Annotated in this window: 51 protein-coding genes (1 of these 51 only partly in view); 25 read left to right on the top strand and 26 right to left on the bottom strand. The window is 60.8% G+C overall.

What is annotated here, in order from left to right:
* On the top strand, nt 1–625 hold the 3' portion of the coding sequence (locus tag DFS21_RS15380) for a patatin-like phospholipase family protein (protein ID WP_111532603.1). It extends 518 nt beyond the left edge of the window; only the last 625 of its 1143 coding nucleotides appear in the window; the start codon falls outside the window, past its left edge; the stop codon is at nt 623–625.
* Nucleotides 626–743: 118 nt separating this feature from the next.
* On the opposite strand, the gene DFS21_RS15385 is transcribed toward DFS21_RS15380, so the two are convergent.
* Both DFS21_RS15385 and DFS21_RS15390 read right to left on the bottom strand, forming a co-directional pair.
* A complete protein-coding gene (locus tag DFS21_RS15385) occupies nt 744–1559 on the bottom strand; it encodes a VacJ family lipoprotein (protein ID WP_102685448.1) in 816 nt (271 codons plus the stop codon).
* On the bottom strand, nt 1552–2850 hold the full coding sequence (locus tag DFS21_RS15390) for a serine/threonine protein kinase (RefSeq protein WP_102685449.1): 1299 nt from the start codon (nt 2848–2850) through the stop codon (nt 1552–1554). Before DFS21_RS15390 ends, DFS21_RS15385 begins: the two co-directional genes overlap by 8 nt.
* Nucleotides 2851–3067: 217 nt before the next feature.
* Here DFS21_RS15390 and DFS21_RS15395 point away from each other — a divergent pair, with 217 nt between their 5' ends.
* Complete coding sequence (locus DFS21_RS15395) at nt 3068–3421, top strand: hypothetical protein (protein WP_102685450.1); 354 nt, start codon at nt 3068–3070, stop codon at nt 3419–3421.
* A 115-nt stretch (nt 3422–3536) separates the two neighbouring features.
* Here DFS21_RS15395 and DFS21_RS15400 read toward each other — a convergent pair whose 3' ends face one another.
* Complete coding sequence (locus tag DFS21_RS15400; protein WP_371926851.1) at nt 3537–5072, bottom strand: beta (1-6) glucans synthase; 1536 nt, start codon at nt 5070–5072, stop codon at nt 3537–3539.
* Nucleotides 5073–5306: 234 nt separating this feature from the next.
* Here DFS21_RS15400 and DFS21_RS15405 point away from each other — a divergent pair, with 234 nt between their 5' ends.
* The 9 genes from DFS21_RS15405 to DFS21_RS15445 all read left to right on the top strand — a co-directional run bounded on the left by DFS21_RS15405 (nt 5307) and on the right by DFS21_RS15445 (nt 17577).
* The gene (locus DFS21_RS15405; protein WP_031314875.1) at nt 5307–6167 is read left to right on the top strand and encodes a glycine betaine ABC transporter substrate-binding protein; all 861 of its coding nucleotides are present in this window, start codon (nt 5307–5309) and stop codon (nt 6165–6167) included.
* Nucleotides 6168–6374: 207 nt separating this feature from the next.
* The gene (locus DFS21_RS15410) at nt 6375–6686 is read left to right on the top strand and encodes a DUF485 domain-containing protein (protein ID WP_102684287.1); all 312 of its coding nucleotides are present in this window, start codon (nt 6375–6377) and stop codon (nt 6684–6686) included.
* A complete protein-coding gene (locus DFS21_RS15415) occupies nt 6683–8347 on the top strand; it encodes a cation acetate symporter (RefSeq protein ID WP_038706600.1) in 1665 nt (554 codons plus the stop codon). Before DFS21_RS15410 ends, DFS21_RS15415 begins: the two co-directional genes overlap by 4 nt.
* Before the next feature lie 199 nt (nt 8348–8546).
* Nucleotides 8547–9026, top strand: coding sequence for a CS1 type fimbrial major subunit (locus tag DFS21_RS15420; RefSeq protein WP_110701085.1), 480 nt, complete (start codon nt 8547–8549; stop codon nt 9024–9026).
* A gap of 86 nt (nt 9027–9112) precedes the next feature.
* Nucleotides 9113–11620 carry a CS1-pili formation C-terminal domain-containing protein gene (locus DFS21_RS15425; RefSeq protein WP_111532605.1) on the top strand — a complete coding sequence of 836 codons (2508 nt, stop codon included), beginning with the start codon at nt 9113–9115 and terminating at the stop codon, nt 11618–11620.
* 168 nt (nt 11621–11788) lie between these two features.
* Nucleotides 11789–12523: a molecular chaperone gene (locus tag DFS21_RS15430; protein ID WP_111532606.1), complete on the top strand. Its 735-nt coding sequence runs from the start codon at nt 11789–11791 to the stop codon at nt 12521–12523.
* Nucleotides 12524–12591: 68 nt separating this feature from the next.
* A complete protein-coding gene (locus DFS21_RS26755; RefSeq protein ID WP_256591392.1) occupies nt 12592–13707 on the top strand; it encodes a hypothetical protein in 1116 nt (371 codons plus the stop codon).
* A gap of 29 nt (nt 13708–13736) precedes the next feature.
* Nucleotides 13737–14363: a response regulator transcription factor gene (locus tag DFS21_RS15440; protein WP_110701079.1), complete on the top strand. Its 627-nt coding sequence runs from the start codon at nt 13737–13739 to the stop codon at nt 14361–14363.
* A 13-nt stretch (nt 14364–14376) separates the two neighbouring features.
* Complete coding sequence (locus DFS21_RS15445; protein WP_110701077.1) at nt 14377–17577, top strand: transporter substrate-binding domain-containing protein; 3201 nt, start codon at nt 14377–14379, stop codon at nt 17575–17577.
* A gap of 19 nt (nt 17578–17596) precedes the next feature.
* On the opposite strand, the gene DFS21_RS15450 is transcribed toward DFS21_RS15445, so the two are convergent.
* Nucleotides 17597–17749 carry a DUF3309 family protein gene (locus tag DFS21_RS15450; protein ID WP_046854586.1) on the bottom strand — a complete coding sequence of 51 codons (153 nt, stop codon included), beginning with the start codon at nt 17747–17749 and terminating at the stop codon, nt 17597–17599.
* A 211-nt stretch (nt 17750–17960) separates the two neighbouring features.
* Here DFS21_RS15450 and DFS21_RS15455 point away from each other — a divergent pair, with 211 nt between their 5' ends.
* Together DFS21_RS15455 and DFS21_RS15460 are read left to right on the top strand one after the other, a co-directional pair.
* Nucleotides 17961–18773 (top strand): SDR family oxidoreductase, encoded by an 813-nt coding sequence (locus DFS21_RS15455; RefSeq protein ID WP_111532607.1) that lies wholly within the window; start codon nt 17961–17963, stop codon nt 18771–18773.
* 127 nt (nt 18774–18900) lie between these two features.
* Nucleotides 18901–19086, top strand: a complete 186-nt coding sequence (locus tag DFS21_RS15460; protein ID WP_102684290.1) for a carbon storage regulator — start codon at nt 18901–18903, stop codon at nt 19084–19086.
* Nucleotides 19087–19093: 7 nt separating this feature from the next.
* Here DFS21_RS15460 and DFS21_RS15465 read toward each other — a convergent pair whose 3' ends face one another.
* The 10 genes from DFS21_RS15465 to DFS21_RS15510 all read right to left on the bottom strand — a co-directional run bounded on the left by DFS21_RS15465 (nt 19094) and on the right by DFS21_RS15510 (nt 27735).
* Nucleotides 19094–19321, bottom strand: coding sequence for a YheU family protein (locus tag DFS21_RS15465; protein WP_023630058.1), 228 nt, complete (start codon nt 19319–19321; stop codon nt 19094–19096).
* 119 nt (nt 19322–19440) lie between these two features.
* Nucleotides 19441–20625 carry an osmoprotectant NAGGN system M42 family peptidase gene (locus DFS21_RS15470; RefSeq protein WP_111532608.1) on the bottom strand — a complete coding sequence of 395 codons (1185 nt, stop codon included), beginning with the start codon at nt 20623–20625 and terminating at the stop codon, nt 19441–19443.
* Between the two features lie 90 nt (nt 20626–20715).
* Nucleotides 20716–22461 (bottom strand): N-acetylglutaminylglutamine synthetase, encoded by a 1746-nt coding sequence (ngg, locus tag DFS21_RS15475; protein ID WP_111532609.1) that lies wholly within the window; start codon nt 22459–22461, stop codon nt 20716–20718.
* A 3-nt stretch (nt 22462–22464) separates the two neighbouring features.
* The gene (locus DFS21_RS15480; RefSeq protein ID WP_111532610.1) at nt 22465–24252 is read right to left on the bottom strand and encodes an N-acetylglutaminylglutamine amidotransferase; all 1788 of its coding nucleotides are present in this window, start codon (nt 24250–24252) and stop codon (nt 22465–22467) included.
* Nucleotides 24253–24288: 36 nt separating this feature from the next.
* Nucleotides 24289–25479 carry a site-specific integrase gene (locus tag DFS21_RS15485; protein ID WP_111532611.1) on the bottom strand — a complete coding sequence of 397 codons (1191 nt, stop codon included), beginning with the start codon at nt 25477–25479 and terminating at the stop codon, nt 24289–24291.
* 275 nt (nt 25480–25754) lie between these two features.
* On the bottom strand, nt 25755–25946 hold the full coding sequence (locus DFS21_RS15490) for a hypothetical protein (protein ID WP_096048485.1): 192 nt from the start codon (nt 25944–25946) through the stop codon (nt 25755–25757).
* Nucleotides 25943–26161, bottom strand: coding sequence for a YlcI/YnfO family protein (locus DFS21_RS15495; protein WP_096048484.1), 219 nt, complete (start codon nt 26159–26161; stop codon nt 25943–25945). Before DFS21_RS15495 ends, DFS21_RS15490 begins: the two co-directional genes overlap by 4 nt.
* Nucleotides 26151–26330, bottom strand: coding sequence for a carbon storage regulator (locus DFS21_RS15500; RefSeq protein ID WP_111532612.1), 180 nt, complete (start codon nt 26328–26330; stop codon nt 26151–26153). The genes DFS21_RS15495 and DFS21_RS15500 overlap by 11 nt, the downstream gene beginning before the upstream one ends.
* Nucleotides 26331–26419: 89 nt before the next feature.
* On the bottom strand, nt 26420–26809 hold the full coding sequence (locus DFS21_RS15505) for a LuxR C-terminal-related transcriptional regulator (RefSeq protein WP_157763501.1): 390 nt from the start codon (nt 26807–26809) through the stop codon (nt 26420–26422).
* 155 nt (nt 26810–26964) lie between these two features.
* A complete protein-coding gene (locus tag DFS21_RS15510; RefSeq protein WP_111532614.1) occupies nt 26965–27735 on the bottom strand; it encodes a helix-turn-helix transcriptional regulator in 771 nt (256 codons plus the stop codon).
* Nucleotides 27736–27821: 86 nt separating this feature from the next.
* Between DFS21_RS15510 and DFS21_RS27305 the strand changes: the two genes are divergently transcribed.
* The 10 genes from DFS21_RS27305 to DFS21_RS15560 all read left to right on the top strand — a co-directional run bounded on the left by DFS21_RS27305 (nt 27822) and on the right by DFS21_RS15560 (nt 34464).
* Nucleotides 27822–28127 (top strand): Cro/CI family transcriptional regulator, encoded by a 306-nt coding sequence (locus DFS21_RS27305; protein ID WP_111532615.1) that lies wholly within the window; start codon nt 27822–27824, stop codon nt 28125–28127.
* A gap of 130 nt (nt 28128–28257) precedes the next feature.
* Nucleotides 28258–28593, top strand: coding sequence for a hypothetical protein (locus tag DFS21_RS15520; protein ID WP_111532616.1), 336 nt, complete (start codon nt 28258–28260; stop codon nt 28591–28593).
* The gene (locus tag DFS21_RS15525) at nt 28590–28859 is read left to right on the top strand and encodes a hypothetical protein (RefSeq protein WP_111532617.1); all 270 of its coding nucleotides are present in this window, start codon (nt 28590–28592) and stop codon (nt 28857–28859) included. Before DFS21_RS15520 ends, DFS21_RS15525 begins: the two co-directional genes overlap by 4 nt.
* The gene (locus DFS21_RS15530; protein ID WP_111532618.1) at nt 28856–29623 is read left to right on the top strand and encodes a Bro-N domain-containing protein; all 768 of its coding nucleotides are present in this window, start codon (nt 28856–28858) and stop codon (nt 29621–29623) included. The genes DFS21_RS15525 and DFS21_RS15530 overlap by 4 nt, the downstream gene beginning before the upstream one ends.
* Complete coding sequence (locus DFS21_RS15535) at nt 29620–29898, top strand: hypothetical protein (RefSeq protein WP_111532619.1); 279 nt, start codon at nt 29620–29622, stop codon at nt 29896–29898. Before DFS21_RS15530 ends, DFS21_RS15535 begins: the two co-directional genes overlap by 4 nt.
* On the top strand, nt 29899–30327 hold the full coding sequence (locus DFS21_RS15540; RefSeq protein WP_256591394.1) for a GIY-YIG nuclease family protein: 429 nt from the start codon (nt 29899–29901) through the stop codon (nt 30325–30327). It begins immediately after the preceding gene.
* Nucleotides 30324–31100: a helix-turn-helix domain-containing protein gene (locus tag DFS21_RS15545; protein ID WP_111532620.1), complete on the top strand. Its 777-nt coding sequence runs from the start codon at nt 30324–30326 to the stop codon at nt 31098–31100. Before DFS21_RS15540 ends, DFS21_RS15545 begins: the two co-directional genes overlap by 4 nt.
* Nucleotides 31081–31881 carry an ATP-binding protein gene (locus tag DFS21_RS15550; RefSeq protein ID WP_111532621.1) on the top strand — a complete coding sequence of 267 codons (801 nt, stop codon included), beginning with the start codon at nt 31081–31083 and terminating at the stop codon, nt 31879–31881. The genes DFS21_RS15545 and DFS21_RS15550 overlap by 20 nt, the downstream gene beginning before the upstream one ends.
* Entirely contained in the window at nt 31878–33269 is a 1392-nt protein-coding gene (locus DFS21_RS15555) for a DnaB-like helicase C-terminal domain-containing protein (protein ID WP_111532622.1), read from the top strand. Before DFS21_RS15550 ends, DFS21_RS15555 begins: the two co-directional genes overlap by 4 nt.
* A complete protein-coding gene (locus DFS21_RS15560) occupies nt 33256–34464 on the top strand; it encodes a site-specific integrase (RefSeq protein WP_178082024.1) in 1209 nt (402 codons plus the stop codon). Before DFS21_RS15555 ends, DFS21_RS15560 begins: the two co-directional genes overlap by 14 nt.
* A 601-nt stretch (nt 34465–35065) precedes the next feature.
* On the opposite strand, the gene DFS21_RS15565 is transcribed toward DFS21_RS15560, so the two are convergent.
* From DFS21_RS15565 to DFS21_RS15605, 9 genes are all read right to left on the bottom strand, one after another.
* Nucleotides 35066–37621 (bottom strand): fimbria/pilus outer membrane usher protein, encoded by a 2556-nt coding sequence (locus DFS21_RS15565; RefSeq protein ID WP_111532623.1) that lies wholly within the window; start codon nt 37619–37621, stop codon nt 35066–35068.
* Nucleotides 37622–37708: 87 nt separating this feature from the next.
* Nucleotides 37709–38461 (bottom strand): molecular chaperone, encoded by a 753-nt coding sequence (locus DFS21_RS15570; protein ID WP_111532624.1) that lies wholly within the window; start codon nt 38459–38461, stop codon nt 37709–37711.
* A 72-nt stretch (nt 38462–38533) separates the two neighbouring features.
* On the bottom strand, nt 38534–39133 hold the full coding sequence (locus DFS21_RS15575; RefSeq protein ID WP_111532625.1) for a fimbrial protein: 600 nt from the start codon (nt 39131–39133) through the stop codon (nt 38534–38536).
* 115 nt (nt 39134–39248) lie between these two features.
* Nucleotides 39249–39896 (bottom strand): response regulator, encoded by a 648-nt coding sequence (locus tag DFS21_RS15580; RefSeq protein WP_111532626.1) that lies wholly within the window; start codon nt 39894–39896, stop codon nt 39249–39251.
* A 68-nt stretch (nt 39897–39964) separates the two neighbouring features.
* Nucleotides 39965–43180: a hybrid sensor histidine kinase/response regulator gene (locus tag DFS21_RS15585; RefSeq protein ID WP_111532627.1), complete on the bottom strand. Its 3216-nt coding sequence runs from the start codon at nt 43178–43180 to the stop codon at nt 39965–39967.
* An 88-nt stretch (nt 43181–43268) separates the two neighbouring features.
* Nucleotides 43269–44462 (bottom strand): EAL domain-containing protein, encoded by a 1194-nt coding sequence (locus DFS21_RS15590; protein WP_111532628.1) that lies wholly within the window; start codon nt 44460–44462, stop codon nt 43269–43271.
* Nucleotides 44449–47277, bottom strand: a complete 2829-nt coding sequence (locus tag DFS21_RS15595) for an ATP-binding protein (protein WP_111532629.1) — start codon at nt 47275–47277, stop codon at nt 44449–44451. Before DFS21_RS15595 ends, DFS21_RS15590 begins: the two co-directional genes overlap by 14 nt.
* Before the next feature lie 57 nt (nt 47278–47334).
* Nucleotides 47335–48324, bottom strand: a complete 990-nt coding sequence (locus DFS21_RS15600; RefSeq protein WP_111532630.1) for a fimbrial protein — start codon at nt 48322–48324, stop codon at nt 47335–47337.
* 24 nt (nt 48325–48348) lie between these two features.
* Nucleotides 48349–49056, bottom strand: coding sequence for a molecular chaperone (locus tag DFS21_RS15605; RefSeq protein WP_256591396.1), 708 nt, complete (start codon nt 49054–49056; stop codon nt 48349–48351).
* Between the two features lie 206 nt (nt 49057–49262).
* Here DFS21_RS15605 and DFS21_RS15610 point away from each other — a divergent pair, with 206 nt between their 5' ends.
* The gene (locus tag DFS21_RS15610) at nt 49263–49607 is read left to right on the top strand and encodes a hypothetical protein (RefSeq protein WP_256591397.1); all 345 of its coding nucleotides are present in this window, start codon (nt 49263–49265) and stop codon (nt 49605–49607) included.
* 220 nt (nt 49608–49827) lie between these two features.
* Here the strand turns inward: DFS21_RS15610 and DFS21_RS15615 are convergent, their stop codons facing one another.
* From DFS21_RS15615 to DFS21_RS15625, 3 genes are all read right to left on the bottom strand, one after another.
* On the bottom strand, nt 49828–50052 hold the full coding sequence (locus tag DFS21_RS15615) for a hypothetical protein (RefSeq protein WP_111532632.1): 225 nt from the start codon (nt 50050–50052) through the stop codon (nt 49828–49830).
* A gap of 629 nt (nt 50053–50681) precedes the next feature.
* Nucleotides 50682–52577, bottom strand: a complete 1896-nt coding sequence (locus DFS21_RS15620; protein WP_111532633.1) for a UvrD-helicase domain-containing protein — start codon at nt 52575–52577, stop codon at nt 50682–50684.
* A complete protein-coding gene (locus DFS21_RS15625) occupies nt 52574–54532 on the bottom strand; it encodes an ATP-dependent endonuclease (protein ID WP_111532634.1) in 1959 nt (652 codons plus the stop codon). The genes DFS21_RS15620 and DFS21_RS15625 overlap by 4 nt, the downstream gene beginning before the upstream one ends.
* A 532-nt stretch (nt 54533–55064) precedes the next feature.
* Here DFS21_RS15625 and DFS21_RS15630 point away from each other — a divergent pair.
* Nucleotides 55065–56423, top strand: coding sequence for a hypothetical protein (locus tag DFS21_RS15630; protein ID WP_178082025.1), 1359 nt, complete (start codon nt 55065–55067; stop codon nt 56421–56423).
* Nucleotides 56424–56660: the final 237 nt, after the last annotated feature.

The following is a 56660-nucleotide window of genomic DNA, read 5'->3' on the forward strand; positions in this document are numbered from 1 at the left end:
CGGCATGCCCACGCCGCTGACCATCGACCACCTGCTGGCCAGCTCGGCGATTCCTTTGCTGTTCGCGCCGGTGCGCCTGGGCGAGGAGTACTTCGGTGACGGCGCGGTGCGCCAGCCGGCGCCGATCAGCCCGGCGCTGCACCTGGGGGCCAGTCGCGTGCTGGTGGTCGGGGTCAGCGGCAACCCTCAGCGACCCTCGCCGCCCTTGCCGACCCAGCGCGTGTTCAGCGGACAGCAACCGAGCCTGGCGCAGATCGGCGGACATATGCTCAACAGCACCTTCATCGACAGCCTCGAGGACGATATCGAGTTGCTGCAGCGGCTCAATCACCTCAGCCACCTGCTGCCGGCGCACCTGGACGCCCGGCGCCTGGGGCTGGCGCCGATCGAGGTACTGGTGGTGGCGCCCAGCCAGCCGCTGGACGAGATTGCTGCCCGTCATCGCCGCGAGCTGCCGGCGGCGCTGAGGCTGTTCCTGCGCGGGCCGGGGGCGACCAAGACCAGCGGGGCAGGGGTGCTGAGCTACCTGCTGTTCGAGGCGAGCTATTGCAGCGAACTGATCGAGTTGGGGCGCAATGACGCCTTGGCCAAGAAGCGGGAGCTGTGCCAGTTCCTGGGGATTTGAGGTTTCCTATACCGGCGCTCACAGCTACTGCATTGGCCTCAAGGGATGCATTGTCTCTGTGGGAGCCGGCTTGTCGTAGCGACGAACCGCGGCGAAAGGGCCGCGCAGCGGCCCCTGTTCACTCGGCGATCTGCAACTTGCGCGCCTGGGTATACACGTATCGCAGCTTCTCGTACTCGAACGGCGAGTTGGTCTGCCCGTAACGGAAGTTTGTGGTGTAGCGCTTGTCCACTGCCCGCAATACGGTGAGTTCCGGGTGGTCGCTGGCGGTGTCGGGCACGTTCAGGTAGTTGATTTCCTTCTCCCCCACATAGTCCACCACCAGCCCGGTGGTGTCGCGCAGGTTCGACGGCCCGAGGATCGGCAGCATCAGGTACGGCCCGTCCGGCACCCCGTAGAAGCCCAGGGTCTGGCCGAAGTCCTCGCTCTGCCGAGGCAGGCCCATCTTGGTCGCCGGGTCCCATAGGCCACCGACACCGATGATGGTGTTGAACATCAGCCGCGCGGTGATTTCCGCTGAACGCTTGGGCTTGAGCTGCAGCACGCTGTTGAACAGATTGGGCACATCGCCCAGGTTGTTGAAGAAGTTGCTCACCCCGGTGCGCACGAGGCCGGGCGTGACGTAGCGGTAGCCGTCGACCACCGGCAGGAACACCCATTGGTCGAAGCGGTAGTTGAAGTGGTAGATGCGCCGGTTCAGCGACTCCAGCGGGTCGTAGATGTTCAGCGCGGCCAGGGTCGAGCGTTCGAACTCGCGCTGGTCCAGGCCGGGGTTGAATTTCAGCTCGCGCAGTGGATCGACGAAGCCGTCGGCCTCCACGGTGAGGGTTTCGGTCTTGTCGGCCTCCACCACGCTGGCACGCGGCGCGACTTCCTCGGCCAGGGCGCAGCCGCTGGCGAGCAGGGCGGTGACGAGCAGCAGTCTGTTAACCACGGAAGAACTCCAGCATGGCGTCGCTGTTGACGCGGTAGTTGAGGTTGCCGCAATGGCCGCCATGGGGGTAGAGCGTCAGGCGTTCGCCGAACACCCGGCGCAGGAAGCCGATGTCGCCGGGGCCGAGGATCACGTCGTCGGCGTTGTGCATCACGGCGATCTTCGGGTTGTCGCGCAGATAGTCCTCCAGCGCGTACAGGCTCACCTGGTCGACCAGTTGCAGCAGGCTGTTGCCGTCGGTGCGCGCGCGCCACATGGGGATCACCTGTTCGGTCAGGTAGCAGTCGAAGTCGCATTGCAGGGCGCGTTTGAAGAAGGGCTCCAGGCTGCTGCCCTCGGTGATCGGAAACTTCGGCGGAATGATCAGCCCACGACGGTTGATCAGGTCGGAGGTGAAGGCGATGTCGGCGGCCGAGAAGCGGAACGAGGTGCCGATGAGCATGGCCATCTGCTCGTTGGACAGGTGCTGGCGCGACTTCTGGAAGTCGTAGAGCAACGCATCGTTGAGGTCGATGTAGCCCTTGTCCTGGAAGTAGCGGGTGAGCTTTTCCAGCATCAGTTCATAGAAGGTGGTGCTGCGGTCGATGCCCTTGACCCGGGTCTGTACCAGCTTGTCCAGGTTGGTGATCGAGGTGTACAGGTTGACTGGCGGGTTGAGCAGCAGCACACGCTTGAACTTGAAGCTCTGGCGGGTTTCGTCGAGCTTGCTGACGAACGCCGCGTCCAGCGCACCCAGGCTGTAGCCTGTCAGGTAATACTCGCTCACCGGCAGGCGTGCCTGTTGGGCGCGCACCGCCTGCATGACCCGGTACAGGTCCTTGGCGTCTTCGCTCGACACCCCGGGGGTGGCGAAGCGCGAGGCGGCGCTCATGAAGTCCCAGCTGGTGGGCGAGGACAGTTGCACGACGTGGTACCCGGCCTGGTAGAACAGCTTCTTCAGGTATTCGTTGATGCTGCTGGAGTACGGCGCGCCGGTGCCGGCGATCAGGAAGATCAGCGGCGCTTCGTGGTCTTGCTTGGCCAGGCGGTAGCGCAGTTTCTTCACCGACCAGAAGTTGTCGGGCAGGGTGAACTCGCGTTCCGGGCGCAGGGTGAGGCTGTAGTCGGCCTGGTCGATGTCATCGTCGCTGGGCAGCGTCGGGCGCTGTTCCGGCGGCGTGGTGGCGATGGTCGCCTCGAACGGGTTGGTCAACGGGTAACCGTAGCTCGCGGCATCAATATCCCGCGCCGAGGCGGCCGCCGCCATGAGCAGGCCACCTAGCAGGGCGGCGAGACGCAAAGATCGAAGCATGAAGTCCCCCAAGGAAAACGCAAGGTCGTGCATTACGCAGGCTAGGACCACGACAGGCTGGACAAAGTTGCCCGTCGCCCTGTCGTTCGTCGCACCAGATGTTGCCGCGCCAGCCAACGTTTGTCTTGTGCAACATAGCTGCGGGGCCATGATTTTGCCTTTCAGCGCCCCTGTGAGGGATCATGCAGCGTTTCCATTACCGCTGTTGGAGAACCGGATGTCTCGTACCTGGCCACTCTTTGTCCTGCTGGTGGGCCTGCTCCTGTGGCTGGCGGCCAGCTATGGCGTGCGTTATGGGTTGATGGAGGATGCCCGATGGGTCGGGTTGTGCAGTGCGCCAGGGGACATCTGGCAATGCCAGGCGCGATCGTTGCTCGGGCTGGGAATTCATTTCCAGGTCATGGCCTGGGGGGCATTGGGCCTGGCGCTGGTCTGTCAGTTGTTGCCGGGGCGGGGCGGCTGGTGGCTGGCGGTGCTGGCGTTGGCGCTCGGGGTTCCGGCGCTGGTGCTGTATACCGCGAGCATCGCGGTGTTTGCGTTGGTCCTGGCGGGGTTGCGGCTGGTACGGTAAATGCGCAGCCGTTGGGCGGCCCATCGCCGGCAAGCCGGCTCCCACAAGGTCTGACGCGCTTTTCTGTGGGAGTCGGCTTGCCGGCGAATCGAGGAAGAAGTCCTCGCGCTCGGTTTCACGCCGGGCGCAACCTCAGGCTGCGCCACAACGCTCCGACCATCAATACGCTGACCACCGCCCAGCCCCACGCCTGCGGGTTCTGCAGCCCTTCGCGGAACAACTGCGGCGCCACCCCGGCACCCACGATGAAGGCCAGCAGCGCCACCTCCGCTCGCCGCGCCGGTACCGGTCGCAACAGATAGACCACTGCCGGCAGCAGCAATGCCGCGCTGGGGAAGCTGCGATAGCGCGGGTCGAATACCATCGCCAGCATGCTCACCGCTGCCGCGAACCCTGCCGCCAGCAACCCTGTGCCCGCGTGCTTCTCGAACCAGGCGAACAGCCGCTGACGCCAGCCGTCACGGCGGGCCAGCGCCAGCGCGCCGTGGGCCAGCACCAGCAGGTTCAGGCCGACCAGGGCAAACGTCCACAGCCATTCGCCGGCAAAGCGGGCATTGGTGCGCATCAGCTCACCCCACAGCCCCAGGCAGCCAGCGCCCAGGGCCGCGAGCAACGGCAACAGCAGAGCGGCGCGCTGGTCGGCCGGGCGCCCGGCCAGGGCCAGGGCCGCCAGCATCAGGATCACGCTGGCCAGCAACCATTGTGGCCACAATGCCAGGTTGCTCACCGGCCCTTCGAGCACGCCCTTGTCCTGGCGGTCGGCGTCGTACAGCCCCCAGTAGCCGCCCACGGCGCCTTCGCTGGCGCGCTTCCACGGCTGGTCGAAGGCTTCGATCAGGTTGTAGCGCCAGCCGTTGGTTTCGGCCAGGGCAACGAAGCCGCGGATGAAGCGGGCCTCGTTGACCCGGCTCGGCTCGGCGGTTTCGCGCTGGCGGCCTTCGCTGGGCCAGCCGGTTTCGCCGATCAGGATGTCCTTGGGCGCAAAGCGGTTGCCGAACACCTGGCGCACCTCGGCGACATGGGCCAGCGCCGCATCGATGCCGCGAGGGTCGTCTTCCCAGTAGGGCAGCAGGTGGATGGTCAGGAAATCCACCGCCGGTGCGATCTGCGGATGCTGCAGCCAGAACTCCCAGACATCGGCGTAGGTCACAGGCACACTGACCTGGCGCTTGACCTTGTCGATCAGGCCGGCCAGGCGCTCGCCGGTGATTTCCTTGCGCAACAGCGCCTCGTTGCCGACGATCACTGCGCTGACCACGTCGGGGTTGGCGTTGGCCGCGGCGATCAGCAGCTCGACTTCCTTGTCGGTGTCCACCGGGTTGGCGTTGACCCAGGCGCCGAGCATCACCTTCAGCCCGTGCTTGCGCGCCAGCGCCGGGATCGCCTCGAGGCCGGTCATCGAATAGGTGCGGATGCACTGGAAACGCTTGCTGAGCAACGCCAGGTCGGCGTCCATGCGCGCCGGGCGCAGGCGGAACGGCTGGTCGAAGGGAGACTGGTCCTTGTCGAACGGGGTGTACGAGGCGCACTGCAGCTTGTGCGCAGGGCTGGCGGCGTCGGGCAGGTGCACCGGCTTGCCCAGCCCATACCAGAGGGCTGTGAGACATAGGAAGGCGAGCAGGCTGGCGAGCAGGTAGATCGTGCGCAACATCGGGCGGTCCATCGTCGTATTCGGGAACTGGGGCCGCACAGCAGCCCCGAAGGCCAGTGATAGTAGCCCGGCGCCAAGCGTTTGGCATGCAAGGATCGCGCAGACCGCCATGCTCGCATGGCGCTAATGGCACAGTGCTGTCGCTGATCGCTCGCTGAAGGTCGCTGACAGAGCAGGTCGCAGGTGCCGGCAAGTCGATGATGCAATCTCCAAGACCTGACGAGGGATGCTTTGATGGCGACTATTACAAGAATGCGACGTTTCCTGGGCGTGGGCACCGCCCTGGTTTTGGCCATGAGTACTGCGCAGGCGATGGCCAAGGAAGTCAGCATCGGTTACGTGGATGGCTGGTCCGACAGCGTCGCCACCACCAACGTGGCCGCCGAAGTGATCAGGCAGAAACTCGGCTATGACGTGAAGCTGCAGGCCGTGGCCACCGGCATCATGTGGCAGGGCGTGGCCACCGGCAAGCTCGACGCCATGCTCTCGGCCTGGCTGCCGGTGACCCATGGCGAGTACTGGACCAAGAACAAGGACAACGTGGTCGACTACGGCCCCAACTTCAAGGACGCCAAGATCGGCCTGATCGTCCCTGAATACGTCAAGGCCAACAGTATCGAAGATCTCAAGACCGATCAGAGCTTCAAGCAGAAGATCGTCGGTATTGATGCAGGCTCGGGGGTCATGCTCAAGACCGATCAGGCGATCAAGGACTACGGCTTGACCGGCTACAAGCTGACCGCCAGTTCCGGCGCGGCGATGACCGCGGAACTGGGCCGCTCCTACGCCAAGCAACAGTCGATCGCCGTGACCGGCTGGGTGCCGCACTGGATGTTCGCCAAATGGAAGCTGAAGTTCCTCGAGGATCCGAAAGGCGTGTATGGCGCTGCCGAGACCGTCAACAGCATCGGCAGCAAGGAACTGGCGAGCAAGGCCCCGGAAGTGGCCGAGTTCCTCAAGAAGTTCCAGTGGCAGTCCAAGGATGAGATCGGCGAGGTGATGCTGGCGATCCAGGAAGGCGCCAAGCCGGAGGCTGCAGCCAAGGACTGGGTGGCCAAGCATCCGGAGCGGGTCAAGGAGTGGACCGGCAAGTAAGCGCTGGTCGAATCGCGGGGCAAGTCGCATCGGCGAACCGCCGCTCCCACGAACAATGGGAGCGGGCTTGCCCCGCGATGCGTTTGCGGTTGTTGCAAATTTTGCAAAACACCGTTGCATCTAAGACTAAGGTCGTCTGGTTGGCGTCCAGCGGCAGCATAAAGTGGAGTCGGGTTCTCCCTAATCTGTGCTGCTAGGACAAAAACAATGAACGACAGCATTTACCAATCGATACAGAACAGTCCGCGCTTCAAGGAACTGGTCACCAAGCGCGAGCGTTTCGCCTGGATCCTCTCGGCGATCATGCTCGGCCTCTATTGCGCCTTCATCCTCCTCATCGCCTATGGCCCGCACCTGCTCGGCGCCAAGCTCAGCGCCGGCTCGTCGATCACCTGGGGCATCCCCCTGGGGGTCGGCCTGATTCTCTCGGCATTCGTGCTCACCGCGCTCTATGTGCGCCGCGCCAACGGCGAATTCGACGAGTTGAACAAGGCGATCCTCGAGGAGGCCAAGCAATGATCCGACACGCCAAAACCCTGGCCGTCCTGGCCTGCGGTGCCTTCGCACCCGCCGTGTGGGCCGCCGATGCCCTGACCGGCGAGGTGCAGAAACAACCGCTGAACGTTGCTGCCATCGCCATGTTCGTGGCCTTTGTCGCCTTCACCCTGGGTATCACCTACTGGGCCTCCAAGCGCAACAAGTCGGCGGCCGACTACTATGCCGCCGGCGGCAAGATCACCGGTTTCCAGAACGGCCTGGCGATCGCCGGTGACTACATGTCGGCAGCCTCGTTCCTGGGAATTTCCGCGCTGGTGTTCACCTCCGGCTACGATGGCCTGATCTACTCCATCGGTTTCCTGGTTGGCTGGCCGATCATCCTGTTCCTGATTGCCGAACGCCTGCGCAACCTGGGCAAGTACACTTTCGCCGACGTGGCCTCGTATCGCCTCGGGCAGAAGGAAATCCGCACCCTGTCGGCTTCCGGTTCGCTGGTGGTGGTGGCGTTCTACCTGATCGCCCAGATGGTCGGGGCCGGCAAGCTCATCGAGTTGCTGTTCGGCCTGGACTACCATGTGGCGGTGATCCTTGTCGGCATCCTGATGTGCCTTTACGTACTGTTCGGCGGCATGCTCGCCACCACCTGGGTGCAGATCATCAAGGCGGTGCTGCTGCTGTCCGGCGCCAGCTTCATGGCACTGATGGTGATGAAGCATGTCGGCTTCGACTTCAACACCCTGTTCTCCGAGGCGATCAAGGTGCACGCCAAGGGCGAGGCGATCATGAGCCCGGGCGGCCTGGTCAAGGACCCGATCTCGGCCTTCTCGCTGGGCCTGGCGCTGATGTTCGGCACCGCCGGCCTGCCGCACATCCTGATGCGCTTCTTCACCGTCAGCGACGCCAAGGAAGCCCGCAAGTCGGTGCTCTACGCCACCGGTTTCATCGGTTACTTCTACATTCTTACCTTCATCATCGGCTTCGGCGCGATCCTGCTGGTCAGCACCAACCCGGACTTCAAGGACGCCGCTGGCGCCCTGATCGGCGGCAACAACATGGCGGCAGTACACCTGGCCGACGCGGTGGGTGGCAGCGTATTCCTCGGTTTCATCTCGGCAGTGGCCTTCGCCACCATCCTCGCAGTGGTCGCGGGCCTGACCCTGGCCGGTGCCTCGGCGGTGTCCCATGACCTGTACGCCAGTGTCTGGCGCAAGGGCAAGGCCAACGACAAGGACGAGATCCGCGTGTCGAAGATCACCACCGTCGCCCTGGGCGTGCTGGCGATAGGCCTGGGCATTCTGTTCGAGAAGCAGAACATCGCCTTCATGGTTGGCTTGGCCTTCTCCATCGCCGCCAGTTGCAACTTCCCGGTGCTGCTGCTTTCGATGTACTGGAAGAAACTGACCACCCGCGGCGCCATGATCGGTGGCTGGATGGGCCTGGTCAGTGCGGTGGGCCTGATGATCCTCGGCCCGACCATCTGGGTGCAGATCCTCGGTCATGAGAAAGCCATCTACCCGTACGAGTACCCGGCACTGTTCTCGATGATTATCGCTTTCGCCGGCATCTGGTTCTTCTCGGTCACCGACAAGTCCAAGGCCGCCGAGAACGAACGTGCGCTGTTCTTCCCGCAGTTCGTCCGCTCGCAGACGGGCCTTGGGGCCAGTGGCGCGGTATCGCACTGATACCTTGAGCTGAACACACAATGCCCCGGCCCATGCCGGGGCATTGTGCTTCCAGAGTTGTCGAATTACCTGCCGCTAGGAAATTTCTTAGGCCCGCTCGGAACGGTCTTAGTCATCGCCGCGATGTGTTCACCAATACTTCTCCTCACCCGCTGGCTATGCGCCGGCAGGCATTGACCACTTCAAGGAGATCAGATTCGTGAAACGTACGTTACTCGCCTTTCCCCTGGCCATGTTCTTCGCGGGTTCCGCTTTTGCGGTGGACCCGATCGAGAAGCAGGTCCTGGTAACCGCCCAGGTGCCGACCGACGCTTTCTTCGTCGAGCCGGTGGGCGGCAACTGGATGAACGACCCGCAGGAAATGGCCTGGAACTCGTATCAGGCCAAGCTCGATCCGATCCGCAAGGAATTGCAGGTCAAGAGCACTGTGGGCCCGATTACCGCCTATCTGGTATCGCCGGCGGTCATCGCCAGTGGCACCGAAAACATCGGCCTCGACGTCAAGGTCGGCGACACCGTGCTGCAGACCACCCCGATCGAAGTCGTCAGCGCCACCCAGGCGGCACCGGGCGCGATCATCGGCTTCGAAGTGGCGGCCCAGCCCGCGCCGGCCACCGGTTATGTGCCTGGCAACTACCAGGGCCTGGTGAGCATGATCTTCGAAACCGCCGCACCCTGAGCCCTCCCTCTTCGTTCATCCGTTGTTCCCCCTGACCCTCGGCTCCCGCCGAGGGGCGGGTGGGTATTGCCTGCAAGCGACGCCTCATGACCAATCATTCCACCTTGGCGGCCATAGGCCGCTGGTTGCCACTGCTGGCCTGGCTGGCCGTTCATTCGCCCGCCGGCCAGGCAGCCGGTACTGCCCTGAGCGCTGTCGAGGGCCTGCCGCGTGAGTTCGAAGCGCATTTTTTCGATGTGCCGCTGGCGGTCCGGGTCGACCTCGATGGGCGCTATCTCGGTGATGCCATGGTGGTGCTCAGTCGCGACCAGCGCGTGCAACTGCTGGAGTTCACCGATACCCTCGACAGCCGTGAGCCGGAAAGCCTGCGCCGCCGCTGGCGTGAGCGCCTGATTGACGGCCGCCCTTTGGGTGACTGCCGCGCCGATTGCCCCGACGGCCTGCGCGCGATGCACTACAGCCTGGTGAATTCGCAGCTGTCGCTGTTGACCGACCAGGCCGAGATCGCCGATGTCAGTGAACGTTTTCATCGTCAGCCGGAGCAGGGCAGCTATGGGCTGCTGCTGCGCAATCAGCTCAACCTGGTCAATGACGGCCATGCCACCAGTGGTCGTTATGCCTTGCAGGGCCAGGGCAGCGTGGGCAACTGGACGACCTTGGCCGACGGCCAGCTCGACCGGGGCAGCGACAGCCGCCAGGGCACGCGCCACCGGGTCGACCAGTTGTATGCCGAACGCCTGGTGGAAAACCAGTTCTATCGGCTGGGCTACTTCACCCCCAGCGCCCAGGGCTTGACCCGCCAGCCACGGTTGATGGGCAGCACGGCCGATACCACCCTCGGCTTGATGCTGGGCAGCAGCGACAGCCTGGCCATCGACACTGGCGCACCAAGTGCCACGCCGATCTACGTTACCCCCAATCGTCCCGCCGTCGCCGAGGTCTACCGCAACGGCGTGCTGATCAACAGCCAACCGGTGCAGCCTGGATTGCAGACCCTCGACACCAAGGTCCTGCCCGGAGGCATCTACGAAGTCGAGGTACGCCTGGTCGAAGACGGCCAGGAAACCTCGCGTACTCAGGAATTCATCTACAAACCCAGCAACTGGCGCAGTACCGATGCGCCCTGGCGCTACAACCTTTACCTGGGGCGCCAGAGTACGTTGCTGAGCAACTGGGAGCGTGACACCGACGACAGCCTCGCCGCTGGCGTGCTGGCCAACTACATGCTGCATCCACGGGCGATCCTTGGCTTGTCGGCACAGCGTGTCGATGACGCCATGCAGTACGGTACCTCGCTGGACTGGGACCTGCGTGAGCGTTTCAAGCTGTACGCCAACCTGTTCCAGACCCAAGGCCAGGGCAACGGCTACGACTTGCAGCTGATCCATGCCTACGACAGTGGCTCGCTGGTTGCCAGCCACAGCCGAACCTGGCTGGCGCGTCCCGACTGGAGCCGCTTTGACGATGAACCGTCGCGATCATTCCAGGCGCGCCAGACACAATCGTCGCTGTCGTTGAGCCACCGTCTCGACCCACGCAACACCGTCAGCGTGCGGCTTGCACATGCTGAAGGCGCCAATGCAGGTACTGGCCTGGACCTGGGTTGGTCGTACTACGGTCGTCTGTTGGGCTCGGACGCCAACTGGCGACTGTCGCTGTTCGATCGTCCAGGTACGGCGGCCACGGGCGACTCCCGCAGCCGAGGGGTCAACCTGAGCCTGAGCATGAGCCTGGGGGGCGGCAGCGGCCGGCGTGTATCCGCCAGTGTCGGCAGCCGGACCTCGCGAGAGGGTGGGCGCGACCTCAACGCCTCGCTGGCCTACCAGCAGGATGTCGACATCGGCCCGCTGCGCAGTGTGGGCGCCACGGTCAGCGCGGATCGCTATGGCGCAGGGCTGGGCGGTGACACGCAGTTCGAGAACCAGTTGCTGCACGGTGATGCCTATGTCCAGCGCTCGTCGTACAACGGCGACTTCAGTGGTGGCATCAACCTGGAAAGCCTGATCGCCGTGGGCGCGGGCAGGGCAGCGGTGAGTGGCCAGTACCTGCCTCACCAGGCGGGGCTCATCGTTGATGTGGACACCGACATCGACGGCCTCAAGCTACGCGCCGACGACCGTCACGGCAGTACCGCCAGCTTGCACCCAGGGCGCAATGTGATCCCGGTGGCAGCCTACAAGGCAGGGCATGTGCAGTTCGACTTCGAGGATAGCGCGGCCAACGCCGCGGTGATCCAGCCTTCGAGCCTGGACTATCACCTCAACCGCGGCGGCATCGAATACCGTCAACTGCGGGTGTTGCGCACGGTGACGGTGCTGGGGCGGCTGCTTGATGGACAGGGGCGGCCGCTGCGCGGTGCCCAGGTGATCAACCATGCCAGCCGCGGTGTCAGCGAGGCCGATGGTTTCTTCGCGGTCGAAATGAGCGAGTCGACCCCCACGCTGGAGATCCGTCAAAAGGGGCAGCCGGTGTGCCTGCTCCGCCTGGATATCAACACCCTGGAGCGCGAGGACGACGTGCTGCTGGCCGGCGACCAGCGCTGTGCACCTGGCGTGGTGAAGGCCGAAGCGTTTGCACGCAACGGGCAGGGTTAACCCGGCCGGCAAGGCAATGCTCGGGGCGATAGCGCTACTCAGGGCAAAGGCCTACTGCGGTTTAGGACGTTTCTGGGTGCTGTGTGGGAAGGATCCCGCTGGTTTGGCAATGACCGCAGAGCCACTCCCATCAATACTTTCCCGTCAATGACGCACGGAGTTCGCATCATGATTATTTTCCGCCTGCTGGCCTCGACACTGCTGGCGCTGCCCCTGGTCGCCAGTGCCGCCCCCGAACTCAATGTCGGCGCACTTTACGACTACCTTGACGGGGACAAGAGCACCTTGCTCAAGCGGGTACGCAACAGCGGCGACACCACTGCTTTCGTCAAGGTCAGCGTCGCCGAGCTGGTGTATGACGCAGCTGGCGTTGCCCGTGAAATCGACACCGATGGGCTGCCACTGGAGCAGCGTGGCTTGGTCGCCAGCCCGGCGCGGCTGATCGTACCGGCCCAGGGCATGCAGGCGGTACGCCTGCTTTACCGTGGCTCACGGGAGCAGGAGCGGTATTTCCGTCTGCGCTTCGTGCCGGTGCTGCCGGAGCTGGACGATGGTTTCGCGGTGGATGAGCAGGAGGCTGAGAAGTACCGGGACAGCCTCAAGGCTGGGGTCAACCTGCTGGCGGGTTATGGCTCGCTGTTGTTCGTACGGCCTAAGGAAACCCGTTACAAGACCCATGTGCTGCGCCAAGGGGGAACGCTAAGCGTTGCCAATGAAGGCAACAGTACTGTGGTGCTTGATCATTTTCGACAATGCCGGGCTCAAGGTCAGGACTGTGAGTCCGCCACGAAGCATCATCTGCTGCCTGGACGCCATCGCCAATTCGAAGGGCACCCGACCAAGGTTCACCAATTCGAGTTGCATGAAGGTGCCAAGCGTCAAGCACAGGTACTGGAGGGATGAGCGTTTGCGTAGCCTTTACGGCGAAGGTATTGCGCCGTCTCGCTTGGGCACTCGCTTTGGCGACCCCCATGACGCATGCACTGGAAATCACCATTTCGGCCCAGTATCGCGGTGGGGTTTCAGGACGCTTCGAGAACACCACGCCTCCCTCGGGCCTGTGCCGACGGTATCCGTTTACATGCGGTTGGGCTGAGACGAGCGTGCTGCCTATCACCTTTGCCAAGACCCTGAGGGAGGATACTTCGGATGTACGCGATGGTTTCTACCTGCGTGCGCCGGGGAAACGACAGGTTGACGTTTATCATCAAGAAACGGGGGAGGTGCGGCAGGTGAGCTTCTTTTGGGAACTCATTCATATTGTTGGCATGAACAATGGCGCATTCGTCAACAACCCACTCGACAGTCGGCCCAGTGGAGGATGCAGGCCCCAGTACCTGAGGAATATCTCCTATGGGGTAGAGGCCTACTGGCGGCTGACGGACCCTACTGCTCCATCGCCATGCTGGGCGGTCAGCGCGGAGCCACTGCCCGGGACGCGTCTGGAAGTGCCGGAAATGGGTGCAGGTTTTCGCCTGGAAATCCCACCGGCCTATCGGCTCACATCCGGGATCTACCATGGCAGCACGGTATTCACGATTGGCCCCGGCGGTGATTTCGACTTTGGCAGCAACGTTGAGAATCTCAGTGGCAACACCCTTACGGTCAACTTCGAATTGGACGTCCAGCACGATTTTCACCTTGAGTTCCCACCAGGTTCCGAACGTGCCGTCCTCGAACCGAGAAATGGCTGGCAAGCTTGGCAGGCAGGCGGCAGATCACCGCAGCGGCTGTATCGAGATCTCCCATTCCGGATCTGGTCGACTGGCCCATTCAAGGTTTACAAACTCTGTGAGCACTACATGGGTGACCGATGTGGAATACGCAATGCGGCCAGCCATAGTGTGCCGGTGGATGTAGCTCTCAGTTTGCCCGGTGGCATCCAGCACCAGACCAATGGCGTACAGCGTGTTTCACTACCGAGTGGCCGAGCGCAGGCGCTGAACTTCGAATCGGTGCAGCCAACGGTCAACCGGCCTGGCCAGTTGCATTTTGAAGTGGCTCGCGCCGATGTCCAGGGAATGCTCAGCCACACCGGCAGCACCTATCACGGCCAAGTCACCGTGGTGTTTGACGCCGAGTTGTAGCCGTTCGGTGCGATTCGTGAGGTAACACTATGCACACAGCCCTGGTGGTCGACGACCATCCCTTCATCCGCAGCACCGTCTGCATGCTGCTGCGCCAGCAACGCCTGGAGATCATCGGCCAGGCCGACAATGGCATCGACGCGGTGCGCCTGGCCCGTGAGCAGGCGCCGGACCTGGTGATTCTCGATATCGCCATGCCGGGCCTGGACGGGCTGGAAGTGATCGCCCGGATCAAGGCGCTGGGGACGCGCACGCGTATCGTGGTACTGACCTCGCAATTGGCCGAGTCCTACTCATTGCGTTGCATGCAGGCCGGGGCCGTTGGGTATGTGTCCAAAACCGATGACCTCGATGAACTCGGCAAAGCGGTGCGCGCCGTGCTGTCTGGCTACAGCTACTTTCCCGAAGTTGCGCTCAGCTCGGTCAACCGCCAGGACCTGCAGACAACCGAGGCACAGTGCATCGCCAGTTTGACCGATCGCGAGCTGATGGTCCTGCAGCACCTGGCGCGAGGCTATAGCAACAAGGCCATCGGCGAGGCCATGTTGCTGAGCAACAAGACCATCAGCACCTACAAGATTCGCCTGCTGGAAAAGCTGCGACTCAGCTCGTTGATCGACCTGGCGGATTTCGCCCGTCGCAACGCGCTCATCTGAGCGCTGTAGTCCCGTGTTCCTGCGTGCCTTGCTGATAGGGATACTGGGGTGTCTGAGCTACCTGCCAACCTGCGCCGCCGTGCAACTGCATGCGCGTCCCGCCCCGCAGACGCTGCCGCCGGTCCTGGACAACGCGCAGCTGCGCTGGCTGTGGGAGCACCGCGAGTTGCGCCTGGGCGTGATCGCCCGTGACAACCCACCGTTCGACATGCTCACCACGGGGCAGGCGTATGAGGGCATCACCGCCGACTACGTCGGGCTGCTGGCGAGCCAACTGCGTCTTGAAGTGCAGCTGCAGGTGTTTGCATCGTTCGCCGAGGCGGCCGCTGCCCTGCGCCAAGGCAGTATCGACCTGCTCGGGTCCGTCAGCCCGCAGCAGGCGCTCGAGGCAGGTTTGCATCTGTCAGCGCCCTATGCCCAGGACCGCCCCTTGCTGATCGTCCCGCAGCAGCATGCGCGGGAGCGGATCCGCAGCGGCGCCCGCTTCAGGTTGGCGCTGGTCGACGGGTACCGTCCGCGTCAACAGGTTCAGGCGTTGTATCCCTTGGCCGAAATCCAGCTCCATCCCTCGCCCTTCAGTGCCTTGGCGGCGCTCGCGCTGGGTGATGCCGACCTTTATCTGGGCAGCACGCTGGGAAGCCGTTATCTCCTGGGCCGCAATCAATGGAACGGTGCCGAAGAAATTGGCCATGCAGCCCTGGCGCGCCAAGCTGTCGGTTTTGCCATGGCCCGTGACAACAAGGCGTTGATCGGCCTGGTTGATCGAGTACTGGAAGGCCTCGGCGATCAGCATGCGGATGTTCACGAGCGTTGGCATGCACGACCTGCTGTCGTGCACAGGTCGCCAGGCATCCCGCTGAGCGATGCCGAGCAGCACTGGCTGGCCGAAAACCCACGCATCAAAGTGCTGGTGAATGAGCAGGCAATGCCCTTGAGCTACCGCGATGGTAAAGGGCAACTGCAAGGGCTGAGCCTCGATCTGTTGCAATTGCTTGGCCGGCGAACGGGCCTGGAGTTTCAGGCCGAGGCAGGCGGCACCGCGGCACAGATGGTCGAGCAGGTACTCATGGGAAAGGCACAATTGATTGCCGGCCTGCCCTACAGCCCGGCGCGTGGAGAGCGCCTGCGATTCAGTCGTGGCTATCTGAGCTCTGCGTATGTGCTGGTGATGCAGGGGCACGCCGAGCGGCCAGATGATCTGGCCCAACTGGACGGGCGCCGGCTGGCACTGGAGGAAGGCAGCGTGGCCCAGGAGCTGCTGGCCCAGGCGTACCCGAGGGTCCTGCAGTCACCGGTCAGTGGTGCGCTGGAGGCGGTGCACGCGGTGGCCGCCGGCAGGGTCGCGGCAGCCGTGCTTCCTCTCGACCAGGCCCGGTTGCTGGTTGCGCGCTGGTACCCGGGGCGGCTGCGAATCAGCAGCCTGGCCTTGCCAGCGGCGCATTTCGCGTTCGCCAGCAGCCCGGGGGCGGTCCATCTCCAGAGCATCCTCGACAAGGCGTTGCTCGACCTGGCCCCGCGCGAAATCGATGCGCTGGTCCGGCGTTGGCGCAGCCCGCTGATCGTTGCCGCCAGTGCCTGGCAGCGGTACCGGACCCACCTGCTGCTGGGATTTCTCGGCGCTTTTGCTGCACTGGTCGTGGCGTTGCTGTGGATCCGCTACCTGCGCCGTCTGCAGGTGCAGCTGCGGCGGGCCAAGAGAGGGGCCGAGGCGGCAAACCACGCCAAGACCCATTTCCTGGCAGCCATGAGCCATGAAATCCGCACGCCGCTGCATGCCCTGCTGGGCATGCTGGAGCTTGCCCAGCGCAAGGCGGGCCAGGGCGTGCTCGATCATTTGGCCATCGAGGTGGCCGCCGACGCTGCCCGGGGACTGCAGGAACTGATCGGCGATATCCTCGACGTAACCCGCATCGAGGCGGGCGAGTTGCAGTTGACGCCGACCGTGGCATGCCTGCGCGAACAAGTGACGCAGGTTATCCAGTTGTTCGACCAACAGGCCCGTGGCAAGGGATTGCGGCTCGACCTCACTGTTGAGGGCGAGGTTGACCGCCCGGTGCTGCTTGACCCGGTGCGCTTCCGGCAGGTGTTGGCCAATCTGTTGAGCAATGCGATCAAGTTCACCCCGCAGGGGCGGGTACAGGTGAGCATTTTTGCTCAGCCCCGCGGCGATTGCCTGGTGGCGCGCCTGATCGTCGATGACACCGGTATCGGCATTGCCAAGGCCGAATTGGCCCAGCTGGGCCAGCCCTTTCGCCAGGCCAGCAACCAGTGCCAGTCGCCGCGCAGCAGCACGGGGCTTGGCTTGGGCATCTGCCACAGCTTGTGCCAGTTGATGGGCGGCCACTTGCAGTTGAACAGCGAGCTGGGCAGGGGCACCCAGGCGCAAATCCACCTCGAGCTGCCGATCCACCCGCTGGATCTGTCAGTGCCTGTGGTAGCACCACCCAGCGATGTCCCGGTGGATGAACTACCGCTGCGCGTGCTGGTGGTGGACGACTACCCGGCCAATCGAGTGCTGTTGGCTCAGCAGCTCGACTACCTGGGGCATCAGGCCCGGGTTGCCGAAGATGGGGCGCAGGCCCTACGGCTGTGGTTGAACGAGCACTTCGATGTCGTCATCAGCGATTGCAGCATGCCGCGACTCGACGGCTACGGCCTGGCCAGGGCGATTCGCCTGCATGAGCGGCGCAGGGGCCGGACAGCGTGTCGGCTAGTCGGGCTTACCGCCAGCGCGTTGGCGGACGAACGGCGGCGCTGCCGTGCTGCAGGCATGGATGACTGCCTGTTCAAACCCCTCGGATTGCAGGCACTGATTGGCGCACTGGGCGGCAGTGTTGCCCGGCAGGGCAAGCGGCTGCCGGATGGGGAGGCGCGCAAGGCGGTATTCGATTTCGAGCATCTGCGACAGTTGGCGGACAATGACCAGGGCGCGTTGGAGGCAGTGCTGGCCGATCTGCGTCGCAGCAATCGTGATGATCTGACCCGCTTGGCGGAGTCAGGCGAGGACCCAAAGGCCCTGGCTGCCTTGGCACATCGGGTCAAGGGCGGCGCACGCATCTTGCGCGCGGGCGACCTGATCAGCGCCTGCGAGCGGCTAGAGGCCAGTTGTGCGAGCGAACCCTTGCATCTTGAGCGACTGCACCGTGATGTCCAGGTCTTGCATGCGGTTATGCAAGACCTGGAGCACTATCTGGGCAGCCGCGCTCAGGCCTGAGCGTCATGCCAAGGCAGGTTCATATCCTGCCCAGCAACAAGAGAATCAGCAGGACCACCAGCACCACGCCGATGATGCCGGACGGGCCGTAACCCCATGAACGGGAGTGAGGGAAGACCGGTAAGCCACCGATCAGCAGCAGGATCAGGATGATGATGAGGATCGTGGTCATGGCGGAGTCCTTGCGTGATGGAAGGGCTGGAGCGCAGCGGTAGCCGCTTAATGGTTCCGACCGGTGCCCTTGGCTAAAAATTCAATCAGCCTGCCTGGCGATTGAATTGCTTGCCACCCGATACTGGCGTATTCAGCAATTTGATGCCGTACCGGCAGCCAGGGTGTTGTGGCTAGACTCCAGTCATTACCACTGTTCAAGGCGCTCCACCATGCACAACCGAATGATGATCACTGGCGCAGGCTCCGGCCTTGGCCGCGAGATTGCCCTGCGCTGGGCCCGTGATGGCTGGCAGCTGGCCCTGGCAGACGTCAATGAGGCGGGTTTGCGCGAAACCCTGGCTTTGGTGCGCCAGGCCGGTGGCGACGGTTTCATCCAGCGCTGCGATGTGCGCGACTACAGCCAGCTCACAGCCCTGGCCCAGGCCTGCGAGGAAAAGTTCGGCGGCATCGATGTGATCGTCAACAACGCCGGGGTGGCCTCGGGCGGCTTCTTCGCCGATTTGTCCCTGGAAGACTGGGACTGGCAGATCGCGGTCAACCTGATGGGCGTGGTCAAGGGCTGCAAGGCGTTCCTGCCACAGCTCGAACGCAGCCGCGGGCGGATCATCAACATCGCTTCGATGGCGGCGCTGATGCAGGGGCCGGGCATGAGCAACTACAACGTGGCCAAGGCCGGTGTGCTGGCGCTGTCCGAAAGCCTGCTGGTGGAGCTGCGCCAGGTGGAGGTGGCGGTGCATGTGGTGTGCCCGTCGTTTTTCCACACCAACCTGCTCGACTCGTTCCGTGGGCCGGACCCGGCGATGAAGGCGCAAGTGGGCAAGTTGCTGGAAGGCTCGCCGATCAATGCGGCCGACATCGCCGAGTATATTCATGAGCGGATGGCTGCCGACGAGTTCCTGATCCTTCCCCATGAAGCCGGGCGTCAGGCCTGGAAACTCAAGTGTCAGGCACCTGAGCGGCTATACGACGAAATGGCGGACATGGCGGTCAAAATGCGGGCAAAGTCACGTAAAGCTAACTAATCAGAGAATTTCTGTAGGCTTTCTTTACCTTCACAAGTAGGAAATGTCTATTTCTGCGGCGAAGGATTGAGTAGGCGAAAGCTGGCGAGGCAGTCTCCGATTTTCCCTTGAGCGAGAGGCAACGGAGATGCTGGTTATCGGACGCGAAGTGGGCGAGGTCATCGTCATTGACGGGGGCATCCGGATTCAGGTGATGTCGGTGGAGAACGGCCAGGTGCGCTTCGGCATCTGCGCACCTCGAGAGGTGGAGGTGCACCGGGTAGAAGTCTACAAACGTATCAAGGCCCTGGAACTGGAGAAGCAGCGAGCCTGATGAGCCGTTACTCCAGCAGTTCCCGTGGTACTTCATGCCGGGCCAGCAACTGGCATTGCTGGCTTTCCAGGTCGAACAGGATGAACGCCTGCCCCTTGGCCAGCGCCTGGCGTACCCGCAGCACTCGGGTTTCCAGCGGCGTGTCGTCGCCATTGTCGGTGCCGTCGCGGGTGACGAAGTCCTCGATCAGGCGGGTGAGGGTTTCGCTTTCGAGTTGGTCGTGGGGGATCAGCATGGGTTTGCGCAGTGGTGATGGGGATGTGCGCATGCTACGTGAAATCCTCTGTCATGCGCAGTCGATTGGCGTAGGAAGCCTGTGCAGGAGCGGCGCAGCGCCGCTCCTGCAGATTGCTCTCAGCCCTTGTTGCCCACCAGGCTGTCCACCGCCGGCACCCGGGTGTCGCTTTCCATCTGCGCATCGTGCTCCAGCTGGTGGCTGAAGCGCTCCAGAGACGCACTGGCTGGCTGCGAGTCGCTGGCGAACACCGGGGGGCTGAGCAGGTAGGCGCCCAGCAGCCGGCTGAGCGCCGCCAGGCTGTCGATATGGGTGCGCTCATAGCCGTGAGTGGCATCGCAGCCGAAGGCCACCAGGGCGGTGCGGATATCATGCCCTGCGGTCACCGCCGAGTGGGCGTCGCTGAAGTAATAGCGGAACAGGTCGCGGCGCACCGGCAGGTCGCGGTCGCCGGCCAGTTTCAGAAGGTGGCGCGACAGGTGATAGTCGTAGGGCCCCGACGAGTCCTGCATCGCCACACTCACCGCGTGCTCGCTGGATGCCTGTCCCGGTGCCACGGGTGCGATGTCGATGCCGACGAATTCGCTGACATCCCAGGGCAGGGCGGCCGCGGCACCCGAGCCGGTCTCCTCGGTGATGGTGAACAGCGGGTGGCAGTCGATCAGCGGCTGCCGGCCACTTTCGACCACGGCCTTGAGCGCCGCCAGCAACGCAGCGACACCGGCCTTGTCGTCCAGGTGGCGTGCGCTGATATGGCCGCTTTCGGTGAACTCCGGCAAGGGGTCGAAGGCGACGAAGTCGCCGATGGCGATGCCCAGTGCTTCGGCGTCGGCGCGGGTGCTGCAGTAGGCGTCCAGGCGCACCTCCACATGCTCCCAGCTGATCGGCATCTGGTCGATGGCGGTGTTGAAGGCGTGCCCGCTGGCCATCAGCGGCAGTACGCTGCCGCGGTACACGCCGGTGTCGGTGAACACGCTGACCCGGCTGCCCTCGGCGAAGCGGCTCGACCAGCAGCCCACCGGCGCCAGGGCCAGGCGGCCATTGTCCTGCAACTGGCGGACGCTGGCGCCGATGGTGTCCAGGTGCGCCGAAACGGCACGGTCAGGCGAGCTCTGGCGGCCCTTGAGGGTAGCGCGGATGGTGCCGCGACGGGTCAGCTCGAAGGGGATGCCCAGTTCATCCAGGCGCTCGGCAACGTAGCGCACGATGGTGTCGGTGAAGCCGGTGGGGCTGGGGATGGCGAGCATTTCCAGCAGGACGCGTTTGAGGTAGTCGAGATCGGGTTCGGGGTGTTTCTCAGGCATCAGGATCACTCCTTCGTTTCGAGGGCCTCATCGCGGGGCAAGCCCGCTCCCACGCAATCACGTGGGAGCGGGCTTGCCCCGCGATGGATTTCAGGCCAAAGCCCGGCTATGCGGGAACAACAAGTCGACGAAGCGCTCGGCCGTCGGTTGCGGCTCATGATTGGCCAGCCCGGCGCGCTCATTCGCTTCGATGATCACGTAGTCCGGGTGCTCGGCATCGCGGACCATGAAGTCCAGGCCGACCACAGGGATCTCCAGGGCGCGGGCGGCGCGCACGGCGGCGTCGGCCAGCACCGGGTGCAGGCGTTCGGTGACATCCTCCAGGGTGCCGCCAGTATGCAGGTTGGCGGTGCGGCGCACGGCCAGGCGTTGCCCGGTGGGGAGGATGTCGTCGTAACCCAGGCCCGCGCCTTTGAGCGTACGTTCGGTTTCGTCATCCAGCGGAATGCGGCTCTCGCCGCCCGTGGCGGCCTGGCGCCGACGGCTCTGCGCTTCGATCAGTGCACGGATGCTGTGCTTGCCGTCGCCGACCACCTGCGCCGGGTGACGGATCGCTGCCGCCACCACTTCGAAGCCGATCACCAGGATGCGCAGGTCGCAGCCGGCATGGAAGCTCTCCAGCAGCACACGGCTGTCGAAGCGCCTGGCCTGCTCCACGGCATGGCTGACTTCATCGATCGTCGTGAGGTTGACCGCCACCCCTTGGCCCTGCTCGCCATCAACCGGCTTGACCACCACTGCGCCATGTTCGTCGAGAAACGCCAGGTTGTCGTCGGCATTGCCCGCCAGCTGTTGCGCCGGCACCTGCAGCCCGGCATTGTGCAGGGCGTGGCGGGTCAGGCGCTTGTCCTGGCACAGGGTCATGGTCACGGCGCTGGTCAGGTCGCTCAACGATTCGCGACAGCGGATCCGCCGCCCGCCCAGGCTGAGGGTGAACAAGCCGCTGGCGGCATCGTCGACCTGCACCTCGATGCCGCGCCGCAGCGCTTCGTCGACGATGATCCGCGCATAGGGGTTGAGCGTCGCCTCGGGGCCAGGGCCGAGGAACAGTTGCTGGTTGATGCCGTTCTTGCGCTTGATGGCGAAGGTCGGCAGGTTGCGAAAGCCGAGCTTCTTGTACAGCCGTTTGGCCTGGCGGTTGTCGTGCAACACCGACAGGTCGAGGCAGGCCAGGCCGCGGCTCATGAAGTGCTCTATGAGGTGGCGTACCAGCACTTCGCCGACGCCGGGCCGCGTGCACTGCGGGTCCACCGCCAGGCACCACAGGCTGCAGCCGTGTTCGGGATCGTCGAAGGCCTTGCTGTGGTCCAGGCCCATGACGCTGCCGATCACCGCCTGGCTGTCCTCGTCCTCGGCCAGCCAGTACACCGGCCCGCCGAGCTCGCGCGGGGTAAGCAGCTCAGGGTCGACCGGCAGCATGCCACGGGCCTGGTACAACGTGTTGATTGCCTGCCAGTCCGCCGGGCCCTGCGCCCGGCGGATGCGGAAGCCGCGGAACACCCGTTGCGCGGGGCGGTAGTCGGTGAACCACAGGCGCAAGGTGTCGGAGGGGTCGAGGAACAGTTGCTGCGGGGCCTGGGCCAGCACCTGCTGGGGGGCCGCGACGTACAGGGCGATGTCACGCTCGCCCGCCTGCTCCTGCAGCAGGTCTTCGGCCAGGCTGAGCGGATCGGGGTAGGTATGCCCGATCAGCAGCCGCCCCCAGCCACAGTGCAGCGCCCGTGGCCGGTCGTGAGGCTCGCTGCCATCACCGGCCAGGCGCGCCTGCAGGCGCTCGTAGGATGGCGCCTGGCCGCGCAGCAAGCGCTGGCCGTAGGCGATCTCTTGGGCTTTCATCGGTCAGATTCCTTGTTCGCTGAGCCACAGGTTCAGGGCCGCCAGTTGCCAAAGCTTGGAGCCGCGCAGTGGCGTGAGCTGGCCGTGCGGGTTGCTCAGCAGGCGGTCGAGCATGGCCGGGTCGAACAGGCCGCGATCCTGGCTCGGGTCGGTCAGCAGCTCGCGCACCCAGCCCAGGGTTGCGCCTTCCAGGTGCTTGAGGCCGGGTACTGGGAAGTAGCCCTTCTTGCGGTCGATCACCTCGTGGGGGATGACCCGCCGCGCCGCCTGCTTGAGCACTTGCTTGCCGCCATCAGGCAGCTTGAAGCGCGCCGGGATGCGCGCCGACAGCTCCACCAGGCGGTAGTCGAGGAACGGCGTGCGCGCCTCCAGGCCCCAGGCCATGGTCATGTTGTCGACTCGCTTGACCGGGTCGTCCACCAGCATCACCGTGCTGTCCAGGCGCAGCGCCTTGTCCACCGCGTCCGGCGCGCCGGGGCGGGCGAAGTGTTCGCGCACGAAATCACCTGCCGCGTCGGTATCCAGCCGCCAGGGCGCCTGCACGGTGGCGCGGTACTCGGCGTGGCTGCGGTCGAAGAAAGCCTCGCGATAGGCCGCGAAGGCATCCTCGGCGCCATCGACCTGCGGGTACCAGTGGTAGCCGGCGAACAGTTCGTCGGCACCCTGGCCGCTCTGCACACCCTTGCAATGCTTGGCCACTTCCCGGGACAGCAGGTAGAAGGCGATGCAGTCGTGGCTGACCATCGGTTCGCTCATGGCGCGAAATGCCGCCGGCAGTTGTTCGATGATCTCGTGCTCGGCGATGCGCAACTGGTGGTGACGGGTGCCGTAGTGCCGGGCGATCAGGTCGGAGTACTGGAACTCGTCGCCGCGTTCGCCGCCGGCGTCCTCGAAGCCGATGGAAAAGGTCGACAGGTCGTCTACCCCGGCCTCGCGCAACAGGCCGACCAGCAGGCTGGAATCGACACCGCCGGAGAGCAGCACGCCGACATCCACCGCCGCGCGCTGACGGATGGCCACGGCATCGCGGGTGGCGTCGAGCACGCGGGTGGTCCAACCCTCCAGGTCGAGTTCACGTTCGTCAGGGTTCGGGCCGTAGTGCAGCTGCCACCAGGTCTGTCGCTCGACTTCGCCATGGCGGTCGATGCGCATCCAGGTGCCGGGCTCGAGCTTCTGCACATTGGCCAGCAGGGTGCGCGGCGCGGGCACCACGGCGTGGAAGTTCAGGTAGTGGTTGAGCGCGACCGGGTCGATCACCGGGTCGATATCGCCGCCCTTGAGCAGCGCCGGCAGAGTCGAGGCGAAGCGCAGGCGCTCGCCGTTGCGCGACAGGTACAAGGGTTTGACGCCCAGGCGGTCGCGGGCCAGGAACAGGCGCTGGTTGTCGCGCTCCCAGATGGCCAGGGCGAACATGCCGTTGAGCTTGGGCAGCAGTGCCGCGCCCCAGGCGTGATAGCCCTTGAGCAGCACTTCGGTGTCGCCGTCCGACCAGAAGCGGTAGCCCAGGTCTTGCAGTTCCTGGCGCAGCTCGGGGAAGTTGTAGATGGCCCCATTGAAGGCCAAGGCCAGGCCCAGGTCATTGTCGACCATGGGCTGCGCCGAGCCGTCGGACAGGTCCATGATCTTCAGGCGGCGATGGCCGAGGGCGATCGGGCCCTGGCTATGGAAGCCCCAGGCGTCGGGGCCGCGGGGCGCCAGGTGGTGGGTGATGCGCTCCACCGCGGCGAGGTCCGCCGGGCGAGGGGCTTGGTCGAGGGGGCTGAAACGTAACTCTCCTGCTAATCCGCACATGTAACGTAGACCCTTTGAGTTTCGGCACTCTTGGCGTTACTGGCTTTTAGCTCGTACCACTTTTGTACCACTTTCCAGCATTTTCAGCTTATCAAGCTCAGCCCAGTCGTTAGGCGAGTTGATCCACTTGGCATACGTGGAAAGCAAAACCTGCACGCTATGCCCGAGTTGCGCGGCGATGAATGCCGGGTTCATGCCGGCCATCAGGCACATAGTCGCGTACGTGTGGCGCGTGTCGTACATCCTGCGGCGCCTGATACCAAGCTTCCACAGTGCTGCCAGCCAGTAGCGTTTTTGACTCGTCTCGGAGCGAATGAACATCTCCGAGCGGTCACCCGTCCCACTGGGCGCGAACACGTAATCTGAACGAGCCTCGGTGAGCGGTCTGGCTTTTTCGAGCGCGTGAAGCGCGCGATCGTTCAATAGAACTTTCCGGGTGCGCTTCGTTTTGGTGCGATCCTGGATCATTCCACGGATCTGAATGCGGCACACGTTGGCGGCCTTTCCACGCCTGTCGATCTCGCTCCAGCGCAGGGCCATCACCTCTCCTGGCCGCATTCCGGTGTAGAAGCAGAACTCGAAATAGGCTGCGTAAATGGCCGTTATGCCGTTCGTCGTTTCGTACAGGTGGGCAATGATCGAATCCGCCTCATCTTTCGTGAACGGATCGACCTCGCGCTTGGGCACTTTCGCCCCTGGAATGGACAGTGCAGGGTTTCGGACAATGAGCTCGTCTACTATCGCCTGCTGGAAAATAGACACCAGCAGACCCACGACGCCCTTGCGGCGGATCGGCGAAGTCCATTCAATGTTGTTCATGATCTTGCGCAGTCGTACCGATGTGATTGTATCGATCGGCATTTCGGCCAGGTATGGAATCCAGTACACCTGCAGGGCTGACCTGTAGTTTCGTCGGGTGCCTTCAACGATCTGCAGGCTGTTGAGCCATTCCTGCGCGTAGTCGAAGAAGATCGGAGTTGTCTGCTCCTGCACCGCCACGCTGCGGGTATTGGGGAACAGCTCAGCGTATTTCTCTGCCGTCAGCGCACCGAGCTTATCCAGGCCCTTTACTTGAGAACGTAGACTCGCTGCTGCTGCGATCCCTTTCGCGGTCTGAGGGAGGGGGAGCGTCTCGCAGCACCGCTTCTTGTTCCAGGTGAAGCGAATTCGGATTGAGCGCCCGACAAGCTCGACTCCGGCCGGCAGGTCCACAGGCTTTCGATCCATTCGTCATATCTCCTTTTGCTGTACATGATCCTGCCGTTGATCTTCATCCACACCCAGTTGGGGATGAGTCCTTTCTCGCGCCTGCGCTGTAGCGCCTTCGCTGTGCACCCCACCAACTCCCCCATCCGTTTTTCGGTAACTTTGTCGTGCCCCTGGTCGTCGGGCAGATTCTCCGCTACTCCCATCGCTATTCCTCCTGACTCATAAGGTTGTGGTTGTCACGCCAACGCGCTGCATTGAGCTCAGACGGGGGCCTGGCGCGCTGGAGCGTCATTTCAGCGAGGATGTTCATTGGATGCGCCCTCGGTGTCGGCGACGGCGCGCAGGCGCAGAGTGATACCGCACTCGCGGGCCAACTGGTTGAGCCGGCCGACACTGGTGGTGCTGTCCTTCAGTGCCTTGCCAAAGCGCACCAGGCGCTCACCCAGGTCCTCGAATTCGTTGCGAGTTGGCTTGCGCTGTGTCATGGCTGCCCGCCTCTGATTTCTGCCGCTTGGGTGAGCACATTGAGAAGAACGTTGGCGCGCGCAGTTCGATCGAGGTATTCGCGGATCGCTTTCACAATCAGCGAATTCATCGAGCGATCATCTGCATCTGCTGCGTGGGCCACTTGGTCGCGCAAGCCATCTGGCAGTCGGACCACGAACTTGTCAGCCTCCCGGGAACCGTATTCAAAGGCCATGACCAGCCTCCTGCAGCTTGCGCTGACGAACTTCGGTTCGGTCGATCGGCACGCCTTTTGGAGCTTCAACGCCGATGCGCACGATGGAGCCGTTCACCTCCAGCACTCTCACGGTGATGCCGTCGCCGATGACAATCGACTGGCCTTCTTTTCGGGATAGACACAACATGGTGATGCTCCTTTTCCAGACAAGCCGAGGGCCTGCCGCGATTTATGGCATTCGCAAAAATTGAGGTTGATCAGATCAGGTTGAAAGTTTTACGCCGTAACAAAGGTGCATTCGATACGCCGGCTAGCTACACGGTTTTCCACCTTCCGTTCTCCGTCGCCTCCGCCTCGACGGGTCCTAATGAGGTGTTCATCGCTTAGAGTTGCTTGGCCGATAAACGCCACGCACATGAATACGGATAGCTTTCGGGCAATACCTCGATAGAAAAGCTCGGTGGGCACTGCGGAGCGGCTATTGATGCCGAGCTTGTAAAAGATCCGCTCAATGGATTTCTTGATGGTTGCAGGCGAGCAGTCCAGCTCCTTGGCGATCTCTTTGTTGCCGAGGCCGCAGCAGATGCCAAGCGCTGCTTTCAGTTCTTGAGCGGCAAGCACTCCAACGTTGCCTTCCATGCCTCTGAAGCTGATTACGCTATGCATTTCGCACCTCCGTGTGTGAGCAGACAACCTAAATATAAGCACATTGATATTTGCTGGCAAGCATTTGCTTATATTTTCCATCAATGGGTTGATTTTCTACGGTTGATGGGCACAAAAAAACCCGGCTTAGCCGGGCTTTTGGCAACACGCATGGACTAGAAGAATGATGCGCCCCAGAACACGCGGCCGATGATCTCGATCGACTTCTCAGCCATTTCTTGCGGCGTGTAGATCTCGTCTGGATGCTCGCCCTGATTGAAGCTGCGGAAGCGAACGCCACCGCCCGGTACCCGATACAGGACCTTCACCCGCAGCTGACCATCATGCTTAATGGCGTACATTTTTCCGTCGACAACCTGTCTTTGGCCGATGTTCACCCCAACCGTACTTCCATCGGCCAAGACAGGCTCCATGGAGTTTCCCGATACCACCACACAGACGGCCTGGTCGAACTGGACATTGTGCGCCCGCAGCGAGCGTTTTCCGAATCTGAGCTTTGCAGTAGAGCTTCTTTCAATCACCGTGCGACCGCTTCCTGCAGACAATTCAACCTCTCGAAGAAATGGAATCTCAACCTCGTCATCATCGAGTGGAGTGTCGTCATCCCAGAGTGAAATAGGGTCAAGCCCCGCCGTGACGCCCGCAGAGTTCACCTCGCTAAAGCCTTCTCCATGGCCCTCCCTGGACTGACGCTCACGCTCTTGTCCGTGGCGCTGCACATCCAACATTTCGCCCGTGCCGGTAGCCAGCCACGCGGCTGATACGCCACACGCAGCAGCAACCTGGAAAAGGTATGTAGAACGCTGGGTCTTGCCAGATTCCAGCTGGCTGATCGCAGTCTGGGCTATCCCCACCTTCTCAGCGAGCTGGCTCTGGGTGAGGTTCGCGTGGCTTCTTGCGGCCTTGATTCTTTGAGAGAGATTCATCCGACGATCCTATAAAGATGCTTATTTGCTTGCAAAGAAGTCTGCTTCTGTGCAGCATATAAATTGACTTATCAGAGACCCCTTCGATGGCCCGTTCAATCAGCAGGCTGATACAGCATTTTGGCACCCAGTCGTTGACCGCGAAGGCGCTGGGTGTTTCCCAGGCTACCGTTTCCTATTGGCTTTCTGGGTCCATAAAAATCAGCGCTGAAAAGGCATTTCTTGCGGAGCTCGCCACCGGAGGCGCTGTAAGTGCCGCATCCCTCTGCCCTCTAATTGCTCAGGTCGAAGCCCGCCAGAAGGTGGGTGGATCATCTGGCAAAACTGCCGCCGGCGCACCTGGGCTTAGTGGCTCTGTATGCCCATCCAGTGACATGCGGAGCATCTCATAAAAGTACCTATCTCTCTGTTTTTGCTGTCCGGATAACTTTCGTCGGGCAACAAAAAACCCGCCTGGCAGCGGGTTTCTCTCACTGGTCCCCTGGCAGGGACTCTCTTGAATCTTCGTTCCGGGAGAACGATATGTCACGCCCAGAAAATACCACCCACACCACCCTGGCGCAACCGATCCTAACTCGCAAAATTGGCTTGCTTGATACCCCTATCTCAAATACCAGCGATCAATTGCTCTGTGTTGAGGCCGGCATGGAGGCCCAGGATGCGCTGCGTGCTGCACGTACGCTGTCTTCGGGTATGAGCCAACTCTGTCAGCATATGTATGACAGTCTGAACACGGGGGAAATTGCGTACTGCGATGGTATGGCCGCACTTTGCTTTCTCGGTGAAACGGTAAGCGCGCTGATCTTTTCGGTTGAGAAAGGTGTCGCCGCAGCGGCGGGGAGTGGGGGTGAGCAATGATCGCTCAACCTCAAACTGTTGCTCACTCTTTCGCCCACCAGGGCCTGCACGAGGTATTGGAGGCAATTGCCGAAATACCAATTCACGAATCGCTCGACGCTGCTATCTACCGTCTGGAGGCGGTGTTGGGAGGCATCCGTGAACTGATGCAGGAAGCGGCCGTATCCAATAAAGCCACTCTTGTGTATTTCGCTGCTGAGAGCGCCTTGGCTCTGGTGATTGCTGCCCATGCTGGTGTCGCACCTTCGTGTGGAGGCGAGGCATGAACTTGAGTCCTTTCAACTTTCAAGGCGTGCAGGTGCGTGTGGTGACCGACGAAAGCGGTGAGCCGTGGTTTGTCGCAAAAGACGTGTGCAGTCTGCTGCGTTACGCCAATCCGAGCGATGCCATTGGTCGCCACTGCAAGGGGGGCGTGAAACGCTACCCCCTTCAAACCGGCGGCGGGCTGCAAGAGGTTCGGCTTCTTTCTGAAGGCGACACCTTGCGCCTCATCGTCAACAGCACAATGCCCGTGGCACAGCAGTTTGAATCCTGGGTGTTCGATGAAGTGTTGCCTGCCATCCGCCGCACAGGCGCTTATCAGCGACCCATGACCCATGCTGAGCTCATCGCGGCCAGTGCAAACCAACTGGTGGTTATCGAGCGCAAGCAGGTGGAACAGCAGCAGGCGCTGGCGCAGGTGGAAGACCGCACCAGCAGGCTGGAGCAGGTCCGCTACCTCGATACGGTGCCGAGCGGCTTCGAGACCATCACCACGATCCGCGACCGCATCAACCACCGTCACGGCCTGCCCGCCTGGGTGGTCAACGCGGTGATGCGCGAGGTGTCCGGCGCGCCGCTGCCATTCGCCATGGTGCGCAGCCGGCACGCAGGCGAGGGCGGGCAGCCCTTCGCCATTTGGCCCAAAGCAGCAATCACGCGCCGATTCGACCAGTTCGTTGCGCAGTGCACGTACGTCACGGCGGAGCGCGCCACTCATCCGGAGATTCCGCAGGACCGTTTCAAGATCAAGCTGAGGGCTACGCGATGACCGACAACACCATTCCGTTTTTCGGTCCTAGCCCGACTGACTCGGTTGTGATCAGCGAGGCGTATTTCGAGCCGCTGATGACACCCCGCCTCGCAACCGCAACCGGCGGGCACACCTCAGTGGAGGCCAGGGCAAGCCGTCTTTGTGAGCGTGATCGCCGGCTGATCTACGAGGCCGCAAAGCGTCGACGCGCCGACCTGGAAGACCAGGGCATCACCCTGGCAGAACCCTACGACCTGTTTGTTCAGCGGATCACCGCTGTGTTGGAGATTTGAATGATGAGCAGCACTTACGGGTTCATCTACATCATGGGCAGCGTGGCTATGCCAGGTGTTTACAAGGTGGGCATGACTGCCTACTCGCCTCGACGCCGCGCCATTGAGCTGTCTCGCGGAACAGGCGTTCCTGCTGAATATCAGGTGCTCTTTCATGGTGAGCATGACAACGCGCTGGCCTGGGAGAAGCTGGTTCATGCTGCGCTGGCTGATCGGCGCGTCTCTAAAGATCGGGAGTTCTTCCGCGGGCCATTGGCCGACATCATTCGAGCAGTAGAGGGGGATGGAGAGCTTCTTTCGACTTGGGATTCCGACGAGGCGAAAGAAGCCCGAAACCCGGGCTCTATGTGGCGCAACAGCCCCCTGTGGTTTGAGCAGAGTCTGCACAGCGCGGGCTACATCGAGCGGGCTCGGAGGGGGCTGCGGTGAGCGTTCAAGCCATGACATGGGCCTTGCAGCAGCAGGACGTAGTCGAACCACACGCTCGCCATGTGCTGCTGTGCCTGGCCAACTATGCCGATCAGGACGGGAGGGCAGCCTTTCCATCGGTTGCTCGTCTTGCGACCGATACCGGGCTGAGCACGCGCACGGTTCAGTACAGGCTTCGCGATCTGGAGCGTTCCGGAGTGATCCGCCGTGGGAATCCGGCCATTCCAGCCGCCTTTATCAACCAGCGCGACCGCATTCCGACCTGCTACGACCTGGTCGTCGAACGGGGTGCACCGCGTGCACCGGGTGCATGTCACGACGTAACGGGGTGCATGCCAGAACAGAACGGGGTGCACGCCACGACAGAACGGGGCGCACAGCATGCACCCGAACCATCATATAACCATCAAGTAACCACCCATAACCGTAAGCGGAGCGCAGGCAAGCCTGCAGCGGGCAAGTCGGAGAAGTTCGATCCCCTGACTGCCAAGCCAGTCAACGTCTCGCCTGAGGTCTGGACTGACTGGTGCAAACACCGCCAAGAGATCCGCAAGCCGCTCACCGCAACCAGCTGCAAGCAGCAGGGCCAGGCCTTGGCCAATCATCCGGCAGCTGACGCTGTGATCAAGCAGTCCATCAGCAACGGCTGGACAGGACTGTTTCCAGAAAAGGCCCTGCCAGCCGGCGCCGCGCGCACGGGGTCATTCAACGACCTGCCGCAACACACCCCCGACATGTACCTAGAGAGCGAAAATGGCCGTGCAAATTTCTGATCTGTTCCACCGCGCCCCAGCCAAACGCGCGTTCGCTGGCCAGTGCCCTGTGCACGGCGAGGTCGACATGAGCGAGGTCGAGCAGCTGGATGGTTCAATGCTGGTGCGCGGCTGCAAGCGCTGCCAGTGGGAGGCGCTGCACCTGGCTGCGCGTGATTCCGAGACCTACGCGCTGGCCCAGCGCCAGGCCCGTGCTGAGCGCACCACCGCGGCGCTGATCGGGGCCGGCATCACGCCGCGCTTCGCTGACGCGACGTTCGATGGCTATGTCGCCGACACCGATCAGCAGCGCAAGGCCCTGAGCAAGTGCCGCGATTACGCCGAGCAGTTCCCGAGCCACTTCCGCGCCGGCCGCTCGCTGCTGTTGACCGGCAATGTCGGCTGCGGCAAAACCCATCTGGCCAGCGCGATTGTGCGCACCGTCGTGGCCGACCAGTGTCGGGCGCTGATCATCCCGGCCAGCGACATCATCAGCCTCGCCCGCGCCTCGATGGTGCCGGGAGCGGGTTACACCGACCGCGACGTGGTGCTGCACCTGGGCGGCCTGGACCTGCTGGTGATCGACGAGGTCGGTTGTCAGAAGGGCAGCGAGTACGAGCTGGCGCTGTTGCACGCCATCATCGACCGTCGGTATCAGGCGGTCCTGCCCACGGTGCTGATCAGCAACCTGGGCGTCGACGGGCTGAAGGCCTACATCGGTGATCGTGCCTTGGATCGCTTGCGCCAGAACGGTGGCATGGCCGTTGGCTTCACCTGGTCCTCGATGAGGGCGGTGGCATGAGGGCGTTGTTCAGCGACGAAGCCGAACATGGTGTGCTCGGCGCGGTGCTACAGGCCGGCCTGCAGCAGGACACCGGCCTGGTCGAGGACATCCTCGGCCAGGTGCGGGCCAGCGACTTCTACCGTGACGATAACGCGGCGTTGTTCGAGGCGATGCAGGAATGCCGCGACCGCAACTTGCCGATTGATCCAGTGACCGTGGGCATGGTGCGCCGCCACCTGCCCAGCAGCGACTCGGTCATGGCCTATGCCGCCGAGCTGGCCCGCAACGTGCCCTCGGTGGCCAACTGGAAGGCTTACGCTAAGCACGTGAAGGAGTGGGGCGTTATCCGTCACATTCTCGACATTGCCGGCCAGGCCGAAGAAATGGTCCAGGCGGGCGCCCCGACCACCGAGGTGATCGCCACCGCGCAACAGGCCATGGCCGAACTGCGTGACCTGGACGGCGAGACTAAGGGTTTCAAGCGCCTGGACGCGTGGATGGGGGCGGCGGCGCAATTGGTCGATGACAAGTTGAACGGCAACGCCCCGGCCTGGCCCGGTACCGGCCTCGACACCCTGGATGAGCTGGTGCAGGGCATCCGCCCGAAAAAGGTTACAGTGATCGCCGGCCTGCCCGGCAGCGGCAAGACCACCCTGGCCCTGCAGATCGCCCAGCACAACGCCATCAAGGCACGGCAGCCGTGGCTGGTGTTCTCCATCGAAATGCCGGGCGAAGAACTGGGCCTGCGCGCCATTGCTTCGCTGGGCGGCGTGTCCCTCCAGCGCCTGGACAACCCCGACCGGATGCAGGACGACGACTGGGCGCGGATGGTCAGTGCGGTGGCCCAGGCCCAGCAGGCGCCGTTGTTCGTCTGTGACGACCCGGTGCAGACCCCGGCGAGCATCCGTGCCACGGCGCGGCAGTGTCAGCGCGAGCACGGCCTGGCCGGGATCGTGGTCGATTACCTGACGCTGGTGCGCGGCGACCGCGCCGGCCGCAGCCGCAACGAGGAGGTGGGCCAGATCAGCAAGGCGCTGCTGCAGCTGGCCAAGGAGCTGGCCATCCCGGTCATCGAGCTGGCGCAGCTGAACCGCGAATCCACCAAGCGCGTCGGCAAGAAACCGCAGTCCAGCGACCTGCGCGACTCCGGCGAGATCGAGGCTGACGCCAGCTGCATCCTGATGGTCCATCGCGACATGGACAGCGAGGAGGGCCAGAACGGCTTGACCGAGATCCTCATGACCAAGTGCCGGCACGCCCGCGTCGGCAGCTGCATCGTTCAGCAGGAGGGGCAATACGGGCGTTTCGCCGACTTCGCGGGCACGCTGCCCAGCGACGATGAGATCGAGGCGGGGCGGGGCAGCTATGCCCAGCGCTACAAGGGAGGGGCCCATGAGCGGTTCTAAAACCCTGACCGTCACCCTCAGTGATGCCGAGATCCGCCGGCACGCCGCCGGGGATGCAAGTCAATTGCGCGATACCCGCCACCGCGAACTGCGCTTTCGCTACTCGACCACCGACCGCACCCGGGGCGCCTGGCACGTGGTGTTTCGCCAGCGCTGGGGCAAGGCCGGGGATTACCCGGGGATCAACACCAAGACCATGCTTGCCACGCTGCCGGCGATCCTGGCGCGCCGGGCGGCCGATGCCAGCGCCAAGTCCACCACCACCAGCTGGACGACGGTGGGCGAGGTGCTGGTGTGGTACCGCGACCGGATGAACCGGGACAGGGGGCTGTCGGCCAAGCGCAAGGCCAGCGTCCGGTCGGCTCTGGACCGTCACCTGCTGCCGCGCCTGGGGGAGCAGCGCCTGGATGCGATCAACAAACAGCTGATCGACCAGCAGCTGATGTGGCCGCTGCAGGAGCGTTACGCCCTGTCCTTCGTGCGTTCGGTCTATGGCGTGCTCGCGGTGGCGTTCCGTCAGGCCCTGCGCCTGGAGCTGCTGGCGGCCAACCCGCTGGCGGCGCTGAGGTTTACCGACTTCGTGAGGACGCGGATCCGGCCTAAGCCGGCGCGGCTGCGCGGGGACGATGTGCCAGACCTGCTGGCGCGGCTGGCCGAACGCTTCGAAGTCGAGCCGGCGGGCAGCATGCTGGCCTTGATGATGCTGTGCCACGGCTCGCGCTTGGGCGAGACCCGGCTGGCGCGCTGGCGCCACCTCAACCTCGACGCGGGGCGCTGGTTCATCCCGGCGGGCGACACCAAGACCAAGGCCGAGCACACGCTGCCGCTGACTGCTCAGGCCTGTGCGCTGCTGCGCCGCTACCAGCGTCTGCAGACTGCCTGGGGCTACACGGGGCCGTTGCTGTTCCCCGGCAGCCACGGTGCGCCGCTGAGCCCGAGCAAGGCCAGCACCTTGTTCAGCGACCTGGCCCAGGGCGCATGGTCGAGCCACGACCTCAGGAAGGTAGCCCGCACGGCGTGGACCGACCTGGGGGTGGATTACATGGTCGGTGAGCTGCTGCTCAACCACGCCATGAAGGATCTGGACGCCACTTACATCCACACCACCGCCGAGGCGCTGAAACGCCGCGCCCTGGAGGCCTGGCATCAGCAGCTCGATCAGCAGGGTTTTGCCGCGCTGCACGCCGAGACATAGCCGAGACAGAAAAAACCGTCACCGCCCGCCAACGCCAGTGCCGACGCGGGCTGTGGCGGTGTTCAGGATCCATCCCAAGGGAGGATGCAAATTCGAAAATCAGGTCACTGGAACAACTTTCCGAACTTACGCTGTAGCTCTTTCGAGGCCTGGTCCCCAACAGCTTTCATGAGCTTCCAATAGGTCTCGACCGTGCCGCACATTCCGCAGGTGATCTTCTAGCTATCGTTCGGCGGAGCAAGCACCAAGAGGCGAAGGAAAACGGCTTACCCCCGGCAGAAATCGACCATATATCACCGGAAATTCAGGGCGAAACGGGCGATTTCTAGCCTCGTCAGCACGTAAATACTGACAACTTTCTCCCTCAAATCGAGCGAGAGGCCCGACCATCCTCGATCAAAGTTTGTCGCGATCAAGCGCGGAAAATCGGCCAAAATACGGCGAGAAGGGGGGGCAGGGTAAATCTCTACAGCTTTTGCCTTCCTCCACCGATCGCCCAGCCGTTTTCACACACCCGCGAAATTAAAAAAAATCGCATTTTGTGAGTTAGGGGAGAGCTGCGCTCCATTGCTGACCGGCGCGGTGGCCAGGGACCTGGCTATCACGGCTGGCATACCAGGTGCTGGCGTTCATAGTTCACAGCCTTGTCGCGCGCCGGCAACTGGTAGGGCGCCGTGCACTGGGTCTCGCCCCACTTAATGATCAGATTGCCCTGATCCTGTTCCACCAGCACCAACGCCTTGCCGCTCGGGTCGGCAATTGCCAGTTGTTTGCCCTCACCATCCTCCACCGAAGCACCAAACGGCATTCGTTCGCCGACACTGTCGAATAACTCGAACTGAACGCGGCGCCCGCTTTTACCGGTATAGCGGGCAACCACCACGGCGCCGCGGCGCGGTACTAGCTGCTGGGTGGCGTTGTCGATCTCGATGTCGCCGCCCAGGTCGCGGGTGTCTAGGCTGATCCAGTTGACCCGGTACGGCTGTGCATTGGGGATCACCGCATAACCGTTGCGCCCGGTTTCAACACCGCTGTAGCTGCTGACTTTTGCGCCCGTCACCCCGGGGACTTCTACCAAAGCGAATGTCTCGCTTACGGTCTGGCCAAGGTTTATGCCGCCTTGGTGAGCCACCACCGCACCGGCGAGGTTCAGGTTCTGCGAGTCGTAGCCGCGTCCTTGACTGTAGCCCAGGCTGATATCGGCCACCGAGGTGCGGGTGTTCAGGTTGGCCGAGGCGGAACTGCCGCTGGTGCGGCTGTGGCCGCCCTGTATCGAGTAGAAAGTGTCGCTGTTTTCAGACAGGTAGCCATTGATGCCCGCCTGGGTGGTGGCGTTACCCTTCTGCGTGCTTGTGGTGACGAACGCACGCGGTGCTCGCACGCGACTGCCCAGCGGGAACGACACCGAGAGGTTGAACTGAGTGTCGTCGCTTGATGGGCCTGAGGTGCCCAGGTCCTTGGTTCGGCTGACGTCGACGTTGTATGTCACATCTCCCCAGTTGTTGCTGTAGCCGGCAGAAACGCTCTGTGAGCCGCCGCGGTTCCAGTAACGCTGGTCGATGGCGGTTAGGTATAGGCTGCCGAACTCGCGATTGCGCCCCAGGCTCTGGTTGACGGTCAGGTCGGTGCGGGTTTTGGAGTTGCCGCTGCGCTTGCGCACATCGGTGCTGAGGTCCTCGATATGGTTGGTGAGGCTGCGAAAGCCCTCGGTAGAGTAGCGGTATGCGGCTAGGGTGAAGTTGGTGTCGGTGCCAGTGAATGTCTTGGCGTACAGCGCCCGCAGGCTGTTGCCTTGGGTGGTCTCGCCTTGAGCTTTGCTTGAGGAATGGGTGATATCTAGGGAAAACGCGCCCAGCAGGGTGTTCAGGCCGCTCCCTACGGCCAGTGCCTTGTAGTCATCGGTGGCTTGCAGGCCGATGACGCCGGTTAAGGTGTTGGACAGACCGTAGGCCAGCGTAGTGCTGAGCATCTGCGGCGTGGCCAAGCCTTCGCTGTTGCTGTTGTAGCGCCCTGTGGACAGGCTGTACTTGACCTGGCCGCTGCGCACCATCAGAGGCAGGCTGGAGAACGCCTGCACGCTGGTCCGCCGACGACCATCGGCCTCGATGATGGTGATTTCGAGGTCACCGTTGGAGCCGCTGGGGTAGATGTCGCTGATCTCGAACGGCCCGGGTGGCACGTTGGTGGTATACAGCACGTAGTTGTTCTGGCGGATCTCGACCGTGGCGCTGGTCTGTGCCACGCCGCGTACCACTGGCGCATAACCGCGTTCACTGTCTGCACGCATGCCTTCGTCCGAGGCCAGTTTCAGCCCCCGGTAGCGCACGCTGTCGAACAGGTCGGAGTCGGTGAATATTTCGCCGGCGCTGAACTGGCCCTTCAGCGCGGTCACGTCGTGCTGCAGGTAACTGCGGTTGCTTTTGAACGTATCCGGCCGGCCGGTGCCGCTGCTGAAGTTCGACTCGTTTCGCAGTCGCCATCCGCCCAGGTTTAGGCCATTGCGCAGGCTCAGGTTGTTGGCGGTGCGGGTCTGGTCGTCGCTGGCGCTGCGGCTGGTGTTGAATTGGTAGTTGACGAACGCTGCGGACACTCCGGCATCCCACAGTTGCGGGTCGACGTAGCCGCGCAGACCGTGCTTCATCGCAACTTGCGGGATGCTCGCGGCCAGGCGCAGGCGGTTCGAGTCGTAGCTCAGGCTTGCCTGGTCGATGAGTGTCGGCAGGTCATGGCAGGCTTGCTCGGTGTTCAGGCGCCCCTGTGCCTTGAGCTTGTCCATGTCGATGCCCAGTTGCTCAAGTAGCTCAAGGGTCAGGCACGGCTCAACGCGCCCCGTCTGCTCATTGCGATTGAAATCGATGTCACGTCGGCCCACCAGCACCTCGTTGCTGTACAAGTCCACTCGATAGCTGCCCGGCAGTACGCTGTTGGCCGATAGCAGCAGTTGCAGGTCGACAGCGGATTGTGCGCCTTGCAGGAAGGTGGTGTTGAAACCTTGCATTTGCATGTCGGCGTCGGCGGCAGCCAGTCCGGGCAGGGCGGTGCATATGACCAGAGACAGGGCGTTGCGCTGCCAGGTCGGGCGAGGTGTGCTGCGATTGAACGCGCGCGCGCCTGCGTCGGCGCCGCGTACGGGGCGAGCTGCGATGGACAGAGACATACGAGGAACCTATTTCATGTCCCGGCACGGACTGGGCGCAGGGAGGCCGCACGCAAACCGGCGGCACGAGGTAGGGCGCGATAATTTTCAGAAGGCGATAGTGGTTTCTGCGGGTTTGGCGTTAGCGGCTTGGGTAGTGCTCAGTTGCACTGAGTATTTATGTTGGGCGCCATAGTCGTTAATATTCTTAAATGTAAGTGTCATCGTGCTTTGCGCGGGCGAAAGTGCTGACGTGAAAGTTTTCTGAGTGCCGGGCGCGATCATTGTCGAGTCGGCGATGAAGATAGTTTTTTTACCTGACTTAACCTCGATATCAGCCATGGATACGTGATAGAGGCTGGGGTTTTTAACTGTCAGTTGCGCTTTATCCCCGTTCGGGGTTATTTTCCAGACCAATTGTTCCGGCGCCAATAGGGCATTGCCGGGCAAATTTGCGGGGCGGAAAAAAATCTTGATACGCTGGCGTACGGCTAGTTGCAGGGTGTTGGCCTGACCACTGGCTTGTGGGATTTCCTGGACGTTCAGCCAGACCACCGATTCACGATCAGTCGGCAGGCCTTGGCCTTCATAAAGAATGCGCAGTAGTTGCTCTTGCTTGGGCAATACCCTGGCCAGCGGCGGGGTAATGGCGAATGGCACTTGTGCCAGCTCACTGTCGCCGCTATCTACCCAGGATTGCACCAGGACTTCTTGGTTGCCGTTGCGCACGGTGACGTTTGCTTCTTTATGTGCACCGTCGAACACGACGCGAGTGGCGCTTAGGGAAATGCTTGCAGTTGCCTGGGCGGCGATGAGCATGCCCAGCAACCCGAGAACGGAACAAACAGAACGAAACAGCATGGCGGGGCACCTTGCGGTATGAAGAAATGGCGAGGCCTGTTCGGCCTCGCGCATGGAACACCTGCTAGGTGGTTACTCGTATTGCAGGATGAACGGCAGGGTGGCGTCACCACGACCGGCGGTGGCGGTACCGGCGGCGCCGGTGGTCACGTAGGCTGCGGAGAAGCTCAGAGTTGCGTCCCCGCCCTCTGCGCCGGTACCGTGCACGTCGCTTTGGATCTTCGCGGTGGCGGCCGAGCTCAAGTCGATCAGGTTGCCGGCGGGGTCGAGCAGGGCGATGCCGACGTTGGCGGCCGTACCGGTGCCCTTAGTCAGCGCCAGGACTTTTTTGCCGGTCACTAGGCCCGAACCGCCGCTGTTGGCGTCGAAGACCATGGACACCTTGGTGCCCACGTTGCAGTTGACGTTGAGGTTGAAGTCCTTGCCAGTGACGCGGCCCGATGCCGGGTTTTCGGCGGTGCCCATGTCCTTGATCGAGACGGTTCCCATATCCACGGCGATTACGCGGTCGGCATTGGCGCCGTCGACCGAACAAGCGTCATTGTTGATTACGCCGGTGAATGCGATTTTGCCGCTGCCACCTTTGACCGGGCCTGCAGGTTCTGCGGCAAAGGCGCCAGCGGAAGCGGTGATCAGCGACAGGGTCAATGCGGCCAAGGAAAACTTTTTCATGTTGATGTCCATGCGATTATGGGTAAGTGCTGCATGTAAAATGCACGCTTACGATAGGTCGCATGGCGTAACGGGGACATCAGACGAATCTTAATGATAGCCTGATGCCACTTGTTCAATTGAAAATGTTACCGGCTAGACAGTAGGCCAATAGTTCCTGATCGCTGGTAACGTCCAGTTTACGCATGGCGGAAATTTTTTGCGCGCTGATGGTCTTGGTGCTGCGGTTTTGGCTGCGGGCAATCTCACTAACACTTTGCCCGGCGACAAACAGGCGTAATATTTCGAACTCTTTGGGGGACAGGCTCTCGACCCGTTGATCGATTGCGGTAGTAGAGGCAATGACCGAGTTTCTTGTGGGTTCCTGTGAGCGGTACGTATTATTACGAGCGATTGCGTTAAGGGCTTTTTCTATTTCACTGTGCAGCTGGTTCTTCTGGATGACACCCTCGACCCCAAGTTCATGCAGTCGTGTCAGAATCAGTGGGTTGGAAATCATGGTCAGTACCAGGATGCGTACCGCCGGGTAGTGGCGCTTGAGATAGTCGATCAGTTTCAGGCCGTCACCATATGGCGAGTCGGCCGGCATATTGTAGTCGGAAATGACTACGTCCACCGCCTGGCGTTCGAGCAGCTCGATAAGCCCTTGCGAGCAAACCGCTTCACCGACCACGCGGAAACGCGGGTCACGCTCGACCAGTTCGCGCACGCCGAGCAGCACGATGGGATGATCGTCAGCGATGATGACCTTGAGTTTTTCCATTAAAGACGACCCGTTAGCCGGTGCGAATGGGAGGGGTATTCCATTGGTGTTCGGTGCCAAGGTGGATTCTATTCGAGAGAGGCGAGGATTGCCGTCAACCTGGCCAACACCTCGTCCACGCGCTCGACCAGAGATGCATCGATTGGCGCGCCGAGCAGTGCGTTTTCCAGGGCAAGGCACTGCTCGGCAAGGGCTCGAGCTTGGACTGCGCCCAGTGCGCCTGAAATGCTGTGCAAGCGTTCGACGAGGCGCTGGCTGTTGCGCTGCTCCAGGGCTTGGAGCAGGTGATTCATATCGTCCTGCATGGTGCTTACGAATAGTGTGCGCATCGCCGGAGATAGTTGCACTGTGTCGGCGGGCGTGGGGGCACTGAGGGGCTTGTGCTCGTCACCGACGTTGACATTGAGGTTGAGCGAGGCCGGCCGGCACAGTCGCACTAGGTGGGTGCGCAGTGCATGCAGGCTCAACGGTTTGACCATCCAAGCATTCATACCCATTTCGAGGCAGCGTTGGCCTTCTTCGCGTAGCGCATTGGCGGTAACGCCAATGATCGATATCTGTGTGTCGAGCTGACGCAGTGTCCTGGCTAGTTCGTAGCCGTTCATCAAGGGCATGTTCACGTCGGTCAACACCACATCGAATAGGCCAGGTTGCCACTGCTGCATGGCTTGCTCGCCGTTGGCAGCAACCACCGTGCTGCAGCCGAGCGCTTCTAGCTGTTCCTTCAGAATGGCCTGGTTGATCGGATTGTCCTCTGCTACGAGGACATGCAGGCTTAGGGCGGCGTGTTGCTGCTGCGTTATCACATGGTTTTCTGTCGTATCGCCGAGGCGGACCTGGCCTATGACTCGGGCGATTGCGCGAACGTCGTGCATGTTCACATGCCAGCGGTCGTTCTTGAATTCGCCGGGCACGGGCCCGTCGCTACTGGCGCAGATCCGCTGGCCTTGCCAAGGTTCGGCGTTCGTGCAGTCGAGCATGTCTACCACTAGGGCCTGGGCGTTGTCCTGCTCCTGGGATGGGATCGTCAGGGTTGCGGCGATGCCCAGCCGCTGGAGCCAGTCGACGCAATGCTGTGCCAACTCTGGTATTGGAGCACGGACATACACCGGGGTCGGCTCGGGCGCCAGCGACGGGCAGTCGCCCAGCTCACCGTGTGCCAATGGCAAGCTGACTTTGAGTGAGAAACTACTGCCCAGGCCCGGTTCGCTCACCACCTTAATTTGCCCACCCATCATGTCAGCCAGCCAGCCACAGATCGGCAGGCCTAGGCCTGCGCCACCCTCGCTGGTGGCATCCATGACTTGATAGAACAACTCAAAGAGCCGGGCCTGTTGGGCTTCAGAGATACCGATACCGCTGTCGGTCACCTGCCATTCTAGGCTGACCTGGGCGGCATCGATAGCCAGTACGCGAGTACGTAGCACTACCCGACCAGTATCAGTGAACTTGATAGCGTTGCTTAGCAGGTTGTTGAGAATCTGCCGGATGCGTATCGGATCGCCCACTATTTGGGCAGGCAGGCGGGCATCGGTGCATGCATAAAGCAGCAGGCCTTTGCGCTCGGCAAAAGCGCAGTAGGTGCGCAGGGTGTCCTCAAGCATGTCCAGTGGGCAGAATGCCACGGGCTCCAAGGCCATCTGGCCAGATTCGATTTTGGACACATCAAGCACGTCGCTGATCAGCTGAAACAAGGTTGCTGAGGAGCGCTGAATGGTATGCAGGTAGCCTTGCTGACGGCTATCCAGTTGTGTCAGTCCTAGCAGTTCGAGTGTACCCAGTACGCCGTATAGTGGGGTGCGGATTTCATGGCTCATGGTCGCTAGGAACAAGGTCTTCGCCTGGTTCGCAGCGTCGGCGGCGCGGCGGGCATCTTCTAGAGCCTGTGCGTCTTGGATGTGGTGAGTGACATCGTTGAAGGCCAGCAGCTTGACGTCTTCACCTTGATAGCGAGTCGAGACGAAGCCAACTTTGAAATGGCGACCGTCGATTCGCACGTGATCTTCTCCGCTGCATATGTTGTCCAACTGAGGTGCAAGCGTTTTGATCAGCTCACCGGTGCTGTCCCATTGTTGAGCACACTGGTTTTCCAGTAGCAAGGTGTGGTCGGCGTTACGCACTACGCACAGGCCGGTGGGGGCGGTGTCTATGACCACACGGCTGAAGGCCTCGCTCTCGGTGATGGTTGCGTGTGCGGCGCGCGCAGGAATAATGACCCGCCACTGGTACCAGCGGATGGCCAGCCGGCCCAGCCCGAAAATGACGAGGAAGATTACGGCCAGGCTGACCAGCGACCAGAAGGCGTAGCGGAAGAAATGCTGGTATGTCACGGTGTACACCGCGCTCCACCCGCCGCTTGCGTGTTCATTCAGGTGAAATACCAGGCCGTTTGCCTTGAAATTCAAGCCTTCGTGCAGGTCAGCAAGTGGTAGGGCGTCGCCAATGAGTACCCTGCCGGACGGAGTGATCAGCGTAAAGCGGTCATACACGGTCCAGGCCATGATGCGTTCGAAGTCGTTGATCTGGGCTAGGTCGACCAGCGACGCTATTTGGAACCTGCCAGCGCCCGCGCGCGTCGGGTTCGAGGGAACACTGGCATACGCCAGTAACCGAGCTGGAGATGCATGGTCGGGATGAGGGACGTAGCTGCGCCAGATTACCGAGTCATCCTGCGACCAGGCGCTCTCTTCGGGCATTCGCGTGGCCACCTGCTCGACCACTTCCAAGAATGGCTCGTTGCCACTTATTGTTTGACCCCGTCCACGACCGGCTGCGGGCACAGCAATATCGTAGTGCATGCTTGGCGAGAACAGGAACACCTGGGGTGAGCGGTAATGGGCAGCAGACCAGAAGCTACTGTAGAAGGCTGCTAGGTTTGCGCCCTGGCTGAAGATGAGTGGCATTTCGCTGCTATTCACCCGCTCTGAGTCGAGCTTGACGCTGAATGGCAGGGTAAACGGGAATGCCTGCCCCTGGAAAATCCCCTGTCCTTCTTCGGGCAACGGCGTCAACGCTGCATCCAACGGGCGATGGCGCTCCAGCAACTGACCTTCGACGCTTTGCCGCACAAGGGTCCTCAGGAAGTACTCCTGCTCGCGGATGTTCTCCATCAGCCGGGCGAAGTGAATGTTCACCGTGTCGTTGTGTTCGTCGACCAGGCGCTGGAGTGACCAGATGCCGAAAGCAATCAGTAGTAGGGCCAGCCCCAGCAGCGCGGTCATGCCTTTGTTCAGGCGCAATGAGCTGCGGGCTAGATTGTCCAACAAGGCGTTGTACTTTTTCATGGAAAACGGGATCCACAAGACCTGGAGGGCGTCGATATCAAATGGATACTACCTCCGATGCTCGGCCTCTACAGCGACTTGCAATAGGTTAAAAAGTCAATGGAGGGCCGTCGCTGCGTAGGAGGCGCTGGAACTGGTCCGCCGATACGGCATGGGAGATTAGGAAGCCTTGTACCTGATTGCAGTCGACCTTGCGCAGCAACTCAAGCTCTTGGGGGGTTTCGACGCCTTCGGCGACCACAGTGAGGCCGAGCTTGCGTCCGAGGGCGACGATGCTGGCTAGCGCCGAGGACAAGCTTTCGCTTTCATTGCAGCGTTGTACCAGCGCCCGATCGATTTTCAGTTCCGTGAAAGGGGTCGATACGAGACTCATGTATGAGCTATAGCCCTTGCCAAAGTCATCCTGAGACAGACCGAAGCCTTTCATTCGCAGGCGGCAGGCACCTGCGTAGAAGTTGCTCAGGTCCTTCGGAACCGAACACTCCATTAGCTCGAAGCAAAGTTTACCGGGCACCCCCTGGTGATGCAGAACGAATTCCAGAAGTCGGTCGGCCAGGTCGTGGCTGTTCAGTAGGTGGGTCGGTAGATTGATTGAAACTGGGATATCGTAACCTTGCTCGCGCCAACGCGTCTGCGCATCCATGGCCTGTTTGAGCATCACCCACAATAGGCGCTCCTCCAGGCCGAAGGCGTTGAGGGTCGGGAGAAAGGCGCTGGGCAAAAGCACACCTTGCTCCGGGTGCATCCAGCGCACCAGTGCCTCGGCCGCCACAATACGGCCATTGTGTAGGGACTTCTTGGGCTGGAACCAAGCCTGAAACGCGTGGTTGTTCAGAGCATCAACTAATGTCTGCCGGTTGAACTCGAGGGTGGCCGGCTTATCTTGCACGGTAGCTTGCTGGCGCAACTGTAGTTGATCGATGAGGCTGCGCAAGGCAGCGGGCTCGACTGGTTTGGAGATCAGTCCGAGAACGTCTACTCCGAGGTTCTTGGCCACGAGGCTCGCCGCCATGAGCATGCGCCGCGAGGCGGCACTCATGATCGCTAGGCCCGGTTTGTGCGGCAGGCCGGTTAGGTGCTGGATGAACTGAACGCCGTCCATGCCCGGCATCAATAGGTCGGTCAGCACCAGGTCGAAATTCTGTTGACGTAGGCGCTCCAGCGCTTCCTGACCATCACGTGCCGCCTCCAGCCTGAAAGAGCCCAGTTCGGTGAACAGGTGCTGCAAGTACATATGCTGGAACGGGTGGTCTTCGACGATCAGGATGTTAAAGGACTTCAAAACGGCTACCTCTATACGCGGCCAGGCAGTTAAACAGGGCTTGTAGGGTGAAAGGTTTGATCAGGCAGCGGTCCATGCCGGCGGCCAGACACAGCTCTTCCTCACCGCGCAGTGCGTTGGCGGTGGCACCGATGATGGGCAGATTGCAACCTTGCTTGCGCAGGGATCGGGCAAGTTCATAGCCATTCATGATCGGCATGTTGACGTCGGTCAGAACCAAGTCGAATTGCTCGCGCTGCCAGCTCTGCAAGGCCTGATCGCCATTGCAGGTCAAGGCCACGCTGCAGCCCAGCTCTTCGAGCTGATCGCGTAAGATCAATTGGTTGATGACATTATCCTCGGCAACCAGCACATGTAGCCCGAGTGGTTCCGGCGCGTCGGTGCTCGCCGAGAGTACGCTGCGGGGGCGATGCAGGCCTTGGGCCTGACTGATAGCGTGATGAAGCGCGCCCAGATCGTTAAGGTTCACCTGCCATTGGCCGGCATCATTGCGAGCCTCCCAGCCGCCAAATGCACTGGCCACGATACGCGGGCCTTCCCAATCTGCCACCAGCCACTGATCGAAACTGCCGGGATGGAGCTCAAGCAGCAGTCCGGGAGGGGCGTGGCTGCCGGTGGACATCACGCCGATTTGGGCGCGTGCGCCCCAGCGGCACAGCCAGCCTGCGAAGGTTTCGGCTAGTTCGTGGATTGGCGAGACCACCTGGATGCGTTCCGCCAACAGGTTGAAGGGTGCAAGGGCCGGGGCGCCACCCGCGGATACGACCTCCAGCGGCAAGGTCAGGCTAAAACTGCTGCCCAGGCCCAATTCGCTGACGAGGCGCAGCTGGCCATTCATTAATTGCGTCAGGCGCTGGCATATAGCGAGTCCCAGACCCGTACCGGGAACTAGCTGTGTATGACCGCCACTTTGGTAGAAGGGGTCAAAAATTGATGCGTGATCCTGCTCGGCAATACCTTTGCCAGTGTCTGCGACCTGCCACAATATGGACGAACGCTCGCCCTCGCGATGGAGCAGTTTGGCCCGCAGCACCACCCGTCCACAGTCGGTAAATTTCACGGCATTGCTTAGGAGGTTGTTGAGTATCTGGCGGATCCGGTTGACGTCGCCGAGCAAACGTTCGGGTAGGTGCGGATCCAAGCAGCCATAAAGCTGTAAGCCTTTGTTCCTGGCCGCTGCGCTGTAACTCTGAATTACTTCCATGGCCAGCTCCGGGACGCAGAACTCGCTGTGCTCCAAAGCCAATTGACCGGCCTCGATCTTCGACACGTCGAGTACATCGCAGATCAGTTGCAGCAGTGTCGCCGACGAGCCTTCGATTGCTTGCAGGTAGTCGCGTTGTTGCCCATCGAGCGCGGTGCGTGACAGCAGTTCCAAAGTGCCTAGCACACCGTACAGGGGCGTGCGGATCTCGTGGCTCATGGTGGCCAGGAACTGGGTCTTGGCTTCGTTGGCACTGTCGGCCGAGCGTCGGGCATCCTCCAGCGCTGCTTCGATCTGCTTGCGTGCACTGATATCGCTGAAGACGCAGAGCACCACGTCCTCGCCTTTGTAGCGGGTCGGCGCACAGCTGAGGTAGAGATGCCGGCCATCACTGGTTTCGAAGTAATCGCTGCCCGCGACATTTGGCACGGCGAACGCCTGATCAATCCAGGCCGCGCTGCGTGATACGCGGGCTTCGCCCAGCCACTGCTGTGCCAAATGATTTTCCAACACTACCTGGCCGTCGCTGCGACGCAGGACGCACAGGGCGACCGGTGCGGTCTCGATCACGTCACGGTTGAATAGCTCGCTCTCAACCAATGCCCGTATGCGTTGCACCGTCGGGGTGATGAACCGTTGTTCGAAGCGGCGGATCAACAACAGCATCAGGCTGATGCTGAGCAGGCAGAATAGCAGGGCGCCCAGCAACTGCACCCAGAGCTCCGAGAGAATGGAAAGCAGGTCGATCCCATATACCAGCTGCCAGTCCGACGACATCAACGGTTTGTTGATGACCAGGTACTCCGGTAGTAACCCCTGGCCGATGAAGCCGAAAAAGTCACTGCCCTGGTGGGCTCGCAACATCTGGCTCAGTGCCTGGTCAGAGCTGTTGCTGAAGACCAGCATGCCATCGGCGTTGTACATCATGAACTTACCCGAACTCGCATCATCCAGGGTCGGGGAAACTTCACGGCTGTCGATCTCCAGGCCCAGCCAGCCTGAGTCTGGGTCGCGCCGGTCCAGGCGCTGGAAAATGTAGAGGTGCGTGTGCTGCTCATCCTTGTCGGCCAACCATAGCTCATTGACTGTTGTGGGCAGACGCTTTTGTTCGGTTCGCAAGCGCTCCAGCAGCGCCATGGAGGGGGTGTGCGCGTGCGCAATGGTGCTGTATAGCCAGCGTGCCTGGGCCTGAGGGCCGGCACCAACGTACAGCAGGTTGACCTGCTTGGTGCGCAAGTAGTCGCACATGCGTTGGCTCAGCCACAGGCTCCATTGCTGGCCCGGTTTGTTGCCCAGTAGCAGGTGCACTTCCTCGCTGGGCGTCTGCGTTATGTGCGTGCCACTTGGTGCCGTTCGGGTAATGGCCGAGAGGGTCAGGCTTTCCAGCAGCGCTTCACGGTTGGTGAAGAATGTGTGCGCCTCGGCAATCGCACTGCTCATGTAGCCGCGGCGCTGGGATATGTCGGTATTAAAGCTGAGTAGCAGAAAGCTGTAGGCGCCACCGAGTATGCCCGCCGACAGCACCAGCGCCAGCAAGCGAAGCAGGTGGCGGGCGGCTTCCGGGTTGGAGAACAGTGGATTGATCTGTTGCAGGTAGGTTTTCAGTCGCATGAGGCGACTTTAGATACGGGGGTGGCAGTACGACATCAGACGATCCTTAAACCTTGGCTACTTGAAAAACAGCTCGACGAGGGCCGAGGCTTCGAACGCACCGGCGGTTGCCGGGGCACGCCAGACCAGGTCGGCGCGGAATTCGTTGCGGATCAACCCGGGCGTCGTCAGCTCGCTGAGCTTGAACCAGTCCCCGAAGGGGACCGGCTGATTGCTGTCCTGACGCGTCAGAGCGATACCTACGGAGGTGTTCTGGGTGGGTACTAGCAATTTGTCGATGACGCTTGCCGTGCCCGCGACGGGTGTGAAGCGGGCGTTGACCGCATAGGGGGTGTCGCAGTTTCTGATCAGGTCGAGGCTGAAGTTGGCTGAACTGGCAACTTGGCCAACTTGCGCCGAACTGGTCAGGGCTCGGCGGAAGTTGACCACGGACGGTGTGATGGTCAGTTCAGGTGAGCAGGGAACGAAGCGGATGTTGTTCATGCCGGTGATGACATAGTTTAGGTTGCTGTCAGGCTTTGGGTTCAGACCACCCTTGCCGTCCAGTTGAAAAACTCGGTACTCGCTTGCGGTACTGGCCTGTCCGTTGGCTGGCGTTTTGCCGAATTTTTCAATGAACACACTGAAGTTCAGGGTGAATCTTGCTTTGTCCCACCCTGTGCAGTTGGCCCAGTTGCACCCGTAAAACGAGCTGTAGCCCGTGCTAATAGTCCCCGAGGCTTGGGTGATCACCTGTGATCTGTAGCGAATACCCACTCGTATCCCCTGGCCGACACTCACCTTGGCAGGGTTGATGTAGAAATAGACGGTTTCATCCAGACCCATCTCGTAGTCATCCGCACAGATCACCGGCAACGCGCGTTCGGTCGACTCCCAGATGATTGTGCCGTCGGGCGCGTCGGCTGGCACAGCTAGCGTGGTGCCCAGTGCCTCCTTAAAAACGGCTGTCTTGGAGGGGTCGAGCTTGCACGAAAGCGCGTAGCTGGTGCTGGGGCATGCAGCGGCAATGAGTAGTAGGCCCAGCAGGTGTTTCCTGAACGGTGGCATGTGGAGCATCCTGTGGCGGTGTCATTACGGCAGCGACGCGCTGTGGCTCTGCAACAGGCCGCTGTCGGCGATTTCGGTGAATGCGACACGGCTGCCGGCAGGTACTGGGGAGCGCGTGTCGAGGGTGATTGATGCGCCCGGTTGTAGCAGCACGTAGTCTGTTAGGGGCTGATGAAGGCCTGGGCCTTCGAGTGCAAGATCCACCAGCGAGAGGTGAAAGGCACTTCGGTTACTAATTTCGATACGCTGTGAATGCCGATGCCATTGCAAATCTCGCACTGCATCGCTGGTCGAGCCCTGCAGCCCTGTTGGGCGATAGAACAGCTTGAGTCGTTGTCGAATTGCGAACTGCATGCTGTCAGCGTGTTCGGACTTGCGCGGAATTTCGAGGATGTTCAGCCAGAACATCGACTCCCGATCGGTGGGCAGGCCCTGACCGGCATAGAGCACACGCAGCATTTGGTGGCCTTGCGGGGGTAACAAGGTCAGAGGCTGGACAATGGCGAATGGAATATCGTCACCGTCTTGCGGGTGGCTGACCCAGCTCTGCATGACGGTCTCTTCTCCACTGCGATTGATAACGTTGATGCTGGCTTCCCTGTCTTGCCCAAGGTAGATCAAGCGGGTGCCTTCGACCTTGAGCTGCGCCCAGGCACTACTCGCCAGGCATAACAAGGCGAGTAGGGGGGCGGCCTTGAGCGGAAACAAGGGGAAGCGCTGCGGCGTTGACAAGTAACGGCTCCGGTGAGGCTGACTGGGGTAGTCGGGAGCCATGCTAGAAGCTGATAGTCCTGCTGGCTTTGAGACGTTTCTTAAAAGGTCTCGATGTGTATCCGTTTTTCGTTGTCCGCTTTGTGAGCGGGCTCACACCCTGGGCGGTGCTTGTCACCACTTATCGGATAGGCTGAGGGCAAGTGGGTTCACTGGGGAGTGAAGCAATGAACATAAAGATCTTTGCAGTATGCGCAATGAGCTGCTTGGGGGCGGTAGCGCAGGTGCACGCAAAAAGCGATATAAGTTCGGGGGTGCTGCAGTTCACTGGCAGCATCGTTGAGCCTTCCTGTCGTGGGACTGCGGGGGATTGGGGGGTTCGGCTGGATGAGTGTCCATCAGGGACTCTTGGCAGCCACATCGATGTCCAGGGCGTGGAAAGCGAAGGGGGGGCTGTACAGGTGATCAGCGCTGGCGCACTTGACCGTACCACTCAGCGTTACACGCTGGTTGATGCCGGCGGTAAACAGCTCTCACAAGGTAATTATGTGGTCATTCTGACGTCGCCTTGACACCCTGCGGTTTTGCCCGGGAGATTGCAGGCAGCGTGTGGTTCGAGCGCTGCGGACTGGTCTTACCAAGTCATTATGCGAATTGCTAACAGCTGGGTTTGGGATGAGGGGCGCTCCCGGCAATGTACCTCGCTTCCAAGCAGTTACCTTTCTTCGTACCTGGCGGGCGTTCCTGTTGATCTGAAAGCGTCAGGAAGTTTTGACACAGCGTTCGTCGACCTCAGCAGGCCGACAAAGCTGTGTAACGCTGCGTGATGTCCTTGGATATCTTTCTCAACGCCCCTGCCTCACTGTGAAGCAGACTTATGATGCCGACAACACTGGTGGCCTCTGCTGTGCTGAGCTTACGTAAAATCATCAGCAGATCGCTGGCACAGCTTTCGCTCACCGATGCTGACTCGATCAGACGCAACTGCAGGGACTGGATACTATGTATGGAGTTCATGGATCTACCTTTTGGTGCGACGTGGCAGGGAAGGCCAGTCTGTCTGGCTTGAGACCGTTTTATCTTTTGGCAGGCCTCCGTCCAATAAGACAGGTCTGAATTTTGATGGTTTAAGCAGCCCACGTATCAGGAATTTCTCGATCTTGGGGGAATTTTGGGGGAATGGATCCCCCAAATCATGTGGAGTGCTGTTGTGTGGCTATGCGTTTAATATATTGATTTTATTGGATTTTTCGTAAATCAATAGAATTTATTTAGGGGCGAAAACGGATTCGAAATCCGTTGTAGTGACAATGGTAACTATTTTTATCGTTCAGTTTGATAGTTTAGTTGGTGGCGCTTTTTACCCTTTCGCGCGTTATGGTTTTCAATTGCTACTGATTGGTGACTAACAGGTAGTGGGAGCCAACTGGTGCTATTGGCCAAGAGCTGCAGTTCACGGGCCGTTTCCGGGCGCTACTCCTTCTGATACAAGCCACACACTATCTACAAGGTATAACCCAAGGATTGTGAATCAGTAGGTGAGCAACTTATAACCTGCGCCCGAAGAGCAACGCTGAAATTCATAACGTTATAATTTGTCCAGTCTGCGGTCATGATAATTAAATAAATATCTTGCCGCCTAGCATTCAGCGAATCTCGATTTCTTCCACGCCTGCGTCGGTTAACAGTTGATATAACTCAGAAACACGATCACGATTGCCTCTGCCGGAGCAAAAAAGGAAGATTGCTCGCTGCTTAGCTCTCGAAAGGGCAACGAAGAATGTTGCTATACCTTCCGGGTTTCGTGGCGTATGACTCCACCACGATTGATCGTCGAGTCCGATGAAAAATACGGTATCGAACTCGAGTCCCTTGCTCTTGTGCACAGTCATCATTGAAATGTCGTGCACACCTATGAATCGATCAATACAGCGCGGCCAAGTCTCAGTCTCGGAGGCAGCCTGCTGGAGGTGTAGTGAGAACGCTTCCACCATGATATCGAGAAGGTCGTTGCGGGCGTATGCAGCGTAGGTAGTCGACATAGATGCAACATCCAAGAACGCAAAAATACGATCCGTAATTTCCGATGCCAACTCTACCGTAGGCAAACGAGGACGGATATGTTGCCCGAGTACGTCAAGGAAGTCCTGAATATCCCGATCAACTCGGTATCGTCGCACCTCATCGTCTACGTCGACTCCGCGAATAGCATAAACAGCCGAGGAAAAGGTCGACCATGCCGCCGCACTACGTTGACCGCTAGCCAACCTTAACGCTGCCAGAGCTATGGCAGTAGCCTCATCGACCATTAAATCTTGGACATTTGTTCGACCTATAGCCTTGCTCTCGTTTCGGATGCTCAATCCTGCGGCGGTAAATATTGGCTTCAGTTCCTCCTCAAACTGATCCGGGCGCTGACGCACTAGGAGCACATAGTCGCTAGGTTGCTTCTGGCGTACAGCCATGTCCGCCGCGATCCATTGTGCCAGCCTCTGCCCCTCTACAGCCGTCGAGCGAGATCTCCATACCTGGACTACATCCCTATCCAACTGGCCCTCAGTCTGTGACTGGATCTGCGGAGATTGCGGATCTAGGGCCTGCGCGACAAAATGTTGAACGCGCACTAGCTCTGGTGAGGACCTGAAGTTAAAAAGCAGGTTAACCCGCTGCGCCGCAAAATCTACCTCAAATTGCTCAAAGGCATCATTACGAGCTCCGGCCCATCCCATGATCCTCTGCTTGTGGTCCCCTACAGCTGTGACGACTGTTCCCGCTTGACCAAAAGTGGAGAGTAAAAAGTCGTATTGGGCAAAAGATGTGTCCTGGAATTCGTCCACAAATACGTATGGATAGGTCATACGTAGAGCACGAGCAATCTTGGGATTCGCTCGGATAATCAGCTCGGCAAGTCGGTTCAACGTTACGAACGACATCTTGGACACATTAGCGCCGAATAGCTGCTGCCGTAGCCACTGATAGATCGCTAGCTGCTCCGGTGTATTAGGTTGTTGAAGCGCATCTGCTTCTAGGCGACTACCACCTACCGTCTCTGATTCAAACCGCTCAACGGATAATTGTGCAATTCTCGCTTGCCACTCTGGCCGAGCCATGAATTGAATACGATTCAACTCGTCCTGTACTAGTCGCCGGTTAGGGAAGCTAATCTCATAAGGACGGGAGGGGCGCCAATGCTCTGGAATCGCAGCTTGAAAGCGATCAACAAGGCTTTTGGTGAACGCGTCAAATGTCAGGGAGCTAAATCGTGCAGCCAATTGAGGTGGGCACCGCTTGCGAACACGAGCTGCGAGATTGGCAGCCGCATCAGTTTTGAATGAGATAGCGAGAATCTGCTGGGGTGCTATGCACAACCCGGTCTCCAAAAGGTAAGCAGCACGCTGCGCCAAAAATTCAGACTTTCCGGCGCCGGGGCCTGCAACAACAGATGTTGACTCCAAGCGACGCAGAGCTATCCAGGCATTGGGTTCCAGTCTCTGTATGCCGCGTGGTTGCCATTCTTCGATAGGGATGGGTCTCCAGTTCATTGCTGCTCAACCTGCTCTAAAGTAGTGCGAACTCTTGTCAATAGACGTCGTAAAGGCTCTGGCATGGCTGCCACTAAATCTTCGGGTGATATTTGGCTCAAAACTCTTACATGTGTAGTGGGCTTACCACGTCCTAAGAAAAGATATCGATACCACCTCAGGTTGTCGTCCTCCGCGGCTGCATAAAAGGCTGGAGAGCCTTCTGCGCCGAGTACTGCGTCCCGGGGCTCCCCCGCTTGGGCTGGTCCACGCATTCCATGTTCAAGGACCCGATAAGCTTCGGGATAGGCTTTGAGCATGGTGTAATCCAAGTCCAGAGGGTCCGAGAAAAATACTTGAAACCGTTCAAGCCAGCTGGTCCATTGGCCCAGAGTTGCAAGATCAGCAGCTGGATGGTTCGCTATTAGGTTTATATTTTCAGCCGGACCATCAGCATGCAATGTATTTCCGAAGAGCCGCTGCGGCGTGACGCCGGAACTCAGCAGTTGTTCACATGTAGTTTTAATACGGCCGAAGCCCCCACCGCTGCGTCCCCAGTCAAGATCAAGCAATGTCGCATACGGTACTTCGAGACTAGCTAGCAATCTCCATAGATGATTGACGTGGCGACCTCCTAGCGGTACTACAGCAACGAATGACCTATCGATTGGGAAGCCCATTGCTTTAGCCAGCATGGGCAGCACCACTTCCTCCGTAGCACCTTCACCAAGTATCACGTAGCGTGCGAAGTACAGTTCGGGATATGCCCGGACAGCCTCCCGGACGAACTTGGAAGCCTCTTCTTCGCCTATAGGCAGACTGATTTGACGTACTTCGGTGTAACGGAATTCTAGGTTCAACCGGAAGTGCCGCACGCTAGAAGGCTCTATCCGCGCAAGGATGCTGGGTGAGTGGCTCGAGACCAAAGCTTGAGCGTTTAACCCCGCGGCGACTTCTTCGACCTGATTGATGATGCGAGATAGATAGAACGGAGCCAAATTGTTTTCCGGTTCTTCAAGCGCGACGATGGTTAGCGCAGGTAGAGCGATACCAGCAGCAGCGAAGCCTGCTGGAGCATTGTTACCTGCAAGTCTCGCCTCAATGTCCAGCGTTGCTGAGACCATTGCCATATGGAACAGAGAACGCTGGCCGTCGCTTAGATCCTCTAATGTACGGTCTTGTCCGTCTTCGGCGGGCAGGAAAACTACTTCGACGCGTTTGATGAATTCTTGCCAACGGGTGTCTACAGGCCGGAAAGACGGGGTTGTGTGGGTACCTGCTGAATGGAGCTGCCGCCAACGCCGGGTGACTGCGGAGCTAATGCTATCTACAGCAGCCTCGGCAGAAAACGCTTGGTTCACGGCAGCGCCAGCGTCGGTCAATGAATCCTTAACCTGCTCTGACCAATTGATTGCGCGCCAAAGTCGGCCGCGTATAAAAGCAGTGACTTGAGAAGCGCCGTCTCGCGTTGCCGGTATATAGATGAGCTGGACTCGCGAGCGATCGGAGCCACGAAGCTGGTGAAGGTCACTTGCTTCGAAATCACCGAAGGTCTGCACGGCGCAGTAGGACTCTTCGATCGCGCCATCCAAGGTGCCATCGTCCGTCCATGTTGCGTGCAGCCTCAAACGCACCTTTAGATTACCGTTCTCCTCGGCCGCCATGTTCTTGAAAAACGCTGGTACGGCAGGGTTTTCCGCGTCGGCATCGAGTTCTGGAAAGGCAAGGATTGCTTCGATCACCAATGTACGAGCCGCGGGTCGTTCCGTCTCGTTAAAGGGAATATGAAAGTCTTGCTTGCGTAATCGTCGTTGCTCAGAGGTGACACCAAACAACCGCTGTAAAGCTTGCATCACTGCAGTCTTACCGGTGCCGTTATCGCCTACAAACGCTACAAGACTTGGTCCTAAAGCAACAGAGGTTTGCTGAGGGCCAAAACAGCGAAAATTCGCCAAACCAAGACGCTCAATATGCATGCGATCTTCCTGACAGCAGTTTCATGAGAGCGGCCTCAGTCAGAGACTAGAGGCTGCCGTGCTTCCGCGCAGCACAAGCGTAGCACTCAACAGCGTTCCCAAGAACGATCAGTCCTGAGTTACGTAGACACATTTCCATAGGCTGCTTTTGGCCGAAAGCTGCCCTCCACCAACGTCAGCTAAGGATCGAAAGCAGTAATTCGCGACTGACTGCTAACGACCATAGCAGACAGTCGGAAGGGTGGAGATCTCAATGGTTGCCCGTTACTCCTGTATCACCAGCCGCACGCATGTTAGAGGGCGAAAGCAGCCATCCACGATTGGCAGCTAATGCCCAACACTGCCTTTCACTGATCGCAATCGGAGTTCCATAACGAGTCTCTAATGTCTGCCGGTAGCGCTGAGCGCTCAGGCCATAGGCCTCAGTCCGGATGTCGCCAGAGATCGCTTGCTGTTGCAGGAATGGCCCATGCAACGCACTTTTAGAAGGTGGCACTAGGCTAGCGAACCGGCTTCTTGTAGATTGCTCAATATGGTGGGAATCGAAGGGAATCTCATGTCGGGCGATTTTGATATCCAAAGCGACCTTGGCTCTCTGTGGCACCGTTGGGACCCACATCTCCACACCCCTGGCACGGCATTGAATGACCAGTACCTCGGGAAGGACCGCTGGAAGGAGTTCCTCGACACGATTGAAGCCTCAGATCCGCCAATTCGTGCGCTGGGCATCACCGATTACTTCAGCATTGAGCGTTACCAACAGGTTACTGCTTTCAAGGAGCAGGGACGGTTGTCAGGCGTTGGCTTGATCTTCCCGAACGTCGAGCTACGACTAGGGATTGAGACCTCAAAAGGGTCGGCCGTAAATTTCCATCTTCTTTTCTCACCACACGACCCTGATCACGTTGAGCGCATCAAGCGGTTTCTAATTGAGTTTGAGTTTCCTCACCTTGGCGAGACCTATCGATGCCAACGCGACGACCTCATTCGCCTGGGCCGTATTCATAAGCCGCAAGTTGAAGATGATGAGGCAGCGTTCTCCGAGGGTGCCAACCAGTTCAAGGTAACGTTTGAGCAGCTCAAACAAGCATGGACGAAGAACGACTGGATCAAGAAGAACACCCTGATCGCAGTCGCAGGCGGAGAAAAAGATGGCTCGTCTGGTATGCGAGATCCATCGGGCTCTTTCGCCGCGCAGCGCAAAAATGTTGAAGGGCTTGCCCACATTGTTTTCAGCTCTAATCCAAAGCAGATCCAGTTCTGGCTTGGTAAGGATGTAGCCTCAATTGACGTGCTCGAAAGTCAGTACAACGGCCGTAAGCCCTGCCTCCATGGATCAGACGCGCACTCCCTGACCAAGGTTGGCATGCCAGATGCTGACCGGCGCTGCTGGATCAAAGGGGACCTTACTTTTGATTCGCTCCGCCAGATCTGCATCGAGCCGGAAGAACGAGTATTTATTGGCCTAGAACCTCCCCGCGGGGCTCTGGACAGCCATGTGGTCACATCAGTGTCCGTCACGAATGCACCGTGGATCGCGAACGGCGCTGTGACGTTGAACCCTGGCTTGGTTGCTGTCATCGGCGCACGGGGTTCCGGTAAGACTGCTCTTGCGGATTTGATCGCCGCCGGCGGCCTCGCACTTGCTCAGCATGAGAACGAGCGATCATTTATCCACAGGGCGCGGCGGCACCTCATTGACAGTGATGCCGAGTTGCAATGGGCAACAGGCGAAAAGTCTTGGAGTCATCTCATCCGCAGGGACGAAGAAGATACGCCGAGCACTCCCTACGTACAGTACCTATCGCAACAGTTTGTAGATCAGGCGTTGTACGTTCCTGGTCAGAGGTGTGGTGATCAGTCCTCCGCAACGGCTGCTCTCGATTCATAGCGGCCCTTCGCGACCGTCCGCTTACGACCCATACCTGCCATTCGTGAAGGGCAGGAATCGGCCAAAAGCGGACGGCCTCGAGTGAGCGGACGATCCTTGAGGCTTGAAGGCGTATATGAAACTAGGGGCGATTCAGAAATTGCGACTGGTTTCCCCGGTTCTCTCGGGTTTCCTCCTGCAGTCCGCGTAGTTCCGCCTCCGCATTGTTGACGGCCTGCGTGGTTTACGACAGCAACA

Source organism: Pseudomonas sp. 2848, from assembly GCF_003253945.1.
Taxonomy (GTDB): domain Bacteria; phylum Pseudomonadota; class Gammaproteobacteria; order Pseudomonadales; family Pseudomonadaceae; genus Aquipseudomonas.

What these genes read in the sequence shown, in the direction of transcription:
- DFS21_RS15625 (WP_111532634.1), bottom strand. Translation starts at nt 54,532, where the DNA reads ATGCATATTGAGCGTCTTGGTTTGGCGAATTTTCGCTGTTTTGGCCCT.
- DFS21_RS15500 (WP_111532612.1), bottom strand. Translation starts at nt 26,330, where the DNA reads ATGTTGTGTCTATCCCGAAAAGAAGGCCAGTCGATTGTCATCGGCGAC.
- DFS21_RS15535 (WP_111532619.1), top strand. Translation starts at nt 29,620, where the DNA reads ATGACCGACAACACCATTCCGTTTTTCGGTCCTAGCCCGACTGACTCG.
- ngg (WP_111532609.1), bottom strand. Translation starts at nt 22,461, where the DNA reads ATGAAAGCCCAAGAGATCGCCTACGGCCAGCGCTTGCTGCGCGGCCAG.
- DFS21_RS26755 (WP_256591392.1), top strand. Translation starts at nt 12,592, where the DNA reads ATGACGCATGCACTGGAAATCACCATTTCGGCCCAGTATCGCGGTGGG.
- DFS21_RS15405 (WP_031314875.1), top strand. Translation starts at nt 5,307, where the DNA reads ATGGCGACTATTACAAGAATGCGACGTTTCCTGGGCGTGGGCACCGCC.
- DFS21_RS15575 (WP_111532625.1), bottom strand. Translation starts at nt 39,133, where the DNA reads ATGAAAAAGTTTTCCTTGGCCGCATTGACCCTGTCGCTGATCACCGCT.
- DFS21_RS15610 (WP_256591397.1), top strand. Translation starts at nt 49,263, where the DNA reads ATGAACATAAAGATCTTTGCAGTATGCGCAATGAGCTGCTTGGGGGCG.
- DFS21_RS15480 (WP_111532610.1), bottom strand. Translation starts at nt 24,252, where the DNA reads ATGTGCGGATTAGCAGGAGAGTTACGTTTCAGCCCCCTCGACCAAGCC.
- DFS21_RS15390 (WP_102685449.1), bottom strand. Translation starts at nt 2,850, where the DNA reads ATGCTTCGATCTTTGCGTCTCGCCGCCCTGCTAGGTGGCCTGCTCATG.
- DFS21_RS15415 (WP_038706600.1), top strand. Translation starts at nt 6,683, where the DNA reads ATGATCCGACACGCCAAAACCCTGGCCGTCCTGGCCTGCGGTGCCTTC.
- DFS21_RS15450 (WP_046854586.1), bottom strand. Translation starts at nt 17,749, where the DNA reads ATGACCACGATCCTCATCATCATCCTGATCCTGCTGCTGATCGGTGGC.
- DFS21_RS15570 (WP_111532624.1), bottom strand. Translation starts at nt 38,461, where the DNA reads ATGCTGTTTCGTTCTGTTTGTTCCGTTCTCGGGTTGCTGGGCATGCTC.
- DFS21_RS15495 (WP_096048484.1), bottom strand. Translation starts at nt 26,161, where the DNA reads ATGGCCTTTGAATACGGTTCCCGGGAGGCTGACAAGTTCGTGGTCCGA.
- DFS21_RS15505 (WP_157763501.1), bottom strand. Translation starts at nt 26,809, where the DNA reads ATGCATAGCGTAATCAGCTTCAGAGGCATGGAAGGCAACGTTGGAGTG.
- DFS21_RS15410 (WP_102684287.1), top strand. Translation starts at nt 6,375, where the DNA reads ATGAACGACAGCATTTACCAATCGATACAGAACAGTCCGCGCTTCAAG.
- DFS21_RS15510 (WP_111532614.1), bottom strand. Translation starts at nt 27,735, where the DNA reads ATGAATCTCTCTCAAAGAATCAAGGCCGCAAGAAGCCACGCGAACCTC.
- DFS21_RS15550 (WP_111532621.1), top strand. Translation starts at nt 31,081, where the DNA reads ATGGCCGTGCAAATTTCTGATCTGTTCCACCGCGCCCCAGCCAAACGC.
- DFS21_RS27305 (WP_111532615.1), top strand. Translation starts at nt 27,822, where the DNA reads ATGGCCCGTTCAATCAGCAGGCTGATACAGCATTTTGGCACCCAGTCG.
- DFS21_RS15455 (WP_111532607.1), top strand. Translation starts at nt 17,961, where the DNA reads ATGCACAACCGAATGATGATCACTGGCGCAGGCTCCGGCCTTGGCCGC.
- DFS21_RS15440 (WP_110701079.1), top strand. Translation starts at nt 13,737, where the DNA reads ATGCACACAGCCCTGGTGGTCGACGACCATCCCTTCATCCGCAGCACC.
- DFS21_RS15525 (WP_111532617.1), top strand. Translation starts at nt 28,590, where the DNA reads ATGATCGCTCAACCTCAAACTGTTGCTCACTCTTTCGCCCACCAGGGC.
- DFS21_RS15580 (WP_111532626.1), bottom strand. Translation starts at nt 39,896, where the DNA reads ATGGAAAAACTCAAGGTCATCATCGCTGACGATCATCCCATCGTGCTG.
- DFS21_RS15555 (WP_111532622.1), top strand. Translation starts at nt 31,878, where the DNA reads ATGAGGGCGTTGTTCAGCGACGAAGCCGAACATGGTGTGCTCGGCGCG.
- DFS21_RS15540 (WP_256591394.1), top strand. Translation starts at nt 29,899, where the DNA reads ATGATGAGCAGCACTTACGGGTTCATCTACATCATGGGCAGCGTGGCT.
- DFS21_RS15465 (WP_023630058.1), bottom strand. Translation starts at nt 19,321, where the DNA reads ATGCTGATCCCCCACGACCAACTCGAAAGCGAAACCCTCACCCGCCTG.
- DFS21_RS15430 (WP_111532606.1), top strand. Translation starts at nt 11,789, where the DNA reads ATGATTATTTTCCGCCTGCTGGCCTCGACACTGCTGGCGCTGCCCCTG.
- DFS21_RS15595 (WP_111532629.1), bottom strand. Translation starts at nt 47,277, where the DNA reads ATGCGACTGAAAACCTACCTGCAACAGATCAATCCACTGTTCTCCAAC.
- DFS21_RS15620 (WP_111532633.1), bottom strand. Translation starts at nt 52,577, where the DNA reads ATGAACTGGAGACCCATCCCTATCGAAGAATGGCAACCACGCGGCATA.
- DFS21_RS15395 (WP_102685450.1), top strand. Translation starts at nt 3,068, where the DNA reads ATGTCTCGTACCTGGCCACTCTTTGTCCTGCTGGTGGGCCTGCTCCTG.
- DFS21_RS15400 (WP_371926851.1), bottom strand. Translation starts at nt 5,072, where the DNA reads ATGTTGCGCACGATCTACCTGCTCGCCAGCCTGCTCGCCTTCCTATGT.
- DFS21_RS15460 (WP_102684290.1), top strand. Translation starts at nt 18,901, where the DNA reads ATGCTGGTTATCGGACGCGAAGTGGGCGAGGTCATCGTCATTGACGGG.
- DFS21_RS15490 (WP_096048485.1), bottom strand. Translation starts at nt 25,946, where the DNA reads ATGACACAGCGCAAGCCAACTCGCAACGAATTCGAGGACCTGGGTGAG.
- DFS21_RS15485 (WP_111532611.1), bottom strand. Translation starts at nt 25,479, where the DNA reads ATGGATCGAAAGCCTGTGGACCTGCCGGCCGGAGTCGAGCTTGTCGGG.
- DFS21_RS15630 (WP_178082025.1), top strand. Translation starts at nt 55,065, where the DNA reads ATGGTGGGAATCGAAGGGAATCTCATGTCGGGCGATTTTGATATCCAA.
- DFS21_RS15585 (WP_111532627.1), bottom strand. Translation starts at nt 43,180, where the DNA reads ATGAAAAAGTACAACGCCTTGTTGGACAATCTAGCCCGCAGCTCATTG.
- DFS21_RS15470 (WP_111532608.1), bottom strand. Translation starts at nt 20,625, where the DNA reads ATGCCTGAGAAACACCCCGAACCCGATCTCGACTACCTCAAACGCGTC.
- DFS21_RS15560 (WP_178082024.1), top strand. Translation starts at nt 33,256, where the DNA reads ATGAGCGGTTCTAAAACCCTGACCGTCACCCTCAGTGATGCCGAGATC.
- DFS21_RS15530 (WP_111532618.1), top strand. Translation starts at nt 28,856, where the DNA reads ATGAACTTGAGTCCTTTCAACTTTCAAGGCGTGCAGGTGCGTGTGGTG.
- DFS21_RS15600 (WP_111532630.1), bottom strand. Translation starts at nt 48,324, where the DNA reads ATGCCACCGTTCAGGAAACACCTGCTGGGCCTACTACTCATTGCCGCT.
- DFS21_RS15615 (WP_111532632.1), bottom strand. Translation starts at nt 50,052, where the DNA reads ATGAACTCCATACATAGTATCCAGTCCCTGCAGTTGCGTCTGATCGAG.
- DFS21_RS15425 (WP_111532605.1), top strand. Translation starts at nt 9,113, where the DNA reads ATGACCAATCATTCCACCTTGGCGGCCATAGGCCGCTGGTTGCCACTG.
- DFS21_RS15520 (WP_111532616.1), top strand. Translation starts at nt 28,258, where the DNA reads ATGTCACGCCCAGAAAATACCACCCACACCACCCTGGCGCAACCGATC.
- DFS21_RS15565 (WP_111532623.1), bottom strand. Translation starts at nt 37,621, where the DNA reads ATGTCTCTGTCCATCGCAGCTCGCCCCGTACGCGGCGCCGACGCAGGC.